Raw genomic sequence first — 57,671 nt, 5'->3', positions numbered from 1 at the left:
AACCTCCACACCTACGAGGACATCGTCAAGTCGGGCGCGAAGCTCGCCAGCGGCTCCGCGTACGCCCAGATCGGCTACGCGGTCAACGCCGGGGTGAAGGAGGGCGACATCATGGTCCTCCCCGACCAGCTGGCCGGGCTGCTGGCGGTCGAGCAGGGCCGCGCCGACGCCTTCGCGGGCACGGCGGTGACGGTACGCAACGTGGTCCGGCAGAGCGGGGGCCGCCGGGTCGAAGCGACCGAGCCGTTCCAGGCGCTGCTCGACGGAAAGCCGGACATCGGCGCGGGCGGCTTCGCCTTCCGCCCCGAGGAGACCGACCTCCGGGACGCCTTCAACGTCGAGCTGCACAAGATGAAGAAGAGCGGCGAACTCCTGCGCATCGTCGGGCCGTTCGGCTTCACCAAGGCCGAGATGACGGATCTGACCGCCAAGGAGCTGTGCCGATGACAGCCGGACTGTGGGAGAAATGGCTCCTTCCGGGGATCTGGATCACCATCCAGCTCACCCTCTACAGCGCGCTCTTCGCCACCGTCGTCGCCTTCGGGGTCGGCATCGCCCGTACCTCCAGACTGTGGATCGTCCGCTTCCTCACGGGCTTCTACGTCGAGATCTTCCGCGGCACCTCGGCCCTGGTGCTGATGTTCTGGCTGTTCTTCGTGATGCCGCTGGGGTTCCAGTTCCAGCTGCTGCCGATGTGGGCGGCGGTGCTCGCCCTGGGCCTGACGTACGGCGCGTACGGCTCCGAGATCGTGCGCGGCGCGATCGCCGCCGTGTCCCCCGCGCAGCGCGAGGCGGCGCTCGCGCTCAGCTTCACGCCCGCGCAGCGGATGCGGCGGGTGATCCTGCCGCAGGCGATCCCCGAGATGATCCCGCCGTTCAACAACCTGCTGATCGAGCTGCTGAAGGCGACGGCGCTGGTCTCCGCGGTGAGCGTCGCGGACATCACCTTCGCCGCCCAGCTCTCGCGGCTGGCGACCGGTGACAGCCTGGAGATCTACTCGATCATCCTCGTCCTCTACTTCGTCCTGGCCTTCGTCCTCACCCGGCTGATGCGGCTGCTGGAGCGGCGCGCCAAGGCGGGCATCGGGCAGGCGCCGGAGCGGCGCGGCAAGGGCCCGATGATGACCAGGAAGCTGTCCGCCTCCAAGGAGACCGAGCAGCCCGCCAACCTGATCGCGGCGGGAGGTGCCAAGTGAACTGGGACTGGGATGTCGCCAAGGACTTCCTCCCCGAGCTGGGCGACGGACTGCTGATCACCCTGGAGGCCACCGCCCTCGGCTCGGTGCTGTCCTTCGCCCTGGGGCTGGTGTGGGCGCTGGCCTTCCGTTCCCCGACGCGCTGGGTGCGCTGGCCGGTGGCCGCGGTGGTGGAGTTCGTCCGCAACACCCCACTGCTGGTCCAGCTGTTCTTCTTCTACTACGTGCTGCCGACCTGGGACATCAAGTTCTCCGCCCTGACCACCGGCGTGATCGCGCTCGGCCTGCACTACTCGACGTACACCGCCGAGGTGTACCGGGCCGGCATCGACGGAGTGCCCAAGGGCCAGTGGGAGGCGTGCACCGCGCTCAGCCTCTCGCGCGGCCGCACCTGGGTCGCGGTGATCCTGCCGCAGGCGATCCGCCGCGTGGTGCCCGCCCTCGGCAACTACGTGATCGCGATGCTGAAGGACTCGCCGATGCTCGCGCTCATCGGGGTCGTCGACATGCTCCAGAAGGCACGGGCGCACGGCGCCACGTCCTTCGAGTACATCGAGCCCTACACGATGGTCGGCATCGCCTTCATCCTCATCGCCTATCCGGCATCCCTTCTCATGCGAGCCCTGGAGCGTCGCCTTGGCCACTGAAACCGAGCACAAGAACCCTGCCGTGGACGGCAGCGAACTGATCCGGTTCGACCGGGTGACCAAGCGCTTCGGCGACAACACGGTCCTCGACGACCTCGACTTCTCGGTGTCCTCCGGGAAGCATGTGACCCTCATCGGCCCGTCCGGGTCCGGCAAGACCACGATCCTGCGGCTGCTGATGACGCTGATCAAACCGGACCAGGGCAAGATCCAGGTCGACGGCGACTGTCTCACGCATGAGTACCGCGGCGGAAAGATGGTCGAGGCGAGCGAGAAGCACACCCGCGAGGTGCGCAAAAAGATCGGCATGGTCTTCCAGCAGTTCAACCTCTTCCCGAACATGCGGGTGCTGCGGAACATCACCGAGGCCCCGGTGCATGTGCTCGGCCTGAGCAAGGACGAGGCCGAGGAGCGGGCGCGCGAGCTGCTGGACCTGGTCGGGCTCGGCGACAAGTGCGACGCGTATCCGACCCAGCTGTCCGGCGGGCAGCAGCAGCGGGTCGCGATCGCGCGGGCGCTGGCGATGCGGCCGCAGGTGATGCTGCTGGACGAGGTGACCTCGGCGCTGGATCCGGAGCTGGTGGCCGGGGTGCTGGACGTGCTGCGTGACATAGCTCACACCACGGACATCACGATGCTGTGCGTCACCCACGAGATGAACTTCGCCCGGGACATCTCGGACGAGGTGTTGATGTTCGACTCGGGCCGGGTGATCGAGGCCGGGCCGCCGGAGAAGATCTTCACGGAGCCGGAACACGAGCGTACCCGCGAGTTTCTGAGCGCGGTGCTGTAGCGGCGGACGGCGCGGTGGTCGGCGGGAGCCCCGTCGGCCACCACTCGCAGGACATGCCTGTGGCATATGCCAGGGTGGCGCGCCGCTGCTGAGCGGCCCGCCACTCGCCATCAATATGCCCAACACCCGCGCCGAATAGCCCGCTTGGCGGCTATCGTGGTACGCAGCCGCGCCGGGTAAAAGCTGCCATCGGTGAACCAAGGGGCTGATCCCATGGCCATGACCTGCGGCGACGGCGCCGACGCAAGCGGTCACAACCTGCTAGGGGGGAAACCGTGGCGCTCAAGCCCGAGTCGACCGCGCCGTTCCACTCGGTGCGGCATGCCCTCCGGGTCCTCGAAGTCGTCTCCCACCACACCAACGGCGTGACCGACGCCGGCATCGCCCGCGAAACCGGCCTGCCACCGGCCCACCTCGCCCAGCTGCTGCGGATGCTGCGCCGCGAGGGCTATATCGAGCAGGTCACGGACGGCGCGTATGTCGCCGGCACCTCGCTCTCCCTGCTCGGCTCCTCCGGCGCCGACCGCCAGACCGCGGTCGAGCACAAGCTCCAGAAGTCGCTCTCCGCCCTGCGCGACTCGGTCGGCGCGGCGATCTACCTCAGCCGCTATATCGACGGCGAGGTCCGCATCACCCAGTACGCCGACAGCCCGCGCACCCCCAAGGTCAACGAATGGGTCGACTTCCGCTCCGCGGCCCACGCCATGGCCGTCGGCAAGTGCCTGCTGACCCAGCTCGACCACGACGGCCGCCGCGACCACTTCTCCCGCCACAAAACCGTGCGGCTCACCTCCCGCACGACCACCAACGAGAAGGTCCTCTTCCGCAAGCTGGAAAGCCAGCCCGCCACGGTCCCGGTCCTCGACATCCAGGAATACGCCGTCGGCACGGTCTGCGCCGCCGTCCCCATAACCGCCGGCCGCGCAGCCGGCTGCCTGGCCCTCTCCCTCCCTCTGGAGCACGCCCACCGCCTACGCCAGGCCGCGTACACCCTGAACCGGGAGGCGGCTCCGGTGCTGCTGTCCCTCACGATCTGAGGGCGGGCGGCGGTCAGGAGCACCCCTCCGGGCCGGGTAGTATTTACGACGTCAGCACGCGCCGCTAGCTCAGTTGGTTAGAGCAGCTGACTCTTAATCAGCGGGTCCGGGGTTCGAGTCCCTGGCGGCGCACTTTGGTTTTTAAGCCACTGACCTGGGGTTTCTCGGTTATCTGAGAAACCCCAGTCGCGTTTTCGGCCACGGCGATGAATCTCTGTTGCCTCAGACCTGGCGCACGGCGATGATGCCCGTTCATGTCCGACATCGCGTCTGAAGGCTCGTCTGAAGGATCTGCGCTGAGGCCGTACCCCAAGATCCCTTCGAGGGGGCGGATCGGCGTGCCCGGGGTGCGGGAGTGGATCGCCGCGGAGAAGGTGCACGGAGCGCACTTCGCGGTGGCCTGCGACAGCACCGGCGTCCGTCCGGCGAAGCGGCGTGAGCTGCTGGGAGATGACGGTCTGGACGGCTTCTTCGGCGTCAGCAGGATCTGGCCGGCACTGTCGGTGGCGGCGGCCCGGTTCGCCTCGGTGCTGCGGGTCGCTTGGGGTACTGCCGCGGTGGTGACGGTCTACGGTGAGCTGGCCGGCGGGTGCTATCCACACCCGGATGTTCCCGCTGTTCCCGGCGTCGATCCGGTGCAGACCGGTGTGTGGTACGCGCCGGGCCTGCACTGGCTGCTGTTCGACGCCTCGGTCGAAACCGCGGAAGGCCGCTGCTGGATCTCCGACCGCGCTCTGCGCGATGCCGCCGCTGCCGCCGGGCTCACCTGCGTACCCGCTCTCGGACAGGGCCCGCTGAACAGGCTCCAGGACCTGCCTTGCGCCTTTCCCACCAGGGTGCCTGCCCTCTTCGGGCTTCCCGAGCTGGCCGACAACCTCGCCGAGGGCTATGTCCTCAAGCCGGGCGGGGAATGGCGGGAGTCGGGCCCTTCGGGCGCTCGCGCGCGTCCGGTGGCGAAGGTGAAGCAGAAGGCCTTCGCCGAGGACGAGCGCTTCGACGGCTCACGCCCCTATCTGGCACCGCCGCAGGGGGCGGCCGGGGTCCCCGCCTGGCTTCTGGTCCAGGCCTCGGCGCTCCTGACCCCAGCCCGTGCGGCCGCCGCGGTGAGCAAGCTCGGGCCTCACGCTTCCGTGGACGACGTGGCGGAAGAGATCACACGGGACGTCGCGGAGGAGATCGCCGAAGCGGTGGGGGGACTGGAGGACTCGCTCCTGCGCTGCTTGGACCAGGCCGTCCGGCCCGGGGCACGCTCCCTGGCGGTGTTCGACGCCGCGGACCGCCGGAGGGTCCGGTCCGCGCGAGACGTCACCGCCTGATATCGAACAATCACTCGCAGGAGTGATCCTCGCCGGAATGTGCCTCAGGCGAGCATGCGTCCGGAAACACTGGCCTCCTCCAGGAAAGGGGTGCAACATGACGGTTATGACCGAGCGCACGTCACACATGCTGGTGGAGGAGTTCGAGGAGATCGCCTCCGCCGCGCCCGAAACCGTCCTGTTGGAGTTCATCAACGGACGGATCGAGGAGAAGTACGTGCCGGACGGGGATCACCGCGAGATCGTCAAGTGGCTGCAGAAGCGCTGCATGCAGAACCGCCCCGATCTCTGGCTCTACGCGAACGACTGCGGTTTGAAGGTCGAGGCATACCGCAAGGGGCGCGCCCGCCCAGACGGCGTGCTGGCGCCTGACGGACGCTTCGCGGGAGATGGTGAATGGTCCGACACCGACGGGGTCCTCATGACCGTCGAGGTCACCTCGCACGACCGGGACACCAACCGCCGCGACCGCATCGAGAAGCCCGCTGCCTATGCGACGGCGGGCATCCCCGTCTATCTCCTCGTGGACCGTGACGCCTGCGCACTCATCGTCCAGACCAACCCCGACCCGAAGAGCGGCCGCTACCGCGACACCCACGAGGCACCCTTCGGGGAGCAGGTGGTGCTCCCCGATCCGGTCGGTATCACGCTCGACACGGACGTCCTGAAGAGCTACGTCCGCTGACGCGCCCCGCCGTAAGCGGCCCGGCCGGTCGGCTGTCCGACCGGCCGGGGCCCTGGCTCAGCTCGCCTTCTTGACGAACTCCGTGGTGTAGGTCTTGTTCAGGTCCACCGTGGCGTTCTTCAGGTTCGGGTTGAAGGACTTCAGGACGCGCTCGACCGTCGCCGGGCCGTCGGCCGGCATGACGCCGTCGGTGGTGAACATCGGCAGAGTGCTCTTGATCGCCTGGGCGTAGAGCTCCTTGCCGCCCTGGGCGTAGTCGGCCGGCATCTTGGCGGCGATTTCCTCGGGGCTGTGGGTGGACATCCACTTGAGGGTCTTCACGAACGCGTTGGCCAGCTTCTGGACGGTGTCCTTGTGGCCGTTCACCCAGGACGTGTTCATGTAGAGGCTGGAGGAGGGGTACGGGCCGCCGAGGGCGGCCTTGGAGCCCTCGGGGGTGCGCATGTCGACGAGGATCTTGCCGAGCTTCTGGTCCAGGACCTGCGCGACGGTGGGGTCGGTGGTCATGCCGCCCTGGATCGCGCCCTGCTTCAGGGCGGCGATGAAGGTCTGGCCAGCGCCGACCGCGACCGGGGTGAACTCGCTGGTCTTCACGCCGCTGTTGACGGCCAGGTACTTGGTGAGGAAGTCGGTGGAGGAGCCGAGGCCGGTGACGCCGAGCTTCTTGCCCTTGAAGTCCTTGGGCGAGGTGATCTCCCCCGCCGCCTTGTTGGAGACGATCTCCACCTCGCCGGGTGCGTGGGAGAACTGCACCACGGACTCCACCTCCTTGCCCTTGACCTGGAGGTCCAGGGTGTGGTCGTAGAAGCCGACCGCGCCCTGCACCTCGCCGGAGACCAGTGAGGTCTCGGCCTGCACACCGGCGGGCTCGGTGAGGAGCTCGACGTCGAGGCCCTCGTCCTTGAAGTAGCCGAGCCGCTGGGTGAGCATCGCGGGCAGGTAGATGACCTTGTCGAGGCCACCCACCATGATCTTGACCTTGCCGTCCTTGCCGTCCCCGCCGGAGTCGCTGCCGCAAGCGGTGAGGGTGGTCAGGGACAGCGCCGCGGCGACCGCCGCCGCGGAGAACTTGGCATAGCTGCGCATGTCACGTCCTTGTGAGATGAGGAAAACAGAGGAGAGGGGAGGGGAGGGAAAGAGGGCTCGGCGTCAGTGGTCCGCGCCCGGCTGGGCCGGCTTCCAGCGGAACAGCCGCCGCTCCAGGAAGGTCAGCAGGCCCTCGGCCAGCAGGGCCACCACGGCGAGGATCACCATCGCCGCGTACACCCCGGCCGCGTTGAACGTGGACTGTGAGGTCGCGACCAGCAGCCCGATCCCCTTCGTGGCGCCGATGTACTCGCCGACGATCGCGCCGATCAGCGCGAAGCCGAAGCTGACATGGAGGCTGGTGAAGATCCACGAGGTGGCCGCGGGGATCACGACCTGAAGGGTGACCTGGCGGTTGCTCGCGCCGAGGATCCGGGAGTTGGCCACCAGGTTGCGGTCGACCTCCCGTGCGCCCTGGAAGGCGTTGAAGAAGACGGGGAAGAAGACCAGCACGACCGCCGAGGCGACCTTCGAGGCCGGGCCGAGGCCGAACCAGATGAGGAAGATCGGGGCGAGGACGATCCGGGGCAGCGCGTTGAGCACCTTGATGTAGGGGCCCAGTACGTCGGCGAGGAAGGGGGCGCGGCCGAGGCCGATGCCCAGGATGACGCCGGCGGCCACGCCGATGGCCCATCCGATGAGGGCCTCCTGGAGCGTCGTCCAGACCTGCTCCCACAGGGGGCCCTGCGCGGTGCCGTGCAGCATCCAGTCCTTCAGCTGGTCCCAGATCTTCGAGGGCATCGAGAAGTTGAACGGGTCGATGACGGAGGTCCGGGCGAGCCACTCCCACAGCCCGATGACCGCGACCAGCACCAGCGCGCGGGTGGACTGGACGAGGATCGCGCGTTTGCGGGCGGCCCGTGCCCTGGCCGTCGTACGGCTTGTGCCGGGGCCCTTGGCGATCCCGTCCTTGACGGGGGTGGGCGCGGCAGTGGTGGCCTCAGGCATGCGAGGCTCCTCTCTCGCGGGTGATCCGCACCTCTTCGCCGAGCGAGGACCAGATCTCGCGGTAGATCTCGATGAACCGGGGCTCCAGCCGGACCGACTCGACCTTGCGGGGCCGTGGCAGATCGATCTCGAACACTTCCTTGACGGTCGCCGGGCCGGCGGTCATGACCACGACCTTGTCGGCGAGGGCGATGGACTCCTCCAGGTCGTGGGTGACGAAGACGACGGAGGCGCCGGTCCCGGCCCACAGCTCGAGCAGTTCGTCGGACATCAGCGCCCGGGTCTGCACGTCGAGCGCCGAGAACGGCTCGTCCATGAGCAGGATCTCGGGGTCGTTGACGAAGGTGGCCGCGAGCGCGACGCGCTTGCGCTGGCCACCGGACAGCTGGTGCGGGTAGCGGTCCTCGAAGGACGCCAGCCCGACCCGGGCGAGCCACTCCCGCGCCCGCTCCTTGGCCTCCGCCTTCGGTACGCCGCGGAAGCGGGGCCCGGCCATCACGTTGGACAGCACGCTGCGCCAGGGGAAGACCGCGTCCTGCTGGAAGACGAAGCCGACCTTGGACCCGATGCCGCGGACCGGCTCGCCGGTCACCAGGACATCGCCCTCCGTGGGCTCCTCCAACCCGCTGACCAGGGTCAGGGTCGTGGACTTCCCGCATCCGGTGGGGCCGACCACGGCGACGAACTCGCCCCGCCCGACCGTCAGGTCCAGATCCCTGACGGCGGTGTGGAGGCCCCCGGACGGAGTCCGGAACACCTTGCTCGCGCCCCGCAACTCGATGGCAGGGCTCGTTTGTCTGCTCATGGCCGGGAGGCTAGGAGTGGCGCGGGCCACACCGGCAGCCTTGTGGGCACAACGCGTTCTTGTGCCCACAAGCCCCGTTCTGCTCGTTTAGCTCGCGCTACGGCAACGAATCCGCTACGGACCCTGGGCAACCACCGCAGACCGCCCTTACCGTGCGTTTACAGCGCCGTAAACGGAATAGTCCCTACCGCTTCACGGGGAGGGCCAGGAGACGGGAGTGACCCAGATGCGGATCCGCTGGCCCAGACGCGTCTCCGCCCAGGTACTGGCCGTGCAGCTGACCATCACCGTCGGGGTGATGGTGCTCGCCACCGGGCTCTTTCTCGCCCCGCTCAGCTCCGAGATCGACAACCAGGCCATGCACAAGGCGCTCTCCATCGCCCAGGCCACCGCCGCCGACCCCGGCCTCGCCCGCGATCTACAGAACACCGAGCCGAGCCCGCGCGGGCCGGTGCAGGAGACGGCCGAGCGGATCCGCCGGGCCACCGGGGCGCTGTACGTGGTGGTGCTCGACCGGCGCGGCGTGCGCTGGTCGCACACCAACGCCGACCGGATCGGCGACCATGTCTCGACCGATCCGAAGGCGGCGCTCTCCGGGCAGCAGGTCATGCAGATCGACGTCGGCACGCTGGGCCGCTCGGCCCGCGCCAAGGTGCCGCTGCGCGACGACGACGGGAAGATCGTCGGCGCGGTGTCGGTCGGCATCGGCTACGGCAGCGTCCGCGATCAGCTGCTGGCCACCCTGCCCCGGCTGCTGCTGTACGCGGGCATGGCGCTCGCCGTGGGCGTGCTGGCCGCGATCGCCGTCTCGCGCAGCCTGCACCGCCGTACGCACGGGGTCGCGTTCGCCGATATCTCGGCGCTGCTCGACGAGCGCGAGGCGATGCTGCACGGCATCCGCGAGGGCGTGGTGGCCTTCGACCGGGAGGGCCGGATCCGTCTGATCAACGACGAGGCGCGGCGGCTGCTCGGCGTCGGCGCGGACGCCGCCGGCCACACCCTGGAGGAGACGCTGCCCGCCGGCCGTACCACGGAGGTGCTGGCGGGACGGGCCGACGGTGCCGATCTGCTGACGGTGAGCGGCGGCCGGGTCCTGATCGCCAACCGCATGCCGACCAAGGACGGCGGCGCCGTGGCGACCCTGCGCGACCGCACCGAACTGGAGCTGCTGGGCCGGGAGCTGGACTCCACCCGCGGGCTGCTGGACGCGCTGCGCGCCCAGGACCACGAGCACGCCAACCGGCTGCACACCCTGCTCGGGCTGCTGGAACTCGGTCTGCACCAGCGGGCGGCGGAGTTCATCGCCGGGCTCACCGACACCCACCGGGCCTCCGCCGAGCAGATCTCCGAGCGGGTGCGCGACCCGCTGCTGTCGGCGCTGCTCGTCGGGAAGGCCGCCATCGTGGCGGAGCGCGGGGTGTCCCTGCGCGTCTCCCCCCAAACGCTGCTGTCCGAGCGGGTGGTCGACCCGCGCGACCTGGTGACCGTGCTCGGCAACCTGATCGACAACGCCCTGGACGCCGTGGCCTCGCATCCACGCCCCGACTCCTTCGTCGAGGTCGAGCTGCGCGCCGAGGGCACCACCGCCGTACTGCGCGTCAGCGACAACGGCCCGGGGGTGCCGCCCGAGATGCGCGAACAGATCTTCGCCCAGGGCTGGTCCACCAAGCTGCCCGCCCCGGGGCCCCTGTCGACGACCCCGCCCCCGCGCGGCCGGGGCATCGGGCTGGCCCTGGTGCGGCGGCTCGCCGAGCGGTACGGCGGAATGGCCCGCGTCACCGCCCGCGCGGGCGGGGGCGCGGTGTTCACCGTCATCCTGCCCGAGGCGCTCGACCCGGACGGAGCCCCGGACCCGGCACCGCAACCCGATCCATCCCCCACACCGACCGACGGCGGCCACGCCGACAACACGCCCATCCAGCAGCTCACCGCAGCGGGAGAGTCACGATGATCGACGTCCTTGTCGTGGACGACGACTTCCACGTCGCCGAGATCAACTCCGCGTATGTGGCCCAGGTGCCCGGCTTCCGGGTCGCCGCCCGCGCCCATACCGCCGCCCAGGCCCTGGCGACCCTGGAGCGCGCCCACGTCGACCTCGTCCTGCTCGACCACTACCTGCCCGACGAGACCGGGCTGACCCTCGTACGGCGGATGCGGCAGCTCGGCCACCACGCCGACGTGATCATGGTGACGGCGGCCTGCGACGTCGCCACCGTCCAGGCCGCCATGCGGTACGGCGCGCTCCAGTACCTGGTCAAGCCGTTCAACTTCGCCGGGCTGCGGGCCAAGCTCGACGGCTATACGACGCTGCGCCACACCCTCGAAGGGGTCGGCGGGCGCGGTGAGACGGGCCAGGAGCGGGCGGACCGTATCTTCGGCGCGTTCCGGACCGCCGACGCCACCGCCCGCTCCGTACTGCCGAAGGGGCACTCCGCGCCGACCGTCGCCCTCATCCGCCGCGCCCTGGACCAGGCGGAACACCCGCTGTCCGCGCATGAGGTCGCCGAGCGCACCGGCATCAGCCGCTCCACCGCCCAGCGCTATCTCAAGTACCTGGAACACGCGGGCCGGATCAGCCTCACCCTCAAATACGGCGACACCGGCCGCCCCGAGCACCGCTATTCGTGGGTGGCGGTGAGCTGACGGGCTGTGGTGGCAGGGGAGAATGGGACCATGGCGATGTGCAAGAAGTGCGGTGCGTCAAAGCGCCGTTGGCCCCGCTCCTGCTCCCGGTGCAGTTATGGCTCGCAGCGGCCGGACGTGGCGGCGGGTGCCGCGGAGCTGGCCGTGGAGGCGGGGCTCCTCGGGTGGATCGTGCGAGGGTTCAGGGGAGTGGTGCGGCTGGTGCTGCGTGTGCTGGGCTGACCGGCCGCCGGCCTCTTGCCGGATGCCGCGGCAGTACCGCCCGCGCCCGCCGGGTTCACCGGTTTCAGATGATCGTTTTCACGAGACGAGCGGGGCGCGTGGCGAATACGGCGACACCGGCCGCCCCGAGCACCGCTGTTCCTGGGTGGCGGTGACCTGACGGAGCGGCCGGTGTGATGCCCACTGCCCGGGGAGCCGCCCGCCCCTGCCCCTCGTGGCAGGGGCGGCAAGGGCAGGCGGCTTGTCTTCAGTACCGCTGTCGGTCGCCCGGGTAGCGGACCGGTTGATCGCACTCCGGTGCGCCGTCGGGCGGGAGCTGCCCGCCCAGCGCGTAGCACAGGGCCGCGTGCAACTGTTCCGCCGAGGCGGCGGGCAGCCGCAGTTCGGCCACAGCGAGGTGCTGGCGGCACCTGTTGATCCGGAGCGGCAGCGCGAGGACGCCACCGTCGGCGCGGTACAGACCCCGCCCTGGGACGAGGCTGATCTTCCAGTGGGTCACGGTGTCTCCTCTCCGCTGCTTCACGCGCTGCCGCCGTCCGGGCCGCCTTCGGGATCGACCTGGTTCTCTTCGTCCACCGGCAGACGCGCTCCCCTGCTCTCGGCAACCCGAAGCACATCGCGCAGTGACTCACACAGCCGCTCCGCCAGGAAGCGCACTTCCCTCACGTCCGCCCTGTGGTCCTCGAGCAACGCGCTGGCATGGCCGAGGAGTTCGGACCCCATGAACAGCTGGAGGGCCTCGATCTCGTCCGCACGTCGGCTCAGCCGACTGTTGGCGCCAGCCGCCGCCAGGAAGCACGGCCGACCGTCCGGGCTGGACCACGGCAGCAGCCGCAAGCGGCTCGTCGCGGTCACCGCCCCGCTCCCACGACATGTACCGCCACACCGATGGGCCACCGGTCCAGGTGCTTGCGGACCTCCTCGTCCAAAGCCTCCACGCGCTGCGCCAGCCCCGGTGGGGTGGGGTGCGGCGGGCGCGAACCCTCGTGAGGCTCGTGCGATGGCGGGCCCGCGCTCATCGGGTGACCTGATACATCCGCAGATGCGGGTGCACGTACGGCGGAGCAGGGTCGTAGTCGACGATCGGCACGGCAGGGATCCGCGGAAGCGTCAAGGTGGGAGTGTCGACGGATCGCACGGGGGGCGAGACGTCGATCGACCGACGTTGGGCCGAGGCCGGAGACAGTAACCGGCGCAGCCCCTCCACGATTCGGGCAGTAATGTGTTCCATGTTGACGCTCCTCTTCAGCGTTGGCCATGCCCCCGGGCCGGCTGCACGGTCGCGGGGGTCCTGATAGGCCGAGCCTGGCGAGACTTGAGCAGGAACAACAGGGAACGCGTTACATAGTCTCAGGACGCTAATCGACGATGCCCAGGAACCGGGCGAGTGGCCTGACCCCAGCGGGACGTGACGGCCAGTTCCACAGGTCACGCACGATGGCAACAGCAAGCGTGTGATGCCGCATCCATGCGGGAGCATGGCGCCTCAGCGACTCCAACGCCTTGACGGCCCCCGCCCCGTTGCCCAGGTCAGTGTGTGCGCGAGCGACATCCAGCAGCAGCCAGGTTCGCCACGACGGCGGGGTGTCTTTGGACAGACGCATTCCACGAGCGAGGGACAAAGCCTCGGTCGGCCGTTCGTGCTGGACAGCCAGGCGGACTCGCTCGATGCGAACGGAGGACTTGCTGAAGACGCTCAGTAGCTTGCCGTCTTGTGGTGTCGGCATCTTGGCGAGCCGCTCCGCCGCCTTTTCGGCCGTCACCATCATGTCGCTGGCGCGCTGGTAGTCGCCGCTCCGGGCGTGGCTTGTGGCAGCCGACATCAACAGGCCGCCCCATACGCGAAGCCCCTCTGAGGTCTCGCTGTGTTCCCTCTCGACCCAGTCGGCGGCATGGACGGCCAGGCTCCGTGCGTCGTCCAGCCGTGCTTGCCGCTGATACGCCCAGGCCACGGAGTTGGAGATCATGGGAGCAATCAAAGGATCCGACGATGCGTCCGCCGCTGTCATGGCGCGCTCCAGCGACGACAGAGCAAGGTCCGTCTTACCCATGCGAATTGCCAGGTGCCCGCCAAGTTGCAGCGCCTTGCTCAGCGCAGCCTGCCCGGCAGCCCGCTGGCCGGCGTCACCGACGGCAGCGGCGAATCGAGCGTCGGTGATAAGCCCCGGGAGGGAGTTCAGTAGATCGTCGAACTCCGCTGCGTGGTAGAGCGTCCACCCCTGCGCGAGATCTCGACGGATCCGGTCCAGAGACAGCGTCGACAGGTCGCGTGGCGGCGCCGGCGGGGCGAAGAGCGGGGGCATGATGGCACGTCGCACCGCGACGAGCTGAGGGGAGTCCGATTCGCCCGACGAGGGCGCGCCGGGAGGGTCGCCCAAGAGGCTTGTCAGCTCTACGCCCAGTCCCGATGCCAGGGCGTGCAGCGTGGGTAGTTGAACGGAACTCTGCGGCTTTTGCTCCAGCCGTCGAATGGTGTCGAGCGAGATGCCGGACCGCTCGGCCAGCCCCTCTTGAGTCAGCGTCGCCAACCGACGAAGGCGCCTGACGCGGTCCCCCAGACAGTCCGTTGCCATGCGTCCAAGCTACTCCGACTCAGCGAAGCTGACTGAACGCGTTGGCATGACGACGTGCAGCTGATGTGAAACCTCCGCTCAGAGGAGTGGCCCCTCACGGGCCTTGCGCCAGCCGCGTACGCGCCTCGGAGGCAGCTTGACGCTGGTCACGGTCCTCGACGCCGTTCCTATTCGAGACAGCTAAAATCCCCACGGTCCGATACTTGTATTCCTCAAATTTTCTTGGGAATCGTTCACTCGGCCGTCGAAGGAGGGAGTTCCCCAGTACCTGATGTGAACCGGGACCTTACACACCTCACCCGACTCTTCACAGCAACCCGGGCTAATGGAATTCCTCCTGATCGAACGAGGGTGAGGTCGGCACGACCAATCCGTGCGACGAGATCATTCAGGAGGCGCGGGGTGTCAAGCGTGCGAGTCATCAGACTAGGTCGCCGACCTAATTGCGGCGTCACTTGCAGCGCGCCAGGCTTTCGAAGGCTCCAGGAAATCCATTCTGGTACGAGCGTACGAAGGTCCTCCGCGCCCACGCCTCACGCATAATCCGAGTCCACCGTCACCGCCTCCAGGGACGGTAGCGCCCAGTCGGACGACACCGCCGCGGCGGATGAAGTGGTCGAGAGAGTGCCGACGAGACTCTCGAAAGCTTCCGAAGGCGGAGGGCCACCAGCAGCCGACCGTGGAGACGCCGGACGAGCCGGGCCTCCGGGAGCGGCTACCGGTCACCGCAAGTGATCGTGGAGGCGGGCCGCCAGAGAGACTTGGGCACACCACGCCAGTGCCTCGGAGATGCGTAGGCTGTGCGCATGGCAACAGAAGCACCCGCATTGGCGAAGGATCTTGTTCTCCGGACGGAGGCACGGCGGCAAGAGGCCTCATCTGCCCTCGATTCAAGCCAGCGCGGGAAGCTCGGCCAGTTCTTCACACCGTCGCCAGCCGCTGACTTCATCGCGTCGCTGACAAAGCTGCCCGAGGCGGGCACTCTCCGCATCCTTGACCCGGGTGCGGGCGCTGGCTCCCTCACCGCATCTCTCGTCGCGAGGCTCCTTGAAGAGCGTCCGAGGGTGAAGATCAGCGTCACGGCATGCGAGGTGGACCCGCAGCTGCACCCTGCACTGCAAGCTACGCTCGATGACTGCGTCAACACGGCAGGTAGCTACGGCGCGCACCTTGAGGTGAACCTCGTGCGCCATGACTTCATCTCTTGGGCCACCCAGGGAGAGGGTCTATTGGGCCAGCCACCTAACCCTTTCGACGTGGTCATCATGAACCCGCCCTATAAGAAGCTCCCGGCAAGTTCGCGTGAGCGGAAGCTCGTTTCGGCAGCCTGCACCGAGACCTCAAATCTCTACTCGGCGTTCATGGCACTCGGGGTCCACCTCTTGAGTCCGGGGGGCCAGCTCCTGGCAATCACTCCTCGCAGCTTCGCCAACGGCCCCTACTTCCGGCTCTTTCGTCAGTACTTCCTCGAGCGGATGCATCTTGACCGCGTGCACATCTTTGAGGCGCGCAACAAGGTCTTCGCCGACTCGGCGGTGCTGCAAGAGAACGTCATCTTCGCAGCGACCCGGATGGCCACTACGGAACGAGGGCCCGTTGTGGTGTCGACCAGCCGAAGCTACTCCGAGGAGGTACGCCGACGATCCGTTCCCTACGCTGAGATGGTGCACCCCGATGACCGCGAGTTCTTCATCCACATCAGTGCCGACGAAGAGGACACAGAGCTTGCAGCATCGCATGCGGGTTTGCCGGCCACTCTCCCCGACTTGGGTCTCAAGGTTTCGACGGGGCGCGTCGTCGACTTCCGGAGCAAGGAACACCTTCGTCCCGATCCGGTCAACGGCGCGGTGCCGCTCATCTATCCACTCCACATGCGCGAAGGCTCTATCAAGTGGCCGGTTCCTGGCGCGAAGAAGAACAACGCGATCATGCTCAACGAAGAGACAGAAAAGCTGACCTTTCCGTTGGGGCATTATGTTGTCGTGAAACGCCTCTCCTCGAAAGAAGAGAAGCGTCGCGTAATTTCTGTCGTGTTCGACCCGGAGCAGGTTCCCTATGGGCGGATCGGATTCGAAAACCACGTCAACGTCTTCCATGTCGACGGGGCTGGGCTACCCGCCGAGGTGGCCAGAGGGCTTTGCATTTGGTTGAACTCCACCATTCTTGACCGCTTCATCCGGCGCTTCAATGGACACACTCAGGTCAACGCAACCGACCTGAGGAATCTGCGGTACCCGAGCGTCGAACAGCTTTCAGCAATAGGCCGCTCTTGGGAGCCTGGCACCTGGCTGGAGCAAGAAGAAATCGATGAGCTAGTCCGTCAGAACGTCAAGTAAATAATGAGAGCAGGAGCTAGGTGAGCGAGCAGACCGCAATAGCTATTCCCGGCGATCCGCGCGAGGAGAAGATTTCTGAGGCGCAAAATTTCCTGAGGCTGCTGGGGTTCGACGCCGAACGCTCCAACGAGCGTTCCGCTCTCGTGTTGCTCGCCTTGCTGGAATTGGGCTCCGAAGCGGAATGGCATGAAGCTGAGCGGCCTTTGCTGCGCACCAAAGAGATCATGCAATGGCTTCGCGACACGTACGACAAGGACTACGCGCCGAACACGCGGGAGACGATTCGCCGATCCACGCTGCATCAGTTCGCCGAAGCCGGGCTTGTGGTACAGAACCCTGACCAGCCAGACCGGCCCACCAACTCGCCGAAGTGGTGCTATCAAATTGAACCGGCAGCCTATGGGATGATCACAACCTTCAAGCAGGGCGAATTTCAGGAGCGATTGAAGGAATATCTTGGCGAACGTCCTGGCTTGAAAGCGCTCTATGCACGCGAGCGTGAGATGAACAGACTTCCTGTTCAACTTCCTGGCGGCAACAAGGTTGACCTCAGTCCGGGCGGCCAGAACGTACTGATCGTCCAGATCATCAAAGAATTCTGTGAACGATACACGCCGAACGGCGAAGTGCTCTACATCGGAGACGCTGACGACAAGTGGGCTGTTTTCGAACGGGAGACGCTGGCGTCACTGGGCGTGGAGCTCGACTCCCACGGGAAGATGCCTGACGTAGTCGTCTATCTCCGCGAGAAGAACTGGCTTGTACTCATTGAGGCAGCGTCAAGTCACGGACCTGTGGATCATAAGAGGTACCGGGAACTGAACGAACTGTTCCATGGCTCGACGGCCGGCCTTGTGTTCATCTCGGCTCTACCGTCTCGTGTCGAACTCCGCAAGTATCTAAAGGACATCGCGTGGGAGACGGACGTGTGGTGCGCCGATCATCCCACTCACTTGATCCATTTCAATGGCGAACGGTTCCTCGGGCCGTACGGCTGAAGCACGGTAGGACCCGTCCAATAACGCACTGGACGCGACACCGGCCGCCCCGAGCACCGCTGTTCCTGGGTGGCGGTGAGCTGACGGGGCGGCCGGTGTCCCGAACGCAGGAGGGCTACCAGCGGGTGGTCTCGCCGAAGAAGTCGTCGATCGCGACGGCCTCTCCGGCCTCGGTGGCGACACGGTAGACGAGTGCCCCGACCGCCAGGTCGAGGACGCCGAGGCCGAAGGGCGAGAAGATCACGGGCTTGTCCGGGCCGGTGGTGACCTCGCCGCGGATGTGCTGGGCGAGGGTGCCGGTGACGAAGTCGCGGTTGCCGTACTTCTGCTCGGCCAGGTGCGGGGAGGTGTTGGCCTTGAGGCAGTGGTCGATGTCGTCGACGATGTTGTAGGAGGCGTGGATGATCTCGGGGCCGATGTCGCGCAGCGAGATGTTGAGGACGGTCTGGCCCGGGGCGAAGGCCCGCGGGTCGAGGACGTAGGGCTCGCCCGCGGTGGTCGCGAAGACGATCACATCGGCCACGTCCAGGGCGGTGTGCAGGTCGTCGGTGGTCTCGGCGCGGTAGCCGAGCGAGCCGGTGACATGGTCGGCCAGGGCCTGGCCGTACTCGGGGTGCTGGTCGTGGACGACCACGGTCTCGATGTCCCACTCCTGGGCGGCGAAGAACTCCAGGATGTTGCGGGCGATGATGCCCGCGCCGATCACGGCCAGCCGGCGGGCGGCGCGCCCGCCAGTCAGCTGCTCGGCGGCGAGGACGGCGGAGGCCGCGGTGCGGGCCGCGCTGATCTGCGAGGCCTCCAGGAGGGCGAAGGGGTAGCCAGTGGCGTAGTCATTGAGCAACAGGGCGGCGGAGGCGCGCGGGATACCGCTCTCGATATTGCCGGGGAAGCTGCCGATCCATTTGATCCCGGCGACGTCGTGCTTGCCGCCCAGGTAGGCCGGGAGCGCGATGATGCGGCTGTCCGGCTTGTCGGGGAAGCGCAGGAAGTAGCTGTCCGGGTTGACGGAGTCGCCGTCGTCGTGGGTCAGATAGGTGTCCTTCACCTCCCGCACGATCTCCCGCCGGCTGCGGCCGATGATCTCGCGGGCCGTTTTGCCGCCGATCACGCTGAACTCGAACACGGGTGTCCTTCCGGTCGTTGGGCGCGCTGGGGGGTGGCGTTGCGTCGCGTCTACGTGGGGGGCGGGCGGGGCCAGCATGCCGCCGGCCCCGCCCGCTGTCATTACTTCAGTACGTTTCCTCGTGCCGAATGTGTCGATGTCGCTTTCACCCAGGTGTCAATCAGTGTGTCACCGGCACACCCTGCTGGGTCTCCCGCGCCACCACATGGCTCGGGCCGCCGTGGTCCGCCTCGGTGGGGCGGGACTTGCGGAGGAAGCCGGGGGCGGCCCAGTTCGCCCGGCCCAGCAGGGCCATCACGGAGGGCAGCAGGATCGCCCGGACGACCGTGGCGTCGAGCAGGACCGCCACCGCCAGGCCCACGCCCAGCTGCTTGAAGTCCTGCATGGCCAGGGTGCCGAAGACCGCGAACACGGCGACCATGATCAGCCCGGCGCTGGTGACCACCCCGGCGGTGGAGCGGATGCCGTGGGCGATGGCGTCCCGGGTGCTCGCCCCCTGGTCGTAGGCCTCGCGGATCCGGGAGACCACGAACACGTGGTAGTCCATGGAGAGCCCGAAGAGGACCACGAACACGAACAGCGGCATCCAGGACTCCAGGGCGCCCGGGGCCTCGGTGCCGACCAGGGAGGCGCCCCAGCCGTGCTGGAAGACGGCGGTCATCACACCGTAGGCGGCGCCCACCGACAGCAGGTTGAGCACGATCGAGGTCAGCGCGATGACCGGGGACCGGAAGGACACCAGCATCAGCAGGAAGGTCACGCCCATCACGAAGGCGAAGACCGGGACGATGCTGCTCTTGAGCTGGTCGTTGTAGTCCTCGGAGAAGGCCAGGTCACCGCGGACGAGGGTGGTGGTGCCCGCGACCTTGCCGAGGGTGTCGGGGATCAGCGTGCCGCGCAGTTCCGCGAGGGCCTTCTTGGAGGTCTTGTCGGTGCCGTTGCCGATCAGCGGGACGCTGATCTCGGCGATGTTCTCCTTGGCGTGGACGGTCACGTCGATCTGCTCGCCGGTCTGTCCGGAGGCGAGCGCCTGCTTCTTGAAGTCGGCGATGGCCTGGGTGACCTTCGGGGAGTCGATGTCGTCGGACGTGACCACCACATCCGCGGGGGCGGGCGCTCCGGGGAACTCCCTTCCGATGCGTGTCGAGACGGACACCATCGGGTTGTCGGCGGGCAGCAGCTTGTCGGTGCCCAGCTTCTCGGTCTTCATGCCCAGGGCCGGCGCGGCCAGGGCGAGCAGCAGCGCGGCGCCCAGGAGGGCGAAGACTCCGGGCCGGGCGAGCACGCCGCGCAGCAGGGCGTTGGTGCGGCGGCCGCCGACGGCCGCCGCGGCCTCGGCGCGGGCCTGGCGGCGGCGGGCGATGAAGGGGATGCGCCCCTTCTCGACCCGGTCGCCGAGCATGGCCATCATGGCGGGCAGTACGGTCATGGAGCCGATGACCGCGATCAGGACCACCTCGATGGTGGCGAAGGCGAAGCCCTTGAACACGGTCAGCCCGGACAGGAACATGCCGGCCATGGCGACCACCACGGTGATGCCGGAGATCAGCACCGAGTGTCCCGAGGTGGCGGCGGCGATGTGCAGGGCGGTGTCCTTGTCCCGCCCGGCGGCGCGCTCCTCGCGCTCCCGGCGCAGATAGAACAGGCAGTAGTCGACGCCGACGGCCAGGCCCATGAGGAACATCACGGAGCTGGTCATGCCGTCCACCGGCACCACCTGGCTGGTCAGGGCCAGCAGGCCCATGGCGCCCACGCAGGCGGTGGCGGCGAGCAGCACCGGCAGCACGGCGGCCACGAAGGCGCCGAAGACGACGAGCAGGATGCCGAGGGCGACGGGGAGGGCGGTCATCTCGGCCCGCGCGAAGTCCTCGCCGAGGCTGTCGTTGATGCCCTTGAGGCCGGTGGCGGCGCCGTACTGGCCGAGCGTCACCGAGTCCTGGGCCTGGTCGGTCTTCTTGACGGCGTCGATGACGGGCTGGATGCGGTCGGCCGCGGTGTCCGGGTCGCCCTTGACGTCGTACTGGATGAGCGCGGAGTGCTTGTCCTGCGAGACCACCCGCGTGGTGTTGGGGTCGCGCAGGTTCTCGGCCAGCCCGGTCGCCTTGATGGCGTTGACCGTGGCGGTCACGGCACCCTGGAACTCGGCCTCCTCGGCGGTGAGTTTATCGCTGTGGACCAGCACCAGCTCGGCGGCGGGCGGGGCGAGGCCGGCGTCCTGGAGGATGCGCTCGGCCCGGCCCGAGTCCCCCGTTCCGTAATCGGCGTTGGTCAGGGTCTTCTGTCCCACGGCGCCGCCCACGACGGTGACCAGGACCACCAGGATCAGCCAGCCGAAGACGGCCGTCTTCCGGTGGCGGGCGCTCCAGTCACCGAGCGCGGCGGCGAAATTTCGATGACGTGCCATTACCTCTCCTGCGGTCAGCGGCGTTTGCCCCGTAGCCGCGGAGGCTGTGGGGGATTACCCAAAACGCTAGGCGCTGATCAGAGGCCGTGGCGGGCATGGAGCTTGCAGCAAGCTGCGCTTGCAGAGTACTGCCACCACGATCCGGGCATATCGGGCACCAGGTATGCGATTCCGCTGCTACATTTCCCCAGCAGTTGACACCCGAACTCCCAGGCTTCGAAGGGAATTCGGATTTCCATCGAACTTTCCACCGAAAAGGAAGCTGGGAGAGGGGGATTCGTGGATATCGCCATCGCGGCAGAGAATCTTGGAAAGCGCTACGGAAATCACCAGGCGCTCGCGGGAGTGGATCTCGAAGTGCGGGCCGGAACCGTGCTCGGACTGCTCGGGCACAACGGCGCGGGCAAGACCACCACCGTCCGGTTACTGGCCACGCTGCTGGAACCGGACTCCGGCAGCGCCCGGGTCGCGGGCTTCGACGTCGTACGCGAACAGCGCGAGGTGCGCCGCAGGATCGGCCTGGCGGGCCAGTACGCGGCCGTGGACGAGCTGCTCACCGGCCGGGAGAACCTGGTCCTGCTGGGCACGCTGCTGCGGCTGGGCCGCAAGCGGGCCCGGCAGCGGGCGGACGAGCTGCTGACGGCGTTCGAGCTGACCGGGGCCGCGGAGCGTCCGGTGCGCACCTACTCCGGCGGGATGCGCCGCCGGCTGGACCTGGCGGCCTGTCTGATCTCCTCGCCGAGCGTGCTGTTCCTCGACGAGCCGACGACCGGGCTCGACCCGGCCAGCCGGATGGTGCTGTGGCAGATGGTGCGCGAGCAGGTCGCCCAGGGGGTGACCGTGCTGCTGACCACGCAGTACCTGGAGGAGGCCGACTTCCTGGCCGACCGGATCATGGTCTTCGCCGCGGGCCGCACCCTGGCCGAGGGCACCCCGGACGAGCTCAAGCAGAAGGTCGGCGAGGAGTGGCTGGAGGTGGCCGTGGCCACCGCCGGGGACCTCCCCGCGGCGCTGTCCGCGCTGGGGCCGGTGGCCGTCGCCAGCCCCACCGTGGACGAGGCGGGCCACCGGATCTCCGTCCAGCTGACGGACCGGATGGGCGCCATCGCGGCCGCCGCGACGGCGCTGGAGGCCAGCGGGGCCGATGTCGTCGACTTCGCCCTGCGCCGCCCCTCGCTCGACGACGTGTTCTTCCACCTCACCGGGGAACACACCACAACCACCGCGGAGGACGGGTCATGAGCGGCGTGACGGGGGTGGCCGGGATGGGTCGCATGGCGGCCGTCGGGGATGTGCTGGCGCTGACCGGGCGGCATCTGAGGCATCTGCGCAGAACGCCCGAGAAGCTGATCGCGGTGGCCCTGACGCCGGTGGCCATGGTGGTGATCCTGGGCTATCTGTTCGCCAGCGTCGTGACCATCAAGAACAGCGGAGGGGTCGAATACCACGACTACGTGATGGCCGGGGTGTTCGCCCAGATCGGGCTCACCTGCATCGGGATCACCGCGCTCGGGGTGGCCTCGGACCTGGGCAAGGGGCTGATCGACCGGTTCCGTTCGCTGCCGATGGCGCGGTCCTCGGTGCTGGTCGGCCACACCACGGCCGATCTCGTGCCGGTGGCCATCAGCATGGTCGCGGTGGGGGCGGTCGGGCTGCTGGTCGGCTGGCGCACCGACGCCGGGCCGCTGTCCATCGCCGGCGGCTTCGCGCTGCTGCTGGCCTTCGCGTACGCGATGCTGTGGCTGGGCGCGCTGCTGGGGATGGTGCTGCGCAACATGGAGGCCATCAACGGCATTTCGGCGCTGGCCCTGGTCATCCTGTCGTTCATGTCCAACTCCTTCATGCCGCTGTCCGGGCTGCCCGGCTGGCTGCGCACGGTGGTGGAGTGGAACCCGGTCAGCACGGTGTCCGAGGCCTGCCGGGTGCTGTGGGGCAACGCGCCCGCGTCAACGGGCGGCAGCCTGCCGATGCAGCATCCGGTGCTGGTCTCGGTCATCACGGTGGGCGCGCTGATCGCCGTCCTGATCCCGGTGGCCCTGCGGACCTTCCGCACGGCGGCTGTGCGCTGACCGTGGGGAGACCCCGCCGGTCACTCCGGTTCCGAGGACCCGTCCGTGCTGCCCTGGAGCCAGCCGCGCTCGCCGGCGATCACACCGGCCTGGAAGCGGCTGCGGGCGCCGAGCTGGGTCATCAGCTCCGCGGTGATCCGGCGGGCGGTCCGCACCGAGATGCCCATCTTGCGGGCCACCACCTCGTCGGTGTGGCCCTGGGCCAGCAGGCTCAGCACGGCGCGGGCCTGACTGGTGAGCCCGGTGTCCTCGTCGCGCCGGCGCGTGGAGCCGAACGGCGGGGCCTCTTCCCAGATGTGTTCGAACAGCGCGCACAGGGCGGAGACCAGCCCGGTGCCGCGCAGCAGCAGCGCCCCGACGGCGGTGTCGTCGGGGTTGCTGGGCACGACGGCCGCCTGCCGGTCGAAGATGACCATGCGCAGCGGCAACGAGGGGACCACCCGGACCCGGCAGCCGAGGCCGGTCAGCCAGTCCAGATAGGACACGGTCTGGGGGTGGTTGACCACGCTCTCCAGATACACGCAGCGCATGCGCACGCCGCGCTCCAGGAGTGCCTGGTCGATCGGCCTGCTGGCCTGCCGGGACTCGGCCGACTGCCCCCCGCCGGTGGTGAATTCCATGATTTCGGAGGTGCAGTCATGGGCCAGCTCCTCGAGCCGGACCCGGACCATGTCGATGCCGCTCAGCTCCTCGACGTCCACCCGGCGCTTGTTCTGGACGCCGTCGACGTATTCGGCGACGATCTTGCTGATGGCGAGCCGACCGGAGATGATCTCCTGCTGCCGCTGGGTCAGTTCGACCTCCTGGCGCGCCAGCAGAGACACCAGGCTGATCTCCGGATTGATCAATAAGAGCCCGCCGGGCCGCTGGTCGGACTGGCGCACCAGGGAGAGCCCGGCCAGTTCGTCCAGGGCGCTCCTGACCTGCTCCTCAGCCCAGCCGAGATGTCCGGCCAGGTCCGATACGCCGAGTTCGGGCCGGCCCAGCATCGCTCGGTACACGCTCTCGGCCGCGGAACTGACACCGAGGATCTCCAGCACGTGTGTACTCCCTCGTCCCCGCGCCCCCCGCGCGTGATCGAAACCCACCCCTACGTCCCGATCATTCTCCTGCATGTTACGGCACGAACGGGGTGTGACCGCGCGGTAGTTGATTAATTCACCTGTCCTTCGGCAGCCCGGCATCGAACCGTGAGAGGTGGCCATGTACATCGTCATGGGACGCATGCTGCGCGGCCGTACGATCGTGGACGCAGGGCAGCTGCGAGCCCTGGTGTTCGCCGCCGCCGAGCCGGACGACGGTCTCGAGCACGTCTATGCCGAGACCGATCTGGAGGGCGCCGGCACCGTCCTCTTTCTCTGTGCCGCTTCCGCTGAACGAGCTGAGGCCACCGCCGTCCGCATCGTGGACCGCTTGCTTGCCCAGGATGAACTCCGGGGCTGGGAGTGGGAAGGCCGTCGAGGCTAAGTCTAGGGGAAACCCAAATACCCCCTGGCATTCTCCGGCCACCGCAGGACCCTGACAGCGTAAACACATGACACCGGGTCTACAGCGGTACAGACTCGTAACACCGGACGAGAATTCAAAATCCATTCTGGAATTCTCGATTCCAATATTCGAGACCAACCAAATCCCAGAGAAAAGGGAATACTCATGCCTGCCGCCAATAACTCCTCCGCTCGCATGAATGCCTTCATCTCGCTCGCTTTCGGAGCCGTCATTCTCGCCACCGCCCAGACCGCTCCGGGCGTCGGCTGGGACAGAGTCCTCGCCTCACCGGAGGTCGGCTGGGACCTGGTCGGGGCGCACCGCCCCGACGTGGGCTGGGACAGCGCGCCGGCGAACGGGCCGGGCGCCGGCCGGGACCGCAGGCCGGCCGACAAGTCCGACGTGGGCTGGGACTGAGCGGCGGGACGGATACGGCGATCAGGGGGAAGGCCTCGTGCCCATCATCACGACGCCGCAGGAGTTCAACGAGGAAGACCTCTTCGTGGACCTGCGGGAGATGTTCGGTCATCCGCTCTACCTGAAGTGCGAGGGGTTCAACTTCGCCGGCTCGGTGAAGCTCAAGGCCGCCGCGTCCATGATCGAAGCCGCGGAGCGCGGCGGGCTCCTGGGCCCCGAATCGATCCTGGTCGAGTCCTCTTCGGGAAACCTCGGTATGGCGCTCAGCGTGATCGCCGCGGCCAAGGGCTACCGGTTCATCTGCGTGGTGGACTCACGAACCAACCTGTCGACCCGGCAGGTCATCGAATCGCTCGGCAGCGAGGTGCACGTCATCACGGAGCCCTCCGCCACCGGCGGCTTTCTCGGGGCTCGCCTCGATTTCGTACGCGGTCTTTGCACCACGGATCCGCGTTACGTCTGGCTGAACCAGCACGCCAACCAGAACAACTGGAAGGCGCACTACCGCACCACCGCGCCCGCGATCGAAAAGCAGTTTCCCGACCTGGACGTGCTGTTCGTCGGGGCGGGCACCACGGGCACCCTCATGGGCTGCGCGCGCTACTTCAAGGAGCAGCCGAACTCCCCCGTCACCATCGTCGGCATCGACAGCGTCGGCTCGGTCACCTTCGGTGCCCCGGCCGGCCCCCGCATGATCCCGGGCCTGGGCGCCGGAGTGCGGCCCGCCCTGTTCGACCCGCGGTACGTCGACGACATGGTGCTGGTCCCCGAGGTCGACACCGTCCGCACCTGTCACGCCCTGGCCCGCAGCGGCTTTCTGTTCGGCGGCTCCACCGGCACCGTCGTCAACGGCGCCGTGAAGTGGCTGGCCGAACACCGCCCGGGCCGGGACGTCACCGCCGTGGCCATCTCGCCGGATCTCGGCGACCGCTACCTGGACACCATCTACCGGCCCACCTGGGTCCAGGACGTCTACGGGCCGGCCGCACTGGAGCCGGCCCCCCGTCCGGGCGCCGTCACATCAGGAGTGCACTGACGATGAGAGAGACCGCCTTTTTCGAACTGCCGCTCTCCGGTGCGCAACGGGAGATGTGGTACGCGCAAGCGCTCGACCCCGGCAACCCGGTCTTCACCATGGCCGACCACCTCGACCTGAACGGGCCGCTGGACCTGGCCCGGTTCGAGCGCGCCTGGTGGCGGCTGATCCGCGAAACGGAGTGTCTGCGGGCCCGGTTCACCGAACGCGGCGGCGAGCCCGTGCAGACGATCCACCCGCTCGGGGAGCGCACGCTGGCGGTGCGGGACTTCCGGGCCGCCACCGACCCCGACGCCGCGTCCCGCCACCGGATGCGCGAAGACCTGCGGCTCCCCTCGTCCCTGGGCGCCGAGGCCTTCCACAGCGAGCTGCATCTGCTCGGCCTGCGGCGGGTCAGGCTCTACGCCCGGACCAACCACATCCATATGGACGGGTTCAGCCGGGCGGTGTTCCACCAGCGGCTGGCCGCGCTTTACCGGAATGAGGCGGCCGAGGGCGGCCACGACGGAGCGGACGCCACGGACCCGCTGCCGCCGCTCGCCGAGCTGCTCGCCGACGAGGAGGCGTACCACGCCTCGCGGGCGTACGAGCGCGACGCGCGGTTCTGGGCCGGGCGGTTCGAGGCCGCCCCCGAGCCCACCCGGCTGTCCCCGAGGCGCCCGGAACACGCCCGCCACACCCTGCGCCGCACCGCCCCGCTGCCCGCCGCCACCGTGGCGCGGCTGGGCGAGCTGGCCTGGCAGGCGCGGGTCACCTGGCCCACCACACTGATCGCGGCCACCGCCGCATGGGCCGCCGGGGCCAGCGGCGACGGAGAGGTGCTGCTGACCCTCCCGGTGCCCGCCCGGACGACCGCCACCGCGCGGGCCGTGCCCGGGATGCGCGCCAACTTCCTGCCGCTGGCCCTGTCGGTGCGCCCCTCGATGACCCGCGCCGGGCTGCTCGCGCACACCGCCGCCCAGCTGCGCGCCACCGTCCGCCACCAGCGGTACCGCGGCGACGAGCTGCGGCGCGAACTGGGCCTCACGGGGGACGCGGACACCACGTACGGGCCCACCGTCAATGTGCTGGAGTCCGGCGCCGACTTCGCCTTCGGCGACTCCTGCACGGGCCGGCTGCACAACCTGTCCACCGGCCCGGTGCCCGATCTCCAGATCATCTACCTGGACACGCCGGACGCGGGCTGGACGGTCCGCCTGGACGCCAACTCCAGCCTGTACACCGAAGCCGAGCTGACCGCGCATCAGGACCGGCTGCTCGCCGCCATCGAGGCCTTCGCGCACGGCGCGGACGGCCTCCCGCTGGGCCGCGTGGACGTCACCCTGCCCGCCGAGCGGCAGCGGCTGCTGGTCGACCGGAACGCCACCGAGCGCACCGACGGCTTCACCGACGTGGTGGAACGGGTCCGCGAGCTGGCCGGGCTGACCCCGGACGCGGTGGCCGTCGACGACGGCGCGACCCGGCTGAGCTACGCCGAGCTGGTCGCCCGCGCCGACGCCATGTCCCGCACCCTGACCACCGCAGGGCTCGGACCCGGCTCGCTGGTCGCGCTGGCCGCGGGGCCCGGCGCGGCCTTTGTGACCGCCCTGCTCGGCGTGCTGGGCGCGGGCGCCGCGTGGGTGCCGCTCGACGTACGGGCCCCCGTCGCCCGCGGGGCCTCCCTGCTGGCCGACAGCGGCGCGCGGGCGCTGCTGTTCGGCCGGGACCAGGAGGGGTTCGCCCACCAGGCGCTGGCCGCGTGCGGCGGCTGGCCCCAGGTGATCGAGCTGGACGCGACCGGACCGGGCGCGGAGGGCTCCGGGAATGCCGCGGCGGATCTGCTACCGGTCGCGGGCAAGGGCGACGACCTGGCTTACGTGATCTTCACCTCGGGCTCCACCGGCCGCCCCAAGGGCGCGATGGTCCACCGCCACGGCATGGTCAACCACCTTCTCGCCAAGGTCGAGGACCTGGATCTGACCGCCGCCGACTCGGTGGTCCACAACGCCCCCGTCACCTTCGACATCTCCATCTGGCAGATGCTGTCCGCGCTCGTCGTGGGCGGCCGCACCCGGGTGGTGTCCCGCGAGGTGGCCGGCGATCCGCAGACGCTGTTCGCCCTGGCCGACACCGAGGGGATCACCGTGCTCGAAGTGGTGCCCTCGCTGCTGCGGGTGGCCCTGGACGAGTGGGACGCCGGGGCGTCCCGGCCCGAACTGGCCGCGCTGCGCCATCTGGTGGTCACCGGCGAGACCCTGCCCGCGGACCTGTGCCGCCGCTGGCTCGCGCACTACCCCGGCGTTCCGCTGGTCAACGCGTACGGGCCCACCGAGTGCTCGGACGACGTCACCCACGCGTTCATCCGCTCCGAGGACGACCTGGGCCCGGTGCGGGCGCCGATCGGCTCGGCGGTGCGCAACACCAGCCTGTACGTACTCGGCGACGGGCTGCGCCCGGTGCCCGCCGGGGTGCCCGGCGAGCTGTACGTCGGCGGGTTCGGGGTGGGCCGCGGCTATCTCGACGACTCGCGCCGCACCGCCTCCGTGTTCGTGGCGGACCCGTACTCCCCGGTGTCCGGCGCCCGGATGTACCGCACCGGGGACCGGGTGGTGCACCGGCCGGACGGCCAACTGGAGTTCCTGGAGCGCGTCGACCACCAGGTCAAGATCCGCGGCCATCGCATCGAACTCGGCGAGATCGAGTCCGTGCTGCGCGAGGTGCCCGGGGTCGTCGACGCGGTGGTGACCGTGGCCGTGGACCGCGAGGGAAACTCCCGGCTGGCGGCCTTCCTGTCCGGCTCCGCCGATGTGGTCGCCGCGCGGGACCGGGTGGCCGGCGCACTGCCCGACTACATGGTGCCCGCCGCGTTCGTCGTACTGGACGCCCTGCCGCTGACCGTCAACGGCAAGGTGGACCGCAAGGCGCTCCCCGAGCCGGACTTCGCGGCCGCCGCGGCGGGTTCGGGCCGCGCCCCGCGCACCCCGCGCGAGGAGGTGCTGTGCCAGCTCTTCGCCGATGTGCTGAAACTGGAGCGGGTGTCCATCGACGACGACTTCTTCGGGCTCGGCGGCCACTCGCTCCTCGCCACCAAGGTGATCAGCCGGCTGCGGGTGCTGCTCGGCATCGAACTGCCCATCAGGGCGCTGTTCGACGCGCCCACCGTCGAGCGGCTCGCCGCCTCGCTGGACGGCGCCGGGCAGGCGCGCCCCGCGCTCGTCGCGGCGGACCGCCCCGCCGAGCTGCCGCTGTCCTTCGCCCAGCAGCGGCTGTGGTTCCTCGGCCACCTGGACAACCGCGGCGCCACCTACCACCTGCCGAGGGCGCTGCGGCTCTCCGGCGAGCTGGACACCGGCGCGCTGGCCGAGGCGCTGGCCGACGTGGTCGCCCGGCACGAGAGCCTGCGCACCGTCTTCCCCGAGGTGGACGGGCGCGCCACCCAGGTCGTACTGGCCGCCGAGGTGGCCCGGCCGGGCCTGCCGGTGACCGAGGCGGCCGAGGACCAGCTGGAGTCGCTGCTCGCCGAGCGGGCGGCGCGCCCGTTCGACCTCGCGGCGGAACTGCCGCTGCGCGCCGAGCTGTTCCGGCTCGGCGCCGGCCGGGGACACCTCCCAGCGGTAGCTGGGGGAGGCTGTGGCGCCCCGGAGGCGAACCGAGCCGTATATGGGGAGGAGCACGTACTCCTGGTCGTGCTGCACCACATCGCGGGCGACGGCTGGTCGGTGCTGCCGCTGGCCCAGGATCTGCGCCAGGCGTACGCGGCGCGGGTGCGCGGCCGGGCGCCCGCGTACCGGCCGCTGCCGGTCCAGTACGCCGACTACACGCTGTGGCAGCGGGAGCTGCTGGGCGACGAGAAGGACCCGGACAGCCTGGCCGCGCGGCAGCTCGCCTTCTGGCGCGAGGCGCTGGCGGGGCTGCCGGACGGGCTGGAGCTGCCCACCGACTTCCCGCGCCCCGCCGTGCCCTCCTACCGGGGCGGCACCGTGGACTTCCGCCTGGAGCCCGAGCTGCACGCGGCCGTCACGAAGCTGGCGCGCTCGTCCGGGGCCAGCGTGTTCATGGTGCTCCAGGCGGCGCTCGCGGCGCTGCTGTCCAAGCTGGGCGCCGGGGAGGACATCCCGCTGGGCACGCCGGTCGCGGGGCGCGGCGAGGCGGCGCTCGAAGGGCTGGTCGGCTTTCTCGTCAACACGCTGGTGCTGCGCACCGATGTCTCCGGCGACCCGACGTTCCGGGAGCTGGTGGGGCGGGCGCGCGACGCCGACCTGGCGGCCTTCGACCATCAGGACGTGCCGTTCGAGGCGCTGGTCGATGCGGTCGGCCCGGCCCGTTCGCTGTCGCGGCAGCCGCTGTTCCAGGTGATGCTGGCCTTCCAGAACAACGCGCCCGCCGACTTCGGGCTGCCGGGCCTGACCACCACCATGGCCCCGGTGCCCACCGGCACCGCCCGCTTCGACCTGGCCTTCGAGCTCGCCGAGGAGCACACGGACGGCGGCGCGCCGGGGGGCATCGGCGGACAGCTGGAGTACAGCGCGGACCTGTTCACCGAGGCGAGCGCCGCGGTGATCGCCGAACGGCTGGTGGAGCTGTTGCGCAAGGCCACCGCCGGGCCGGACCGGCCGCTGAGCCGGCTGGACGCCCTGCTGCCCGAGGAGGCCGCGCGGATCCTCGGCCCATGGGCCGGCGGCGGTGCCCGGGCGCCCGAAGCGGCCACGCTCCCCGAGCTGTTCGCGGCCCGGGTGGCGGCGGATCCGGGCCGTACGGCGCTGCTGGCCACGGGCGTGGGCCCGGTCACCCGCGGGGAGCTGGACGAGCGGGCCAACCGGCTCGCCCACCATCTGATCTCGCTGGGCGTGGGCCCCGAGGACACCGTCGCGCTGGTCCTGCCCCGCACGGTCGAAGCGGTGGTGGCGGTGCTCGGGGTGCTCAAGGCCGGTGCGGCGTATCTGCCGGTCGACCCGGCGTATCCGCAGGACCGCGTCGACTACGTGGTCAACGACGCCCGGCCGGCCGCGGTGCTGACCACGGTGGAGCGGGCGGGAGCGTTCCGGCGGACGGAGGGGATCGTCGCGCTGGACGCGCCGGAGACCGCCGCCGCGCTGGCCACGGCCCCCGCGCACGGCCCGACGGACGCCGACCGGCGGGCGCGGCTGACGCCCCAGCACCCCGCGTACGTCATCTACACCTCGGGCTCCACCGGCCGCCCCAAGGGCGTGGTCGTGCCGCACGCCAATGTGGTGGCGCTGGCCGCGCAGGGCGAGCCGTTCGGGGTGCGCGAGGGCACCCGGGTGCTCCAGTTCGCCTCGTTCAGCTTCGACGCCGCCGCCTGGGAGGTGTGCACCTCGCTGCTCACCGGCGCGGTGCTGGTGCTGGCCTCCGAGGCGGACCGGGCGCCCGGCGAACCGCTCGCCGCGCTGATCACCGAGGCCCGTATCGACGTGGTCTGCCTGCCGCCGACCGTGCTCTCCGCGTGGCCCGAGGAGCTGCCGATGCCGGAGGGGATCACGGTCATCATGGCGGGCGAGGCCTGCCCGCCCGAGCTGGTGGAGCGGTGGTCGGCCGGACGCCGGATGATCAACGCGTACGGGCCCACCGAGACCACGGTGTGCGCCACCCTCAGCGAGCCGCTCGCCGGGGCCGTCAAACCGCCCGTCGGCCGCCCGCTGGCCGGCAAACAGGTGCGGGTGCTGGACGCTTCGCTGCGGCCGGTGCCGGTCGGCGTCACCGGGGAGCTGTACATGGCGGGCGCCGGGCTGGCCCGCGGCTATCTGGGGCGGGCGCGGCTGACCGCGGAGCGGTTCGTCGCCGATCCGTACGGGGAGCCGGGGGCGCGCATGTACCGCACCGGGGACCTGGTGCGCTGGCTGCCCGACGGCACGCTGGACTATATCGGCCGCTCGGACGACCAGGTCAAGCTGCGCGGCTTCCGGATCGAGCCCGGGGAGATCGAGAGCGCCCTGCTCGCGGACCCCGGCATCGCCCGGGCCGCGGTGATCGTGCGCTCCGACCGGCCCGGGGAGAAGCGCCTGGTCGGGTATGTCGTCCCGGCCGGGGGCGAGGCGCCTGACGCGGCGCGGCTACGGGAACGGCTGGCCGGGCGGCTGCCCGACTACATGGTCCCCACCGCCTTCGTCACGCTGGACGCCCTGCCGCTGACCGGCAACGGAAAGCTGGACCGCAAGGCGCTGCCCGCACCCGACTTCACCGCCCGCGCCACCGGCCGGGCGCCGGTCACCGCGCAGGAGGAGACGCTGTGCCAGGTCTTCGCCGACGTCCTGGGCCTGGAGCGGGCCGGCGCCGACGACAGCTTCTTCGACCTGGGCGGCGACTCCATCGTCTCGATCCAGCTGGTGGGCCGGGCCCGCAAGGCCGGGCTGCTGATCACCGCGCAGGACGTGTTCACCCATCGCACCCCCGCCGCGCTCGCCGCCGCCGCCAGGCCCGCCGCCGAACACGTGGTGCTCGGCACGGACGACGGCGTCGGCACCCTGGCGCCCACCCCGATCGCGCACTGGCTCCAGGACCTGTCCCAGGAAGCGGAGTTCGCCGGATTCCACCAGGCGGTCGTGATCCGCACCCCGGCCGGCGCCTCCCAGGCCACCCTGGCCGCGGCGCTCCAGGCCCTGCTCGACCACCATGACGCGCTGCGGATGAGCCTTGAATCCGCTGACGGACGCTGGACGCTGCGGATCGCCGAGCCCGGCGCGGTGCGGGCCAAGGAGCTGCTGAGCCGCGTGGGCGTCGCCTCACTGCCCGAGGAGTCCCTCGCGGAGGCCGTGGCCGGCTCGGCCGCCGCGGCCCAGGCCCGGCTCGACCCGCGGGCGGGCGTCGTGGTCCGGGCGGTGTGGTTCGACGCGGGCCCCGGCCGCCCCGGGCGGCTGCTGCTGGCCCTGCACCACCTGGTCGTCGACGGGGTGTCCTGGCGGATCCTGCTGCCCGACCTGGCACAGGCGTACGAGGCGGTCACCCACCGCACCCCGGTGGCGCTCCAGCCGGTGGGCACCTCGCTGCGCCACTGGTCCGGGCTGCTGGCGGCCGAGGCGCGCACCGTGCGCCGCGGCGCCGAACTCCCCTTCTGGCGCGAGGTGGTGGCCACCCCCGACCCGCTGCTGGGCGCGCGCCCGCTCGACCGCGCCCGGGACACCGCGGCCACCGCCCGCACCCTGCGGCTGACCCTGGACACCGCCACCACGGCGGCGCTGCTGACCGAGGTCCCGGCGGCCTTCCACACCGAGGCCAACGACGTGCTGCTGGCGGGTCTCGCGCTGGCCGTGGCCGACTGGCGGCGGCGCAGGGGCGAGGAGAGCTCGGCGGTGCTCGTGGAGCTGGAGGGCCACGGCCGCGAGGAGTTCACGGAGGGGGTGGATCTGAGCCGGACCGTCGGCTGGTTCACCACCACCTGCCCGGCCCGGCTGGAGGTGGGCTCGCACCTCGTGCACGACTCCGTCTGGGCCGAGGCCTGGTCGGGCGGGCCCGCCGCCGGGCTGGTCCTCAAGTCGGTCAAGGAGCAGCTGCGCGCCCTGCCCGACCACGGCCTGGGCCACGGGCTGCTGCGGCGGCTCGCCCCGGACACGGCGCCCGAGCTGGTCGCGGCCGGCCCGCCGCAGCTGGGCTTCAACTACCTGGGGCGGCTGCCCGCCCCGGTGGCCGAGGACTGGTCGGTCGCCCCGGAGGCGGCGCTGGTCGCGGCCGGCGCGGACCCGTCCCTGCCGCTGCCGCACGTGCTCGGCCTCAACGCCCGCACCGAGGACGGGCCGGACGGGCCGCGGCTGGTCGCCGCCTGGACCTGGGCGGCCGAGCTCCTGCCGGAGGAGGACGCGCGGGCCATCGCCGAGGCCTGGTTCCGCGCGCTGGGGGCCCTGGCCCTGCACGCCCAGAGCCCCGATTCGGGCGGACACACACCTTCCGATGTCGACCTGGTGGAGCTGAGCCAGGACGAGATCGACGAGTTCGAAGACGAGATGGATGCGTGGTCTCTGTGAGCGGAACCCTGAGTCAACCGGAAGGCGCGCTTCGAGCGCCGGCGCGCACCGCCAAGCGGTCCAACTTCCAGGACGTCCTGCCGCTGACCCCGCTCCAGGAAGGGCTGCTCTTCCACGCGGTGTACGAGCAGCAGGCCGAGCTCGACGTGTACGCCGTCCAGCTGGTCCTGGACCTGGAGGGCCCGCTGGACACCGGCCGCCTCAAGGCCGCGGCCGCCGCCCTGCTCCAGCGCCACCCCAATCTGCGGGCGGCCTTCCGCTACCGCGGGAACGGCGATCCGGTGCAGCTGATCCCGCGCGCCGTCGAGGTGCCGTGGACCGAGACCGATCTGCGCTCGCTCGCCCCCGAGGAGCGGGCCGCCGAGGCGGAGCGCCTCACCGACGAGGACCGGGTGCGCCGGTTCGACGTGCACCGCCCGCCGCTGCTGCGGTTCATCGTGCTGGACCTGGGCGGGGGCGCGCACCGTGTGGTGCTGACCGCGCATCAGATGGTGTTCGACGGCTGGTCCATGCCGCTGATCGTGCGCGAGCTGTTCACCCTGTACGGCGGGAACGCGGCGGCTCTCGCCCCCGCCGCCCCGTACAAGTCCTATCTGGCGCATCTGGCCGGGCAGGACCGGGCCGCCGCCGAGGAGGCGTGGCGCGGGGCGCTGACCGGACTCGACGAGCCGACCCTGGTGGCCCCGGCCGCGACCGGGCTCACGGCGGCGCTGCCCGGACACCACGCGGTGGAGCTGCCCCAGGCGTTCACCGCCGAACTCACCGCTTGGGCACGCGGGCGCGGTCTGACCCTGAACACCGTGGTGCAGGGCGCCTGGGCGGCCACCCTCTCCACCCTCACCGGCCTGCGCGACGTGGTCTTCGGCGGCACGGTCTCCGGCCGGCCGCCGGGGCTGCCCGGGGTCGAGACGATGGTCGGGCTGTTCATCAACACCCTGCCGGTACGCGTCGACCTGGACCCGGCGCGCTCCTTCGCCGAGATCCTCACCGCGCTCCAGGACCGGCAGACCGGCCTGCTGCCGCACCAGCATCTGAGCCTCACCCGCATCCAGCAGGCCGTGGGCGCCGGGGAGCTGTTCGACACCGTCCTGGTCTTCGAGAACTACCCGCTCGACCCCTCCGAGATGGCGGAGCCCGCGCCCGGGCTGCGCATCGCCGCCCTCCAGGCCAAGGACGCCACGCACTATCCGCTGAGCCTGATGGCGCTGCCCGGCGAGCGGCTGCGGCTGGACGTCGGCTACGCCCCCGACCTGTACACCGCCGACGAGGCGGCCGCGGTGATGGACCGCCTCACGGGGCTGCTGCGCACCCTGCTCGACCACCCCGACCGCCCCTTCGGGCAGCTCGACGCGCTGCTGCCCGGCGAGCGCGAGCGGGTCCTGGACCTGCCCGCCGACCCGGCGCCCAAGGACCCGTTCGCGGATGTGGTGGAGCGGGTACGGGCGCTGGCCCGGGAGCAGGCGGAGGCCCCGGCCGTCACCGATGGCCGGGAGACCCTGAGCTACCGGGAGCTGGTGGCCCGGGGCAGCGCCCTGTCCCGGGAGTTGTCCGGGCTCGGCATCGGACCCGGCTCGCTGGTGGGCGTGCTCGCCGCGCCCGGGGCCCGGTTTGTGACGGCGGTGCTCGGCACGCTGGGCGCGGGCGCGGCGTGGGTGCCGCTGGACGTCGCGGCGCCAATCGCCCGTACGGCCGCGCTGGTCGCGGACGCGGGGGTGGCCCTGCTGCTGACCGACCACGAACACGCCGCGCTCGCCGCCGAGGTGGGCGGCGCGCTGCCCGTCCTGCCGGTCTCCGACCGCCGCGACGCCGTGAGCGACCTCGTACCCGTGGCCGGGGCCGCCGACGACCTGGCGTATGTCATCTTCACCTCGGGCTCCACGGGCCGCCCCAAGGGCGCGATGGTGCACCGCCGGGGCATGGTCAACCACCTGCTGGCCAAGGTCTGGGACCTGGATCTGACCGCGTGTGACACGGTCGTGCACAATGCGCCCGTCACCTTCGACATCTCGGTGTGGCAGATGCTGTCCCCGCTGGTCGTCGGCGGTCTGCTGCGGGTCGTGCCCAAGCGGACGGGGGCCGACCCGGCCGAGCTGTTCGGGATGGTCGGCCCGGAGCGGATCACCGTCCTGGAGGTCGTGCCCTCGCTGCTGCGGACGGCACTCGACAGCTGGGACGCGGGCGCGGCGATGCCCGATCTGTCCCGGCTGCGCCGCCTGGTGGTGACCGGCGAGGCGCTGCCCGCCGAGCTGTGCCGCCGCTGGTTCGCGTACTTCCCCGGCATTCCGCTGGTCAACGCGTACGGGCCCACCGAGTGCTCGGACGATGTCACCCACGCCGTGATCCATGACGCCGGCGAGGTGCCCGGGGTGCGGGCGCCGATCGGGTCGGCGGTCCGCAACACCGGTCTGTATGTCCTGGCCGACGGGCTGCGCCCGGTGCCCGCCGGGGTGCCCGGCGAGCTGTACGTCGGCGGGACCGGGGTGGGCCGCGGCTATCTGCGGGACGCGCGCCGCACCGCCGCCGTGTTCGTCGCCGACCCGTACTCGCCGCTGCCCGGGGCGCGGATGTACCGCACCGGGGACCGGGTGGTGCGGCGGGCAGACGGGCGTCTTGAGTTCCTGGAGCGGCGCGACCACCAGGTCAAGATCCGCGGCCATCGCATCGAACTCGGCGAGATCGAGGCCGTGCTGCGCACCGTGCCCGGGGTCACCGACGCGGTGGTGAACGTCGCGAAGGACACCCGGGGCGAGGGCCGGCTGGTCGGCTATCTGGCGGGCGCGGCGGACCCGGTGGCGGCGCGGGCGTCGGCCGCCGAGCGGCTGCCGGAGTACATGGTGCCGTCCGCGTTCGTCCTGCTGGACGCCCTGCCGCTGACCGCCAACGGCAAGGTGGACCGCAAGGCGCTGCCCGCCCCCGGGATCGCCACCTCGGCCGGGCGCGGCCCGCGCACCCCTCGCGAGGAGCTGCTGTGCCAGGCGTTCGCCGAGGTGCTCGGCCTGGACCGGGTCTCCATCGACGAGGACTTCTTCGACCTCGGCGGCCACTCGCTGCTGGCGACCCGGCTGATCAGCCGGGTGCGGTCGCTGCTGGACGCGGAGGTCCCGCTCCGTACGGTCTTCGAGGCGCCGACCCCGGCCGCGCTCGCCGCCCGGCTGACCGGCGCCGACGCGGCCCGCCCGGCGCTGACCGCGGGCGAGCGGCCCAGGCGGCTGCCGCTGTCGTTCGCCCAGCGGCGCATGTGGTTCCTGGGCCGGCTCGAGGGCCCGTCCGGCACCTACAACCTGCCGTGGACGCTGCGGCTGACCGGGAAGCTGGACCGGCCCGCGCTGCGCGCCGCCCTCGGCGATGTGGTGATGCGCCACGAGGCGCTGCGCACCGTCTTCCCCGAGGCGGCCGACGGCCCGTACCAGCGCGTCCGCCGCCGGGCGCGGATCACGCTGCCGGTGCACCACGTCGGCGAGGACGGGCTGGACGACGCGGTCGCCGAGTTCGCCTCGCGCGGCTTCGACCTCGCGCGCGAACTCCCCTTCCGGGCGGCGCTGTTCGCACTGGGCGACCACCACCACGTGCTGGTTACGGTCATCCACCACATCGCGGGCGACGGCTGGTCCAACGCCCCGCTGGCCCGGGACCTCAGCCGCGCCTACGCGGCCCGGCTGCGCGGCGAGGAGCCGCGGTGGAGCCCGCTGCCGGTGCAGTACGCGGACTACGCGCTGTGGCAACGGGAGCTGCTGGGCGACGAGGGCGACCCCGCGTCCCTGGCCGCGAAGCAGCTCGCGTACTGGCGCGAGACGCTGGACGGGCTGCCGGACGAGCTGGCGCTGCCCACCGACTTCCCGCGCCCCGCACTGCCCTCCTACCGGGGCGGCACCGTGGAGTTCACCGTCCCCGCCGCCGTCCACGCCCGCGCCGCCGCGCTGGCCAGGGAGTGCGGGGCCAGCCTGTACATGGTGGTGCAGGCGGCGCTGGCCACGCTGCTGTCCAAGCTGGGCGCCGGGGAGGACATCCCGGTGGGCACCCCGGTGGCCGGGCGCACCGACGACGCGCTGGACGACCTGGTCGGCTTCTTCGTCAACACCCTGGTGCTGCGCGGCGATCTGACGGGCGACCCGACCTTCCGGGAGCTGGTGGGCCGGGTGCGCTCGGCGTCGCTGGCCGCCTTCGCCCACCAGGACCTGCCGTTCGAGCGGCTCGTGGACGCCCTGTCCCCCGCCCGGTCGATGGCCCGGCACGCGCTGTTCCAGACGATGCTGGCCTTCCAGAACAACGCGGCGGCGAAGCTGGAGCTGCCGGGCCTCACCGGGACCGCCGGGGCGGCGCGCACCGGCAGTGCCCGGTTCGACCTGGCCTTCGACCTGGCCGAGGAGCACACCGGGTCCGGGGAACCGGGCGGGATCGCCGGGCGCCTGGAGTACAGCGCCGACCTGTTCACCGAGGAGACCGCGCGCACGCTCACCGCCCGGCTGTGCCATCTGCTGGACCGGCTCACCGCCGCCCCCGACGGCCGGCTGGGCGAGACGGACGCGCTGCTGCCGGGCGAGCGGGAGCGGCTGCTGGAGGAGTGGAACGGCGCACCCGCGCACCCGGCGGAACCGCCGCTGTACGAGCGGTTCGAGGCGCGGGTGGCCGCTGTGCCCGACCATCCCGCGCTGCTCTTCGAGGGGCGGACCACGAGCTACCGCGAGCTGGACGAGCGGGCCAACCGGCTGGCGCGGGCCCTGGTCGCCCGGGGCGCGGGCCCCGACCGGCTGGTCGCCATCGCCCTGCCGCGCTCCCCCGAGATGGTCGTGGCGGTGCTGGCGGTGCTCAAGTCGGGCGCCGCGTATCTGCCCATCGACCCGGCGTACCCGGCGGACCGGATCGTCTCCATGGTCGAGGACGCCCGCCCGGTGCTGGCCCTGACCGACCGTGAGGTGGCGCGGGCGGTGCCCGGACTGGCCGCCGCACCGCATCTGCTGCTGGACGACCCGTCGGCACAGGCGGAGATCGGCGCCCTGCCGGCGGACGACCTGCGGCCGCACGAGCGCCGTGCCGCGCCGCGCGCGGGCCACACCGCGTATGTCATCTACACCTCGGGCTCCACCGGCCGCCCCAAGGGCGTGGTCGTGCCCCTCGGCGCCTTCGCCAACTTCCTGGCCGAGACCTCGCGCCTGCTGGACCTGGGCGCGGACGACCGGCTGGTGTCGGTGACCACCTTCGGCTTCGACATCGCCAACCTGGAGATCTTCGTCCCGCTGCTCTCCGGCGCCACGCTGGTCCTGGCCCCGCCCGCGACCGTACGGGACCCGCAGGCGCTGGCCGCGCTGCTGGTCGAGTCCCGCGCGACCGTCATGCAGGCCACCCCGACGCTGTGGCACGCCCTGGTGGCCGGGCACCCGGGGGCGCTGCGCGAGGTGCACGCCCTGACCGGCGGCGAGGCGATCGGCCAGGACCTGGCCGCCGCGCTGCACGGCGCGGCGCGCAGGGTGACCAATCTGTACGGGCCGACGGAGACCACCATCTGGTCCACCGCCGCCGAACTGGACGGCACGGGCACCCCGCCCATCGGCCGCCCGCTGGCCGGCAACCGGGCGTATGTCCTGGACGCGGCGGTGCGGCCGGTGCCGGCCGGGGTGACCGGCGAGCTGTATCTCGGCGGGGCGGCCCCGGCCCGCGGCTACCACGACCGGCCGGGCCTGACCGCGCAGCGGTTCGTCGCCGACCCGTACTCGCCGGTGCCCGGCGCCCGGATGTACCGCACCGGCGACCTGGTGCGGCGGCGGCCGGACGGCACGCTCGACCATCTGGGCCGGGCCGACCACCAGGTCAAGGTGCGCGGCTTCCGGATCGAGCCGGGCGAGATCGAGGCCACGCTGCTGAGCCATCCGCGGGTGGCGCAGGCGGTGGTGGTCGTGCGCGAGGGCTCGCTGGCGGCGTACGTCGTGCCGCGCGGCGAGCCCGGCCTCGACCCGGCGGAGCTGCGGGCCCATGTGGCGGGCGCGGTGCCCGACTACATGGTCCCGGCGTTCTTCACCGAGCTGGGGCGGATGCCGCTGACGCCCAACGCGAAGGTGGACCGCAAGGCCCTGCCGGCGCCCGGGCTGCCCCGCGCGGCCACCGGCCGCGGGCCGCGCACCCCGCTGGAACAGACGCTGTGCCAGGCCTTCGCCGAGGTGCTGGGGGTCGAGCGGGTCGGCGCCGAGGACAGCTTCTTCGAGCTGGGCGGCGACTCCATCCGCTCCATCCGGCTGGTCGGCCGCGCCCGCGAGCTGGGCGTCGGGCTCACCCCCGCCGATGTGTTCCTGCACCGGACGGCAGCGGGCCTGGCCACGGCGGCCACCGCGGCGGGGTCGGCGCCGGAAGTGGCCGACGCCTTCGCCCGGGTGCTGCCGATCCGCTCCCGAGGGACGCGCCCGCCGCTGTTCTGCGTGCACGGCGGGGTCGGCCTCTCCTGGCCGTTCCTTGAGCTGGCCGGCGCGCTCATCGAATTCCCCGTGTACGGATTCCAGGCGGGCGGAATTCTCGCACCGGCACAACAGCCCGCCTCCGTACGGGAAATGGCAGCGGATTACATCCGGAGTCTGGTGGAAATCCAGCCCGACGGCCCCTACCATATTCTCGGGTGGTCTTTCGGAGCGCTGGTGGCCCATGAAATGGCCGTCCAATTGCAGGCGCAGGGGCGCGAAGTGGCGCTGCTGGCCGATCTGGACGGCTACCCGGGGGCGGAGCGGGATCCCGAGGATGACCTGAGCGATCAGGCCCTGCTGGCCCAGGTCCTGCTGCGCTGCGGCCTCGATCCGCGGGGCGGTGCCGAGGGCGGGGGCAAGCTGGACGCCGCCGGGGTGCTGGCGCTGCTGGCCCGGGACGGCAACCCCCTCGCCGAGCTCGACGAGGCGCAGCTCGGCAATCTCCTCCAGGTGATTCGCCACTTCAGCGGCCTGGGATCGGCCCACCGCCCGGGCCGCTACCGCGGAGATCTGCTCCTCTTCGCGGCCACCCGGGGGCTCCCGGAACCGGCCCCCACCGAGGCCCGCTGGTCGGCCCACATCGAGGGCGCCATCGTGCGCCACGAGGTCGACGCCGACCACGACGGAATGCTGTCCCCGCAACCCGCCGCCCATATCGCCAAAGTGATTTCCGAAGCGCTCGGCGGCTGAGCCGAGAAGACCTCCCGACGAGAATGGTGAATTTCCTCCGAGGGATGCCCATGCCGGAAAAGGAACACGAGAGAGGACAACACCCGGATATGACAAACCCCTTCGACGACGAGACCGGAACCTTTCTGGTCCTGGTCAACCACGAGGGCCAGCACTCCCTGTGGCCCGCGTTCGCCGAGGTCCCGGCCGGCTGGACGGCGGTACTCGCCGAGACCAGCCGTGAGGAGGCCCTGGCCTACGTCGAGCGCACCTGGACCGATCTGCGCCCGAAGAGCCTGATCGACGCGGTCTGAGCCAGGCGGCCCGACCGCTGAAACCGACAACTGCCACCGAGCACCGCCCAACCCCCCACCGCACCGCCGCACCGCCGCACCACTCATTTTCCCAACGGAGGAATTCGCCATGAGCGCCATCACCATCGACACCGCCACCGAGGACAAGGTCCGTGAGATCCTCGCCAACTCCCTCGACCTGGACGGCGAGGAGCTGACCCGCACCGGGCTGTTCGTGGACGAGTACGGGGCCGACTCGCTGTGCGCGATCGAGATGCTGTCCGCCCTGGAGGTGGCCTTCGGCGTCACCATCGAGCAGGACGAACTGGAAAACATGATCCACTTCGAGGCGGTCCTCGAGGTGCTCTCCCGGGCCGAGTCGCGATGACCGCCCGGCGAGTCGTGCTGACCGGACTCGGGGTCCTGTCCAGCATCGGCAATGGCGTCACCGAGTTCACCAGGGGGCTGCGCGAAGGCCGGTGCGGCGCCGGAGAGATCACTCTCTTCGACGCCACCGGCTTCCGCCGCCAACTGGCCCACGAGGTCAGGGGCTTCGACCCGGCCGAGTGGATCCACCACACCCCGCTCGAGGAACTCGGCCGGGCCGCCCAGTTCTCCGTCGCCGCCACCCGGCTGGCGGTCCGGGACGCCGGGCTCGGCCTCGACGAACTGCGCGGCGGGCGTGGCCTGGTCACCATCGGCACCACCGACGGCGAGGCCCGCGAGCTCGACCGGCTCGTCGAGTCCGAGCTGGAGTTCGGCACCGAGGGCCTGTCCCCGACCGCGGTGCGGCGGCTGCCGGCCCACCGGCTGGCCCTCGCCGTCGTCCGTGAACTGCGGCTGCCGCGGGCGGTGCCGTCCGTGCTCGGCACCGCCTGCGCGGCGGGCAACTACGCCATCGGCGACGGCTTCGACGCCGTACGCTCCGGCGAGGCCGACTACGCGCTGGTCGGCGGGTCGGACGCGCTGGCCCGCCGTACCTTCGCCGGCTTCTCCCGGCTCGGCCTGGTCGCCTCCGACCGGTGCCGGCCGTTCGACGCCCACCGCGAGGGGCTGCTCACCGCCGAGGGCGCCGGTGTGCTGCTGCTGGAGACCCTGGAGTCGGCCCTGGCGCGCGGCGCCCGGATCTACGCCGAGCTGCTGGGCTACGGCCTCAACTGCGACGCCCACCACCCGACCGCGCCCGACCGGGAGAGCGTCGCCCGCTGCATGGGCCTCGCGCTCGCCGACGCCGGGATCAAGCCGGAGGAGGTCGATCTGGTGTCCGCGCACGGCACGGGCACCAAGACCAACGACATCACCGAGACCCGCGCGATCCGCGAGCTGTTCGGCGACCGGCCGCCGCGCACCGTGGCCCTGAAGTCCATGCTCGGCCACTCCATGGGCGCGGCCAGCGCCCTGGGCGCCGCGGCCTCGGCCGTCGCCCTGGCCCACGGATTCATCCCGCCCACCGTCAACCACCGCTCCACCGATCCCGAGTGCGGCATCGACTGCGTGCCCAACCAGGCCGTCGCGGCGCCCCTGCGGATCGTGGTCAACAACGGCCTGGCCTTCGGCGGCAACAACGCCTCCGTCGTCCTCGGCCGCTACGAGGAGGACCAGCGATGACCCCCGCACACCTCACGGAGGTCACCCCCGACGACCGGCCCAACGACCGGCCGCCCGCCCGTACCGCCGCCCGTACCGACCGCGCCGTCATCACCGCCTGGTCGGCCGTCTCCCCGTACGGGCTGGGGCGGGAGGCGTACGCGGCGGGGATCGCCGCGCGCCGCCCCACCGCGGCCGCCCCGGACCCGGACGCCTGGCAGACGCCCGACGCCACCGCCTGCCTGGTGCCCGGCTTCGACATCCGTACGGTCCTGGGCCGGGCCGGCACCCGCACCATGGACCGGGGCATGGGGCTCGCCGTCACCGCCGTACGCGAACTGTTCGCGGAGGCCGAGGCCGACGAGCGCCCGGTGACCCGCGGGGCCGGGACCGCGCTCGTCCTCGGCACCACCTGGGGCGGCGCGGCCGGCCAGCACAACTTCAGCCGGGCCTCGTTCGTCGGGGAGAAGCCCTACGACGTGCCGGCCCAGCTGATGCCCAACACCCTGATGAACAGCTCGGCCGGGGCCAGCGCCATCCGCTTCGGCCTCAAGGGCCCCAACACCACCCTGGCCGGCGGCCGCCCCGCCGCCCTGCTCGCCCTCGCCTACGCCCGCCGGCTGCTGGCCGCGGGCCGGGCCGAGCGGGCGCTGGTCGGGGCGATGGAGGAGTACTCCGGGACCCGATCCTGGCTGGAGCGGCACAGCCGGGGCGCGGACGAGGATCAGGCCGCGCCGCTGGGGGAGGGCTGCGCGGTGCTGCTGGTCGAGCCCGCCGACGCCCTCCCCGAGGACCGTCCGCCGCTCGCCGAACTCCTGGCGATCGACGTACGGGTGGACGTCACCGGCGACCTCCCCGGCACCCTGCGGGAGAGCGTGCGCCACGCCCTCGCCGAGTCCGGCGTCGAGCCGGGCGAGGTGTGGGCGGCGGCCGGCGGCGGGCTGACCGGCGCCGCGGGAGACGCCGAACGGGCGCTGCTCACCGAGCTGTTCGGGCAGGAGGCCGCCGGCCGCCTGGTGTGCCACGAGCTCATCGGCGACACGGCCTCCGCCCAGGCCGCGTTCCAGCTCGCCGGGGTCCTGGTCACGGCGGCCGAGGACCCGGCCTCGGCCGGCCGGGCCGCCGTGATCACCTCGGTGGACCGCGAGGGGCTGGTGGCCTGCGCGGTGCTGCGGCTGCTGGGCGGTGCCCGATGAGCCCCACGGAACCGCCGGTCGCTCCAATCCCGCCTGTGCCTCCGGTCGCGCTGGTCAGCGGCGGCTCCCGGGGCATCGGCCGGGCGGCCGCGCTGCGGCTGGCCCAGGACGGCTACGCGATCAGCTTCTGCTACCGCTCGGACGAGGAGGCGGCCCGGCAGCTCGGCAAGGAACTCGCCGAGCTGGGGGTCGGCTCGCTCGCCCAGCGCCTGGACATCTCCGACGGCGAGGCCGTACGCGCATGGGTCACGCGCACCGAGCGCGAGCTGGGCCCGGTCGCCGTCGCCGTGGCCAGCGCCGGCATCACCCGCGACAAGCCGATGCTGATGATGTCCGACCAGGACTGGCACGCGGTCGTCTCCACCAACCTGGACGGCGCGGCCCACGTCTGCCGGGCCGTGCTGTTCCCGATGGTCAAGCGCAAGTCGGGCTCCATCATCACCCTCTCGTCGGTGTCCGGGGTCTACGGCAACCCGGGCCAGGGCAACTACTCGGCCTCCAAGGCCGGGATGGTCGCCATGACCCGGGCGCTGGCCAAGGAGGTCGGCCGGTACGGCATCCGCGCCAACACCGTGGCCCCCGGAATGATCGACACCGATATGACCGGCGCCCTCAGCGGCAGCCGGCGGGACCGCGCCGTGGCGGCCATCCCGCTGGGCCGGTTCGGCACCGCGGAGGAGGTCGCGGAGGCCGTGTCCTTCCTGGCCTCCGACAGGTCCGCGTACATCACCGGATCCGTGCTTCAGATCGACGGCGGGATCATCCTGTGACGCACCCGCCCCCGGCCCGCCGCACCACCGCCCACCACACCCCTGTCCTCACTCGCCCCGCCAAGGAGCCGGCCTCATGACCCTCCCCGCCACGACCGCGTCCGCCAACCTCACCCCGCTCGTCGACACCACCGCCTTCCCGCAGACCATGGACGGCGAGGTGCGGGCCGCCCACCGGCTGTACGAGCATCTGATCGGCATCTGGGCGCCAGGCGTCATCGAGGCCGCCCAGGACCTCGGCGCCTTCGCCGCCCTCACCGTCGGCCCGGCCACCGCCGCCCAGCTCGCCGAGATCCTCGACACGGACCTGCGGGCCACCCGCGTCCTGCTGGACGGCCTCTATGCGTACGACGTGGTCGAACGCACGAGAGGAGCGGACGGTCAGGCCGTCTACACCCTCCCGCCCGAGCTGCACGGCGTCTTCGCCGCCGACGGGCTGTTCAGCCTCGCCGGGAAGATCGGCCACGACCGCAACGTCGCCTGGAACGCCTGGCGCCACCTCGCCGAGAACGTCCGCTCCGGCGCCCGGTCCGCCGACGGCGCGCAGCAGCTCAACCAGATATCGGAAGAGGACTACACCTCGCTGGTCCGCGGCATCAGCTTCTGGGCGCCGCCGATCACCCGGGCGCTCGCCGACGCCCTGCGGGACCTCGGCTGGAGCACCGGCCGCTCCGCGACCCTCCTGGACGTCGGCTGCGGCACCGGCATCTACAGCCACCTGCTGCTGCGCGAGTTCCCCGAGCTGACCGCGCGCGGCCTGGACGCCGAGCGGATCATCCCGATCGCCGCCCGGCAGGCCGCACAGCTGGGGGTCGCCGAGCGGTTCCGGGGCGAGGTCGTGGACTTCTGGAGCGAGGACTGGGGCAACGGCACCGACCTCGCGCTGTTCGTCAACATCTTCCACCTCCAGACCCCCGAGTCGGCCCGTGAGCTGCTGCTGAAGACGGCCAAGGGGCTCACCGAGGACGGAGTGATCGCGATCGCCGACCACATCGTCGACGAGGAGAACGGGGAGGGCTCGGTCCAGAACAGGTTCTTCCGGCTGTTCGCCGCGTCGATGCTGGCCACCGGCGGCGGCGACGCCTTCACCGTCCACGACTACGACCAGTGGCTGGCGGACGCGGGGCTGCGCCGGATCGGCCTGCTCGACACCCCGATGCACCGGGTGCTGCTCGCCCGCCGCTCCTGACCACTGCCCCTTTGCACAGCGGCACCGTGCGCCCTGGAGTTTGCGGTGAGTAGAGGACAACGACACGCCGGAGCCCACGGCGTGTCGTTGTCCGAAAGTCACCACGGAATCAGGGGGGAGTGGAGGCGGCCCGGAGCGCACGGGCCCCGACCGTACGCAGATGAGCCAGCAGCTCCGGGGGCTCATGCACCTGGAACTCGCAGCCCAGCATGAGCAGCCGGGACGCCAGCCACTCCAACGTGTCGGCGCGTCCGTGCAGTTCACAGCTGTTCTCGTCGATCGGCCGCACCTCGCCCGGCGCCGCCCCGAGCCGCTCCGCCGCCTGAGCGGCCGGCAGACCCACCGTGGCCCGCACCTCGTAGGTGGGCGCGAGGGAGTACATCCTGCGGGTGACGAAGGCGGCCGCGTCCTTCTCGGGCAGCTCGCGGGGCGGGACGCGTACGCCGGTGGGCTGGAGGCGGGCCATCCGGTCGACGCGGAAGATCCTCCAGTCGTCGCGCTCCGTGTCGTAGGCCAGCAGATACCAGCGGCGGCCGGCCAGCACCAACCGGTGCGGCTCGACGAGCCGCCGGGTCCGGCCGCCGTCCCCCGCCCGGTAGGCGAACCGCAGCCGTTCGTGGCCGGCCACGGCCGCGGCGGCCACCGCGAGTTCGTGCGGGTCGACGGGCGAGGCGCTCCCGGTGAAGAGCGACTCCGTCGCGGTCCGGAAGGCCCCGACCCGGTGCCGCAGCCGGGACGGCAACACCTGCTCCAGCTTGGCCAGTGCGCGCAGGGACGCCTGCTCGATACCGCTCACCGGCTTGCCGACCGCCGTGCTCAGCGCGACCGCGATGGCCACCGCCTCCTCGTCGTCCAGCAGCAGCGGCGGCATGGCCTTGCCCGCGGCGAGCCGGTATCCCCCAGTGGCCCCCATCGTCGCCTCCACCGGATATCCCAGCTCGCGCAGCCGGTCGACGTCCCGGCGGACCGTGCGAGGGCTGACCCCCAGCCGGTCCGCGAGCTCGCTGCCGGGCCATTCGCGCGGGGTCTGCAAGAGGGACAACAGGGACAGCAGCCGGGCCGATGGGGTGCTCATGGCGTCCATGATGCCCGGCCATCTAGGCCAGGATCCGACCTATATGACTCCTACAGTCGTCGCATGAGCGATGAACTCCGTCCCTTCCGCATCCACATCCCCCAGGCCGACCTGGACGAGCTGCGCGAGCGCCTCGCCCGCACCCGCTGGACGCGCGGGCTGCCCGGCGAGGGCTGGAGCCGTGGCGTGCCGCTGGCCCACCTCAAGGAGCTGGCCGACTACTGGGGAGACGGCTACGACTGGCGTCGGCACGAGGCGCGGCTGAATGAGTTCCCCCAGTTCATGACCGAGATCGACGGACAGGACATCCACTTCCTGCACGTACGCTCACCCGAACCGAACGCCCTGCCGCTGGTCCTCAACCACGGCTGGCCGAACTCCTTCATCGAGTTCGCCGACCTCATCGACCGCCTCACCGACCCGCGTGCGCACGGCGGCGACCCGTCCCAGGCCTTCCACGTCGTCGTCCCGTCCCCGCCCGGCTTCGGCTTCTCCGCGCCGCCCCGCGAAACCGGCTGGACCGCCACCCGGGTGGCGGGGCTCTGGGCCCAGCTGATGCGGCGCCTCGGCTACGACCGCTACGGCACCCAGGGCGGGGACCTCGGCGCGTACATCGCCCCCGACATGGCCAAGGCTGCACCGGACCACGTGGTCGGCGTCTACATCATCGCGGGTCTCGGCCTCCCCACGGAGGCCGACGTCCCCGAGCTGACCGACGACGAACGCGCGGCCTTCGAGCAACTCCAGCAGGCGGACTGGATGAACGGCGTCCCCCACCACGCGCTGCTGCGCGCCGCCGCGCAGACCTTCGCCTACGGCTGGCACGACTCCCCCGTCGCCGCGCTGGCCTGGATGACGCAGAAGTTCAAGGAGTTCACCGTCGCCGACAAACTCCCCGAGGAGCTGATCGACCGCGACCTGCTCCTCACCAACACGACCCTCTACTGGCTCACCGACACCTTCGGATCCTCCTCCTGGCCCATGTACGACAGCGCAGGCTTCGGCTGGCCGGAGGGCCAGAAGGCCGCGCCCACCGGCGTCTACAGCGGTGCCCCCGGGATCCGCCGGCTCGCCGAACGGCACAACACCATCGTCCACTGGCCCACGGACAACCCAGGCGGCCACCACTTCGTGGCCATGGAGCGGCCCGACGACGTGGCCGCCGACCTCCGCCGCTTCTTCGACAAGGTCCGCTGACCCGGAACACCTCTGATCCGGAATACCTCGAAGGATGTACGCGCATCTCATCAGCGGACACGAGGTTCGCGACGGATGCGGAACCGAGACTGGCAGCAGCACGGCGAACCGATCACCAGCTCAGCCAGGACGGACGAATGACGCGGCAGCACCCGGGTGGGAGAACCGCCCCTTCCCGATCCAGCGCCCTGGCCAGGGCCCTCGCCGGCGGCCTGGTCATGGCCGCCGCGCTGGGCGTCGGTACGGCCGCGGGCTCGGCCGCCGCGGAGCGGGCCGGGCTCACCGGGACGGCGGCCCGGCTGGTCCCGGCCGCCATGGTCAGCGCGCTGGCCCTCGTCCCCGTAACTCTCGCAGTACGGCGGCGCGGCGCATCGCTCAAGGCCCTGGGCCTCGGCGGTGCCGGGGCCGGGCTGCGGGCGTTTCTCACCGGCGTGGGTGTGACGGCGGCCTCGGCGGTGCCCGTCCTCGGCGCCGGGACGGCCGGGGGCTTGCTGCGCTGGTCGCGCCCGGACCCGTTGCCGCTCGTCGGCTTCCTGATATCCAACGCGGTGGTCGCGCTTCTGCTCGAAGCCCTGCCCGAAGAGACCACGCTGCGCGGCTACGCCTGGACCTCCCTGCGCGAACGGTTCGGCGGCACCGCCTCGGCACTCGGCACGACTGCCGTCTTCATGCTCGTGCCGGGCGCGTCGACCGTGGCGTACGCGGCGACCGCGCGCCTGACCGGCGCCGAGCCCGCCCCCGTCGGCATCGTGCCACCGGGACAGGACGCGGCCTCGTATCTGGTCCTGCTCCCCATCTTCGGGCTGACCCTCGTCGCGGCCCGGACCGCGGTCGGCCGGGCCCCGCTCTGGGCCGCCATCGGCACGCACCTGACCTTCCTCACCGTCAACCGCGTCGCGCTGGAGGGCGACCGGCGCGACGCGGGCTGGTCGGCGAGCCAGACGAGCCCCGACGCGGTGCTGCTCGTGCCCGCGTATCTGCTCGTCGCGGCGGTCTTGTTCCTGCTGTGCCGACGCGTGAGGTGATCGCCCCGTCCACTGACCTGGTCAAAGCAGCTTCTCGTACGCTTCGCGCAGATCTGGCGCTTCCGGCAGCTTCTTTGCCTCGACCGCCTTGACGACCTCCAACGCCCGCCAGTGATTGGAGGGCACGACGCGCCCGCTCATCATTGCCTTCTGCGCGGCATCGCACGCCTCATCGAGACGGTTTCCCGTCAGCAGAACCAGCGCCAAGTCAATGTTGGCCGAGGCCACTCGGCGCGGCCATGTGGTGACATCGCCCGACGGGTGCAACCGGGAGATCACTTCACGCGCGAAACCTTCCGCGGCGGAATCACCCAGCCAAGCGAGCGTTGTCGCCGTATAAGCCAGAGATTTCGCGGGATCGTACTGGTAGTGATGCTCCATGGGTCGCTCCTGGAATCCGAGAGCGTCGGACATCTGCTGCACCCGCTCGATTGCCGAGTATGTCTCCTTCCCGTTTCCAAGCCTCGCATGAGCACGCCCTTCCTGGGCGGTTGCCTGAATCAGGGCGGAAGTTCCAGCGGGTGCCACACTCTGCGCAATTCTCGATAGCTCGGCGGCGCGTGCGTAATCCCCGTCCGTCAGGACGCGCCACGCCTCCGTTTCGTAACACCATGCCTCGATCTCCGCGTGCTCCGCTTCCCGCGCGAGGGCCACGGCTGTTTGAAGGCGGGCCGTGGCCGAGTGCTCCTGCTTCAGGTCGATATGAAGCGTCGCGGCGAGTAGAGACAGCCAGCCGCCGACAACCAGCAGCCTTCGATGCTCGGAGAGCGTCTTCCTCCCGCCCAACAGCACCGCGACGTAGGCAGAGTGGCGCCTCACGCGGTGCAGTAGATCTTGCGGAGGAGTGACCGGATAGGCCGTGGCCAGATCCTCAAACGCGCCCTCGAGTCTCCTGAGGGTCGGCGCGCCTACGTCACTCGCCTCCACCCGCCGCGCCAGTTCCCATGCGTCCTGCTCATCGTCGTCGGCGAGAACATGACGGACGATCCACGGTTGGCTGGCGGCAAGCACAGGGGAATCCGGCGTAAGAAGTCCATCGAGATCGCTGGCCGTGATCTTCAGAAGCTTGGCTATTTTCGGGCGTTGATGCGGCTGCGGATCAGCCTCCCCACGCTCCCAGCGGTAAACCGTGGTCCGGTCCACTCTCATGGCTTCCGCAAAGGACTCCTGCGTGTATCCGCAAGCCTTTCGTCGCTCTGCGAAGCTGCGCCGCTTACCTGCCATGCCGGTACTCCGTCCGGACGCCGTCTCCCCTGGTCAGAGTACCCCTTGCAGCCAACGCGCAGCGGAGATGCAGAACTTTCGCAGTGGTGCGGACTTGTCTCGCCCGGTTGAGTGTCCGGACAACCAAGACCCCGGCACCGCTTGCGACGGCCCGGGGCGCGGCCGATCTGACTGGAGCAGACCGACAATGCAATTCGTATCACGATCACTCGGACGGGTGAAAAAGGCCCTGTTCGGCCCCCGCACCCCCGCCCCCGAACAACACCCGATTCCCGTCCAGCCACCGTCGCGCAGCGCCGAACCCGACCCCATGCCGCACCCCATGTCGTACGCGGAACAGATCCGCTTCGGGCTGCCCCGTATTCCGATCGGGTGGACCATCCCCCTCATGCACGGCACCGACCCGGCGCCCCCATACGTCCCGCACTTCGCACCCGAACGGGCGGGAACCACCTGGTGACGGACCCAGAAGACCCCGCCGGCGACGCCGAGAAAGCCGCCCGCGAGCTCCAATCCGCGTTAGACCTCGCCGGTGTCGAGGCGCTGAGCATCGGCTGGTCGGCCACGGACGGAACGTCACCCCTGAGCCTCGTGCACATGATCGGCGTCCGCCCGCAAGCGGCCCAGACTCTCGCGTACGTCGTCAGACGAGGCATCCGCAGCAGAAACTCCCAAGGCGCAGTCCTCGGACAGACGACGGCCGAAGACCTCAGGGCAGCGCTCGACCCGCTGTGGTTCCGACCGTGCCGCTGCGAGGAACGCACCGGGGTCCCCTGCCCGGAGAAACGGCAGCGCCAGCGCCGCCGAGGGTCGACGACGCCCGACCCGTGACCGAGTCCATGCCCACGTGGACGGCTGCCGACGGCCACCGGCGGTACTGCGGCTATTGCGCGGGCCGGGGCGACGTCAACTGTCCGGACTGCGGCGGATTCGCGGGATGCGTGACGTGCGAGGGCACGACCAAAGTCGCGTGCATGGTGTGCTCATCCGGGCAGCGGCCCAAGTGGGTCCCGTGACGCGTCATCCAACCGTTTGAAGGAGAGAGCGATGAGGTTGCAGATCACCACGGCCGCTGACGGCGGCAACGGAGACAAGCTACCGGGACAGCCCTACCCCGGCCCGCACCAGCCGCCGTCACCAGACGGTGGCCCCGGTGTGCCCAACCCGCCCAAGACCGCTGAGACCGTCGCCCAGTGACCCCAACCCCACACCAGGACCGCCCCAGCCGCACAGAGCTGGGGCGCGTCCTCATGTCCGCCGGTATCCTCACTCCGGACTGGGCACCCGCGTTCCAGGCCGTACCGCGATCCGCGTTTCTGTCCGGCCTGATGTGGCCGTTCGACATGGCCACCGCCCGGAGCGTTGCCGTCAGCAGAGCGGACGATCCGGACGGATGGCTGAGGTACGCCGATTCGGACGCGCCCATCGTCACGCAATGGGATGACGGAGAGCACTCGGGCACGGATCCGGGCCAGGTTTCCACCAGTTCCGCCTCCATGCCGAGCGTCGTCTTCTCCATGCTCCGCGACCTGGACGTACGAGCCGGTCACAAGGTGTTGGAGATCGGTACCGGCACCGGGTGGAACGCCGCGCTGCTGGCGCACCGGCTCGGCGCGGAGAACGTCGTCACCGTGGAAGTGGACGAATCCGTTGCGACAACAGCCCGAGTGACTCTTGAGCGCTTCGGCACACCCGTGCGCGTGGTGCACGGGGACGGCTCGAAAGGCTGCCCGGGGGCGGCACCGTACGACCGGATCATTGCCACCTGCGGACTCCGGTCGATCCCGTTCGCATGGGTGCGGCAGAGCAGGCCGCACGGGGTCATCGTCGCCCCTTGGGGCACGCATTACGGCAATGGAAACGCAGTAGCCCGACTGGTCGTCGCCGAGGATGGGCACAGCGCGTCAGGCGCGTTCACGGGACCAGTGGAGTTCATGAAGCTCCGGGCGCAACGCCTGCCGCCCGTGGTGCACACCGAGTACGTCCCGGGCAGCGTGGCCGACGGCGACGAGTCGTCTACCACGATCACGGAAGCCCATTTCCTGACCGGGCAGTTCAGCCCACAGCGCTTCGCGCTGAGCCTCCTCGTCCCCCACTGCCGACACCTCGTCGCCGACAAGGACGCCGGGGCGCGCCCGATGTGGTTCTACGGGCTCACCGACCGCTCTTGGGCGTGCGTGCAGTTCCGCGACGGAGCGACGGCACGCGTGTGGCAGTCGGGCCCGCGTCGACTCTGGGACGAGGCGGAAGCAGCCCACCAATGGTGGGAGCAGCAGGACCGACCCGGCTTCGACCGCTTCGGGCTGACCGTGAACGGCGAGGGCGAGCACGCCTGGTTGGACTCGCCGGACAACCCGGTGCTCGTCCGCCCAGTCATGTAGCCGCCCACCCAGGAGCATTCAGGACGCCCCCATGCCCGCTGACGCAACCCGACTCCGCCACGCCCTCGCCGACCAGATCAGCGAAAGCGGCCGCATGACGGACCCCGCATGGCGGGCGGCCATCGAGGCCGTCCCCCGGGAGCTCTTCCTGGGGACGGAGCTCTACCGGCCCAAAGGCGCCGCGTGGGAACCCGTCAACCTCGCCGAGCTCGGCGAGGAGGAGTGGCTACGCCTGGCCTACTCCGACACCACATGGGTCACCCAGGTGGACGGCATCGACCCAGCCGACACCCCCGGGCCGGTGGTCGGCAGGCCCACGTCTTCCGCCACCCTGCCGTCTCTGGTGGTACGGACACTCGAAGTGGCGGGGATCCGGGAGGGGGACAAGGTGCTCGAGATCGGCACGGGCACCGGCTACTCGACCGCGATCCTCTGCCACCGCCTGGGCGATGCGAACGTCACGTCGATCGAGTACGACCCTCACCTGTCCAAAAGGGCCGCCGATCGCCTCCGCTCGATCGGCTACTCCCCCACCCTGGTCACCGGCGACGGTCTCCAAGGACACAGCGAGGGCGCCGAGTACGACGCCATCGTGGCAACCTGCGCCGTCCGGCACATCCCCCGTCCCTGGCTGTGGCAAGTCCGCGACGGCGGGAGCATCACCACCACCCTCAGCGGATGGATGATCGCCTCCGGCCTCATCCGTCTCACCCTCGACGACAGCGGCACGGCGACCGGCCGCTTCACCGGGGACACGATCTCGTACATGTTGGCCCGCCCCCACGAGCGTCCGCCCCGGCCCGTGTTCCACCGCCTCCCTGGTCAGCCCCGCCCGAGCCGTATCGATCCTGGGCTTCTCCAGGACTGGACGGGACACTTCATCGCCCAGTTGGCCGCGCCCTCAGCAGAGTTCTGGACCTCCGGGGAGAACGACGCGGTCCTCGCCGACGTGGCCACCGGATCCCAGGCGTGGACGGAAGTTGGCCAAGACGGTTGGACCGTCCACCAGCATGGCCCGCTGCGCCTCTGGGACCAGGTCGAAGTGGCCCTGAGGACATGGCAGAAGGCCGGATCGCCCGGCCAGTCCGCTTTGGGGATGACTGTCACCGACGAGACACAGACCGTCTGGCTCGAAGTCCCGAACGGGCCGAGTTGGGAACTGCCCGCCTGAACACACGGCCCGGCCACGAACGGTCCCGCCCATGACCGCCGAGAGGTGCGGTAGACACATCTCCGTGGACCAGGGAATAGCGGCATTGCTCGGGGCTTCGATCGGCGTAACAGGCACCGTCCTCGCGTCGGCGATCACTGGTTGGTCAACGCGTCAGCAGGTGCGAGCCCAGGCCAGGGCCGAGCACGCTCACTGGCGCAGGCAGGTGCGCCGTGATGCCTACAGCGCCTTTCTTGCCCCAGCCAGTGAGTCACAGAACGCGCTGAAGATCGCCGGGCGCGCGTTCGTAGGCGAAAGAGATACAGAAGAAATCGATCGCAGACTGCAACAGGCTGTTGGCCAGCTGGCACTGGCACGGGCCGCCTGGGCCAACCTGGCGGTCGAAGGGCCGGAGGCCGTGGAACAGGCAGCTCGAAGTGTCTACACAACGCTTCGGTCCACAGAGACGACCCTTCTCGCATTGCGTGACTCCCCGGAGAACACCACGGACGGCAACGCCCGCTTCCTGGAGCGCCATGCGGTCGAGGTGGGTCGGCTGTCGGAGCGCTTGAGCGAGTTCACCGCGGCGGCGCGAGCCGCGTTGGACGACGTTGAGGGGCTGGATGTTCTGACAGCCGACAGAAGGCGTTGACTCGGTGTTCGTCAGGGGCGCCAGTACAGTGCGGACTGCTGTAATGACCTGATGCACCTCAACCCTTACGGCGAGGACGCCGTGAACCTGGCCGCGGATCTTGCCAACCGGCGCCCGGCGAGCGCCGAGGAGCTCGCGGACCGCTGCCGCGCGGCCGGGCTGGCGCTGGAACGCCCGGTCGTACCAGAGGACTTGGACCGTGCGCTGGCGGCACTGGACGCGTGGGAGGAAGCCGTCGACGCCGACGACGAGCGTACGCGCGCCGAGCTGGTCAACCGGATGCTGGCGGCGGCCGCCGCCTACCCGCGGCTGACCGACCACGGCGGCGACGGCTGGCACCTGCACTATCGCGACGACCAGCAGCCGCTGGGCTCCCTGCTGTTCTCGCTGATCTCCGTGGGCACAGCACTCCACCTGGCGGGACGCGGCATGCACCGGCTCCGGCGGTGCGCCGTGACCGAGTGCACCACGATCTTCGCCGACACTTCCCGCACGGGACGGCAGCGCTACTGCTCCCAGCGGTGTGCCAACCGCGACGCGGTACGCCGACACCGCGCGCGGGCGGTACGGGGGTGAGAGGACCTCGCTGTCGGACCCTCATGTCATCCTCGGACGGTGACCAATGCGGAGACAGCTCAGGAACGGCGCGACAACGACAGGCTCACCCCCGCCGAGTGGGACGACCTGATCGGCGAGTGGGACGAGATCCGGCACGGCTACTACCTCGGCGATGCGCCGAGCACGGTGCTGAAGTGCGCGAGGAATCTCGAGGCGAGCGTGGCGGCCGGCACACCGATGCCGGACACGGCGCTGTGGACGCTCGGGCTGGTGCTGACAGGCCCGTACGTGATCTATGCCCGCCCGGACGCGGCGGCCGAGGCCCGGGTGATGGAGGCGATGGGCGCGGTCGAGCGGGCTCTCGGGCAGACGTCCTGTGCGCATGAGGCGCATCCCTGTGACGACGCGCCGCTCGATGAGGAACTGGACAACCTCCGCTACGTCCTGGAGATGCTGGCCCATCCCGAGCAGGACGCCGACCATGAGGCGGCCCTGGCCGACGAAGAGGGGGCTCAGTCCTGGTTCGAGGCCCGGATGACGCGGGAGATATGGGCCTGCCCGACCAATCTGGCCGGGTTCGCCCGCGCCTTTCCCGGCTGAGGCCGGGCGCCTCACGGCCGCAGCTCGTGTGAGCCTCGGCCCTTCTCGTCCGTGGCCAGGGCGGCGAGCGCCGCGTCGAACGCGGGCGGGCCGATCGGCCACAGCGCCTCCTTCACCATCTCTCGCGAGGAAGGCACCGCTGTGGGCAGCGCCGCGAGCAGCGCCGGCACCGAGGTCTCGCCCCGCTCGGCCAGGCGGCCGACGAGGCGCTCTCGGCTCTCCTTGTCGCGGGCCTGCCCGAGCTCCGCCATGAGTTGCTCTTGATCCATACGGGTGACTCTAACCACGGCCACTCGCCCGCCCCGGTCGCCGCTCCTACGCGGGTGTCAGACGGGCAGGGCGCCCTTGAAGCGGGAGTTGGGCACCTCGGGGTGGGTGGTGGCGAGCCAGCCGTGGCCGTGGGTGTCCTCCGCGGACATGGGGCCGGTTTCGACGGAGAGGTTGTCGGCCGCCGTGCTCGCCCAGATCACGCCTTCGGCCCATTCCTTGTCGCCGCCCTCCTCCTTGGCGTTTTCGATGTAGCTGATCTCGAAGGGCAGTGGCTCTCCCATGAACTCCGGGTCAGCGTAGGTGCCGTAGCTCCGCACTCCTCGGCCATCAAAGGCGACGTACCAGTTCTCGGCGGAGTGGTAAGGGTCGATGCAGTAGAAGTGGGCCTCCCCGCAGCGCTCGCTGAGCTGGTCGGCCAGTGTGAAGCCGTCGAGTTCATCCAGGAATGCGTTCCCCCACACCAGGCGCCATTTCTTGTGCGGTCCGGACACGTAGCGCCAGCTGTCGAACTCCGGGGTGATGAAGACCCGGTAGGCCCTCTGCTGCTCACCCTGGGCATCCTGGAAATCCATGGAGTCGTCGGCCCGGGTGGTGGCGTCCACGCCCAGCGCGGTGGTGACCGGCCGAAGGTCGTGCAGACCAAGGACGGCTACGGCGTCGTCGAACCGGTCCGCCGGAAAGGCCAGCCAGCGGCCGCCGTCCAAGGGGAGGCTCACCGGGAGTTCGTCGAGGAGCTTGATCCGCATGAGGCGTTCCACGGCACTCCGGTCGGTCTCGTCGAGCGCCTCCGCGCCGCCCAGGTCGACCAGCGTCTCCAGGGCCTTGCCGCGCAGCCGCCCCGGCCCCTGACGCCGGATCTCCCGAAGGCGCGGCAGCGCCTGGTCGCCCAACCGCTTCAAGACGGACTCGGCGCTGAATCTCGGGCTGCCCCGTCGCGTGTCGCGGACGTACGGCAGGAGCCGGTCGACGCTCCGCGCTCCGAGCGCGACCAGACCGTCCTCCGCGGCCCTCCGAACGGTGCGGTCGCTGTCGGAGAGATCCCGTATGAGGGCGTCAATGGCGTCTGACATGGGACACAGCTTAGGCGTGGACGTCGGCCGGGAGCATCGTCGGCAGCAGCCCATGACCACGGGCCGTCACGTGCATGAAACCTTGACGACCGCTGTGCCGGGTGTCACGATTCGGGCGCCGCCATGTTTGCGCAAACATCGCACGGCCGACATCCCGCCGGCCACTCAGCCGCGCAGCTCCGCCATGCGCTGAGTCGGCCTCTCCCGCAAGCCGAAAGAGCAAGCGATGCGCACATCCCCCGCCAGCCCCGCCAGCCCCTCCAGAGCCCGCTTCACCCCCCGGCTGCGCGCCGCCTTCGTCGCGATCCTGGTCGCCGCCGCCGGCGGCACCACCCTCGCCGGCAGCCCCGCCTCCGCCGCGCCCAGCGGCGACACCACCCAGTTCCGGGGCGTGAACTGGGCCGACCCGCGCGACAACTTCGCCGACGACCCGGTCGTGCTGTCCGGCCTGTCGACGTCCGACAGCTACGACCAGACGTACGCCAAGGCGAGCCGGATCATCTCGGGGTTCCGCGCGAACCTCGGCGCCAACACCGTCCGGC

General features: G+C 70.7%; 48 protein-coding genes and 1 tRNA gene (2 of these 49 running past the window's edge). 36 read left to right on the top strand and 13 right to left on the bottom strand.

The features are described 5' to 3' along the window. From ehuB to ACH4S9_RS01415, 8 genes are all read left to right on the top strand, one after another. Positions 1–447, top strand: partial view of an ectoine/hydroxyectoine ABC transporter substrate-binding protein EhuB gene (gene ehuB, locus ACH4S9_RS01450; RefSeq protein ID WP_398369094.1) — the 3' end only. Its footprint begins 468 nt before the window's first position; only the last 447 of its 915 coding nucleotides appear in the window; its start codon lies beyond the left edge, outside the window; the stop codon is at positions 445–447. Further along, the gene (gene ehuC / locus ACH4S9_RS01445) at positions 444–1,196 is read left to right on the top strand and encodes an ectoine/hydroxyectoine ABC transporter permease subunit EhuC (protein ID WP_398369092.1); all 753 of its coding nucleotides are present in this window, start codon (positions 444–446) and stop codon (positions 1,194–1,196) included. The genes ehuB and ehuC overlap by 4 nt, the downstream gene beginning before the upstream one ends. Next, a complete protein-coding gene (gene ehuD, locus ACH4S9_RS01440) occupies positions 1,193–1,843 on the top strand; it encodes an ectoine/hydroxyectoine ABC transporter permease subunit EhuD (protein ID WP_311730456.1) in 651 nt (216 codons plus the stop codon). Before ehuC ends, ehuD begins: the two co-directional genes overlap by 4 nt. 22 nt (positions 1,844–1,865) lie before the next feature. Beyond that, positions 1,866–2,636, top strand: coding sequence for an ectoine/hydroxyectoine ABC transporter ATP-binding protein EhuA (gene ehuA, locus ACH4S9_RS01435; protein ID WP_311730475.1), 771 nt, complete (start codon positions 1,866–1,868; stop codon positions 2,634–2,636). A 275-nt stretch (positions 2,637–2,911) separates the two neighbouring features. Further along, positions 2,912–3,673, top strand: a complete 762-nt coding sequence (locus ACH4S9_RS01430; protein ID WP_358847450.1) for an IclR family transcriptional regulator C-terminal domain-containing protein — start codon at positions 2,912–2,914, stop codon at positions 3,671–3,673. A gap of 58 nt (positions 3,674–3,731) precedes the next feature. Continuing rightward, a tRNA-Lys gene (locus tag ACH4S9_RS01425) sits at positions 3,732–3,805 on the top strand. A gap of 206 nt (positions 3,806–4,011) precedes the next feature. After that, entirely contained in the window at positions 4,012–4,989 is a 978-nt protein-coding gene (locus tag ACH4S9_RS01420) for an RNA ligase family protein (protein ID WP_398369089.1), read from the top strand. A 97-nt stretch (positions 4,990–5,086) separates the two neighbouring features. Beyond that, a complete protein-coding gene (locus ACH4S9_RS01415; protein ID WP_361189293.1) occupies positions 5,087–5,674 on the top strand; it encodes a Uma2 family endonuclease in 588 nt (195 codons plus the stop codon). 57 nt (positions 5,675–5,731) lie between these two features. Here ACH4S9_RS01415 and ACH4S9_RS01410 read toward each other — a convergent pair whose 3' ends face one another. The 3 genes from ACH4S9_RS01410 to ACH4S9_RS01400 form a co-directional block, all read right to left on the bottom strand. Beyond that, positions 5,732–6,760 carry an ABC transporter substrate-binding protein gene (locus ACH4S9_RS01410; protein ID WP_311730462.1) on the bottom strand — a complete coding sequence of 343 codons (1,029 nt, stop codon included), beginning with the start codon at positions 6,758–6,760 and terminating at the stop codon, positions 5,732–5,734. A 63-nt stretch (positions 6,761–6,823) separates the two neighbouring features. Beyond that, the gene (locus ACH4S9_RS01405; protein ID WP_358847447.1) at positions 6,824–7,708 is read right to left on the bottom strand and encodes an ABC transporter permease; all 885 of its coding nucleotides are present in this window, start codon (positions 7,706–7,708) and stop codon (positions 6,824–6,826) included. After that, on the bottom strand, positions 7,701–8,513 hold the full coding sequence (locus tag ACH4S9_RS01400) for an ABC transporter ATP-binding protein (protein WP_361189289.1): 813 nt from the start codon (positions 8,511–8,513) through the stop codon (positions 7,701–7,703). Before ACH4S9_RS01400 ends, ACH4S9_RS01405 begins: the two co-directional genes overlap by 8 nt. A gap of 226 nt (positions 8,514–8,739) precedes the next feature. On the opposite strand from ACH4S9_RS01400, the gene ACH4S9_RS01395 reads away from it, so the two are divergent. Both ACH4S9_RS01395 and ACH4S9_RS01390 read left to right on the top strand, forming a co-directional pair. Beyond that, positions 8,740–10,464 (top strand): sensor histidine kinase, encoded by a 1,725-nt coding sequence (locus ACH4S9_RS01395; protein ID WP_358847453.1) that lies wholly within the window; start codon positions 8,740–8,742, stop codon positions 10,462–10,464. Further along, positions 10,461–11,156 (top strand): response regulator, encoded by a 696-nt coding sequence (locus tag ACH4S9_RS01390; protein WP_398369086.1) that lies wholly within the window; start codon positions 10,461–10,463, stop codon positions 11,154–11,156. Before ACH4S9_RS01395 ends, ACH4S9_RS01390 begins: the two co-directional genes overlap by 4 nt. Before the next feature lie 469 nt (positions 11,157–11,625). Here ACH4S9_RS01390 and ACH4S9_RS01385 read toward each other — a convergent pair whose 3' ends face one another. From ACH4S9_RS01385 to ACH4S9_RS01375, 3 genes are all read right to left on the bottom strand, one after another. Next, positions 11,626–11,877, bottom strand: coding sequence for a hypothetical protein (locus tag ACH4S9_RS01385; RefSeq protein ID WP_385347149.1), 252 nt, complete (start codon positions 11,875–11,877; stop codon positions 11,626–11,628). 20 nt (positions 11,878–11,897) lie between these two features. Then, on the bottom strand, positions 11,898–12,233 hold the full coding sequence (locus ACH4S9_RS01380; RefSeq protein ID WP_385347151.1) for a hypothetical protein: 336 nt from the start codon (positions 12,231–12,233) through the stop codon (positions 11,898–11,900). A gap of 503 nt (positions 12,234–12,736) precedes the next feature. Beyond that, positions 12,737–13,951 carry a helix-turn-helix domain-containing protein gene (locus tag ACH4S9_RS01375; RefSeq protein WP_398369083.1) on the bottom strand — a complete coding sequence of 405 codons (1,215 nt, stop codon included), beginning with the start codon at positions 13,949–13,951 and terminating at the stop codon, positions 12,737–12,739. 806 nt (positions 13,952–14,757) lie between these two features. Between ACH4S9_RS01375 and ACH4S9_RS01370 the strand changes: the two genes are divergently transcribed. Together ACH4S9_RS01370 and ACH4S9_RS01365 are read left to right on the top strand one after the other, a co-directional pair. Next, positions 14,758–16,287: an Eco57I restriction-modification methylase domain-containing protein gene (locus tag ACH4S9_RS01370; protein ID WP_385347155.1), complete on the top strand. Its 1,530-nt coding sequence runs from the start codon at positions 14,758–14,760 to the stop codon at positions 16,285–16,287. A 20-nt stretch (positions 16,288–16,307) separates the two neighbouring features. Further along, positions 16,308–17,285 carry a BsuBI/PstI family type II restriction endonuclease gene (locus tag ACH4S9_RS01365; protein WP_385347157.1) on the top strand — a complete coding sequence of 326 codons (978 nt, stop codon included), beginning with the start codon at positions 16,308–16,310 and terminating at the stop codon, positions 17,283–17,285. 115 nt (positions 17,286–17,400) lie between these two features. Here the strand turns inward: ACH4S9_RS01365 and sbnB are convergent, their stop codons facing one another. Together sbnB and ACH4S9_RS01355 are read right to left on the bottom strand one after the other, a co-directional pair. Next, positions 17,401–18,408, bottom strand: coding sequence for a 2,3-diaminopropionate biosynthesis protein SbnB (gene sbnB, locus ACH4S9_RS01360; protein ID WP_398369080.1), 1,008 nt, complete (start codon positions 18,406–18,408; stop codon positions 17,401–17,403). A gap of 160 nt (positions 18,409–18,568) precedes the next feature. Further along, on the bottom strand, positions 18,569–20,812 hold the full coding sequence (locus ACH4S9_RS01355) for an MMPL family transporter (protein WP_398369078.1): 2,244 nt from the start codon (positions 20,810–20,812) through the stop codon (positions 18,569–18,571). Positions 20,813–21,091: 279 nt separating this feature from the next. On the opposite strand from ACH4S9_RS01355, the gene ACH4S9_RS01350 reads away from it, so the two are divergent. Then, complete coding sequence (locus tag ACH4S9_RS01350) at positions 21,092–22,054, top strand: ATP-binding cassette domain-containing protein (protein ID WP_398369076.1); 963 nt, start codon at positions 21,092–21,094, stop codon at positions 22,052–22,054. Next, positions 22,051–22,881 (top strand): ABC transporter permease, encoded by an 831-nt coding sequence (locus ACH4S9_RS01345; RefSeq protein ID WP_358847442.1) that lies wholly within the window; start codon positions 22,051–22,053, stop codon positions 22,879–22,881. The genes ACH4S9_RS01350 and ACH4S9_RS01345 overlap by 4 nt, the downstream gene beginning before the upstream one ends. Before the next feature lie 20 nt (positions 22,882–22,901). Here ACH4S9_RS01345 and ACH4S9_RS01340 read toward each other — a convergent pair whose 3' ends face one another. After that, positions 22,902–23,921, bottom strand: coding sequence for a LuxR C-terminal-related transcriptional regulator (locus ACH4S9_RS01340; protein WP_398369073.1), 1,020 nt, complete (start codon positions 23,919–23,921; stop codon positions 22,902–22,904). A 163-nt stretch (positions 23,922–24,084) separates the two neighbouring features. On the opposite strand from ACH4S9_RS01340, the gene ACH4S9_RS01335 reads away from it, so the two are divergent. The 11 genes from ACH4S9_RS01335 to ACH4S9_RS01285 all read left to right on the top strand — a co-directional run bounded on the left by ACH4S9_RS01335 (position 24,085) and on the right by ACH4S9_RS01285 (position 45,927). Beyond that, positions 24,085–24,348 (top strand): hypothetical protein, encoded by a 264-nt coding sequence (locus tag ACH4S9_RS01335; protein ID WP_358847440.1) that lies wholly within the window; start codon positions 24,085–24,087, stop codon positions 24,346–24,348. Between the two features lie 186 nt (positions 24,349–24,534). Then, complete coding sequence (locus ACH4S9_RS01330) at positions 24,535–24,786, top strand: hypothetical protein (RefSeq protein ID WP_398369071.1); 252 nt, start codon at positions 24,535–24,537, stop codon at positions 24,784–24,786. A gap of 37 nt (positions 24,787–24,823) precedes the next feature. Next, on the top strand, positions 24,824–25,822 hold the full coding sequence (sbnA, locus tag ACH4S9_RS01325) for a 2,3-diaminopropionate biosynthesis protein SbnA (protein ID WP_398369069.1): 999 nt from the start codon (positions 24,824–24,826) through the stop codon (positions 25,820–25,822). A 2-nt stretch (positions 25,823–25,824) separates the two neighbouring features. After that, positions 25,825–33,777 (top strand): amino acid adenylation domain-containing protein, encoded by a 7,953-nt coding sequence (locus ACH4S9_RS01320; protein ID WP_398369067.1) that lies wholly within the window; start codon positions 25,825–25,827, stop codon positions 33,775–33,777. Further along, positions 33,774–40,913, top strand: coding sequence for an amino acid adenylation domain-containing protein (locus ACH4S9_RS01315; RefSeq protein ID WP_398369065.1), 7,140 nt, complete (start codon positions 33,774–33,776; stop codon positions 40,911–40,913). The genes ACH4S9_RS01320 and ACH4S9_RS01315 overlap by 4 nt, the downstream gene beginning before the upstream one ends. 89 nt (positions 40,914–41,002) lie before the next feature. After that, positions 41,003–41,206: an MbtH family protein gene (locus ACH4S9_RS01310; protein WP_311730753.1), complete on the top strand. Its 204-nt coding sequence runs from the start codon at positions 41,003–41,005 to the stop codon at positions 41,204–41,206. A 109-nt stretch (positions 41,207–41,315) separates the two neighbouring features. Continuing rightward, the gene (locus tag ACH4S9_RS01305; RefSeq protein WP_311730754.1) at positions 41,316–41,573 is read left to right on the top strand and encodes a phosphopantetheine-binding protein; all 258 of its coding nucleotides are present in this window, start codon (positions 41,316–41,318) and stop codon (positions 41,571–41,573) included. Beyond that, positions 41,570–42,793, top strand: coding sequence for a beta-ketoacyl-[acyl-carrier-protein] synthase family protein (locus ACH4S9_RS01300; RefSeq protein WP_398369062.1), 1,224 nt, complete (start codon positions 41,570–41,572; stop codon positions 42,791–42,793). Before ACH4S9_RS01305 ends, ACH4S9_RS01300 begins: the two co-directional genes overlap by 4 nt. Next, entirely contained in the window at positions 42,790–43,968 is a 1,179-nt protein-coding gene (locus ACH4S9_RS01295; protein WP_398369060.1) for a beta-ketoacyl synthase N-terminal-like domain-containing protein, read from the top strand. The genes ACH4S9_RS01300 and ACH4S9_RS01295 overlap by 4 nt, the downstream gene beginning before the upstream one ends. Beyond that, positions 43,965–44,738 carry a 3-oxoacyl-ACP reductase FabG gene (gene fabG, locus ACH4S9_RS01290; RefSeq protein ID WP_398369058.1) on the top strand — a complete coding sequence of 258 codons (774 nt, stop codon included), beginning with the start codon at positions 43,965–43,967 and terminating at the stop codon, positions 44,736–44,738. The genes ACH4S9_RS01295 and fabG overlap by 4 nt, the downstream gene beginning before the upstream one ends. A gap of 76 nt (positions 44,739–44,814) precedes the next feature. Beyond that, positions 44,815–45,927, top strand: a complete 1,113-nt coding sequence (locus tag ACH4S9_RS01285) for a methyltransferase (RefSeq protein WP_398369056.1) — start codon at positions 44,815–44,817, stop codon at positions 45,925–45,927. A 109-nt stretch (positions 45,928–46,036) separates the two neighbouring features. Here ACH4S9_RS01285 and ACH4S9_RS01280 read toward each other — a convergent pair whose 3' ends face one another. Continuing rightward, a complete protein-coding gene (locus tag ACH4S9_RS01280; protein WP_398369054.1) occupies positions 46,037–47,002 on the bottom strand; it encodes a helix-turn-helix transcriptional regulator in 966 nt (321 codons plus the stop codon). 63 nt (positions 47,003–47,065) lie between these two features. Between ACH4S9_RS01280 and ACH4S9_RS01275 the strand changes: the two genes are divergently transcribed. Both ACH4S9_RS01275 and ACH4S9_RS01270 read left to right on the top strand, forming a co-directional pair. Next, on the top strand, positions 47,066–48,199 hold the full coding sequence (locus tag ACH4S9_RS01275; RefSeq protein WP_398369052.1) for an epoxide hydrolase family protein: 1,134 nt from the start codon (positions 47,066–47,068) through the stop codon (positions 48,197–48,199). A 137-nt stretch (positions 48,200–48,336) separates the two neighbouring features. Then, on the top strand, positions 48,337–49,224 hold the full coding sequence (locus ACH4S9_RS01270; RefSeq protein WP_385350408.1) for a type II CAAX prenyl endopeptidase Rce1 family protein: 888 nt from the start codon (positions 48,337–48,339) through the stop codon (positions 49,222–49,224). 21 nt (positions 49,225–49,245) lie between these two features. Here the strand turns inward: ACH4S9_RS01270 and ACH4S9_RS01265 are convergent, their stop codons facing one another. After that, positions 49,246–50,448, bottom strand: coding sequence for a helix-turn-helix transcriptional regulator (locus ACH4S9_RS01265; RefSeq protein ID WP_385350412.1), 1,203 nt, complete (start codon positions 50,446–50,448; stop codon positions 49,246–49,248). Between the two features lie 217 nt (positions 50,449–50,665). On the opposite strand from ACH4S9_RS01265, the gene ACH4S9_RS01260 reads away from it, so the two are divergent. The 8 genes from ACH4S9_RS01260 to ACH4S9_RS01225 all read left to right on the top strand — a co-directional run bounded on the left by ACH4S9_RS01260 (position 50,666) and on the right by ACH4S9_RS01225 (position 55,789). Next, positions 50,666–50,908: a hypothetical protein gene (locus ACH4S9_RS01260; protein WP_385350415.1), complete on the top strand. Its 243-nt coding sequence runs from the start codon at positions 50,666–50,668 to the stop codon at positions 50,906–50,908. Next, positions 50,905–51,279 carry a hypothetical protein gene (locus ACH4S9_RS01255; protein WP_385350418.1) on the top strand — a complete coding sequence of 125 codons (375 nt, stop codon included), beginning with the start codon at positions 50,905–50,907 and terminating at the stop codon, positions 51,277–51,279. Before ACH4S9_RS01260 ends, ACH4S9_RS01255 begins: the two co-directional genes overlap by 4 nt. Positions 51,280–51,495: 216 nt before the next feature. Beyond that, positions 51,496–51,645, top strand: a complete 150-nt coding sequence (locus ACH4S9_RS01250) for a hypothetical protein (protein WP_358847426.1) — start codon at positions 51,496–51,498, stop codon at positions 51,643–51,645. A 53-nt stretch (positions 51,646–51,698) separates the two neighbouring features. Next, entirely contained in the window at positions 51,699–52,829 is a 1,131-nt protein-coding gene (locus ACH4S9_RS01245) for a methyltransferase domain-containing protein (protein WP_385350422.1), read from the top strand. 31 nt (positions 52,830–52,860) lie between these two features. Beyond that, positions 52,861–54,000 carry an ATP-grasp peptide maturase system methyltransferase gene (gene tgmC, locus ACH4S9_RS01240; protein ID WP_398369048.1) on the top strand — a complete coding sequence of 380 codons (1,140 nt, stop codon included), beginning with the start codon at positions 52,861–52,863 and terminating at the stop codon, positions 53,998–54,000. Between the two features lie 64 nt (positions 54,001–54,064). Further along, on the top strand, positions 54,065–54,631 hold the full coding sequence (locus ACH4S9_RS01235) for a hypothetical protein (RefSeq protein ID WP_398369046.1): 567 nt from the start codon (positions 54,065–54,067) through the stop codon (positions 54,629–54,631). Positions 54,632–54,682: 51 nt separating this feature from the next. Beyond that, positions 54,683–55,207: a CGNR zinc finger domain-containing protein gene (locus tag ACH4S9_RS01230; protein WP_398369044.1), complete on the top strand. Its 525-nt coding sequence runs from the start codon at positions 54,683–54,685 to the stop codon at positions 55,205–55,207. A 39-nt stretch (positions 55,208–55,246) separates the two neighbouring features. Further along, positions 55,247–55,789 (top strand): hypothetical protein, encoded by a 543-nt coding sequence (locus ACH4S9_RS01225; RefSeq protein WP_385350434.1) that lies wholly within the window; start codon positions 55,247–55,249, stop codon positions 55,787–55,789. 11 nt (positions 55,790–55,800) lie between these two features. On the opposite strand, the gene ACH4S9_RS01220 is transcribed toward ACH4S9_RS01225, so the two are convergent. Together ACH4S9_RS01220 and ACH4S9_RS01215 are read right to left on the bottom strand one after the other, a co-directional pair. Further along, positions 55,801–56,058: a hypothetical protein gene (locus ACH4S9_RS01220; RefSeq protein WP_385350437.1), complete on the bottom strand. Its 258-nt coding sequence runs from the start codon at positions 56,056–56,058 to the stop codon at positions 55,801–55,803. A 57-nt stretch (positions 56,059–56,115) separates the two neighbouring features. Then, positions 56,116–57,129, bottom strand: a complete 1,014-nt coding sequence (locus ACH4S9_RS01215) for a HEAT repeat domain-containing protein (protein WP_361189237.1) — start codon at positions 57,127–57,129, stop codon at positions 56,116–56,118. A gap of 226 nt (positions 57,130–57,355) precedes the next feature. On the opposite strand from ACH4S9_RS01215, the gene ACH4S9_RS01210 reads away from it, so the two are divergent. Next, a protein-coding gene (locus ACH4S9_RS01210) for a glycoside hydrolase family 5 protein (protein ID WP_385350443.1) crosses the window boundary here: on the top strand, positions 57,356–57,671 show its 5' portion. Its footprint extends 758 nt past the window's final position; 316 of the gene's 1,074 nt are visible here — the first part of the coding sequence; it begins with the start codon at positions 57,356–57,358; its stop codon lies off the right edge, out of view.

Origin of the sequence: Streptomyces sp. NPDC021225, from assembly GCF_044332865.1 — a bacterium.
In the GTDB taxonomy this organism is placed as follows: domain Bacteria; phylum Actinomycetota; class Actinomycetes; order Streptomycetales; family Streptomycetaceae; genus Streptomyces.
Note: the sequence above shows the minus strand (reverse complement) of the source record. Positions and strands in the feature narration are given on the sequence as shown.

What these genes read in the sequence shown, in the direction of transcription:
- ACH4S9_RS01320 (WP_398369067.1), top strand. Translation starts at nt 25,825, where the DNA reads ATGAGAGAGACCGCCTTTTTCGAACTGCCGCTCTCCGGTGCGCAACGG.
- ACH4S9_RS01370 (WP_385347155.1), top strand. Translation starts at nt 14,758, where the DNA reads ATGGCAACAGAAGCACCCGCATTGGCGAAGGATCTTGTTCTCCGGACG.
- ACH4S9_RS01295 (WP_398369060.1), top strand. Translation starts at nt 42,790, where the DNA reads ATGACCCCCGCACACCTCACGGAGGTCACCCCCGACGACCGGCCCAAC.
- ACH4S9_RS01270 (WP_385350408.1), top strand. Translation starts at nt 48,337, where the DNA reads ATGACGCGGCAGCACCCGGGTGGGAGAACCGCCCCTTCCCGATCCAGC.
- ACH4S9_RS01280 (WP_398369054.1), bottom strand. Translation starts at nt 47,002, where the DNA reads ATGAGCACCCCATCGGCCCGGCTGCTGTCCCTGTTGTCCCTCTTGCAG.
- ACH4S9_RS01305 (WP_311730754.1), top strand. Translation starts at nt 41,316, where the DNA reads ATGAGCGCCATCACCATCGACACCGCCACCGAGGACAAGGTCCGTGAG.
- ACH4S9_RS01300 (WP_398369062.1), top strand. Translation starts at nt 41,570, where the DNA reads ATGACCGCCCGGCGAGTCGTGCTGACCGGACTCGGGGTCCTGTCCAGC.
- ACH4S9_RS01330 (WP_398369071.1), top strand. Translation starts at nt 24,535, where the DNA reads ATGCCTGCCGCCAATAACTCCTCCGCTCGCATGAATGCCTTCATCTCG.
- ACH4S9_RS01345 (WP_358847442.1), top strand. Translation starts at nt 22,051, where the DNA reads ATGAGCGGCGTGACGGGGGTGGCCGGGATGGGTCGCATGGCGGCCGTC.
- ACH4S9_RS01250 (WP_358847426.1), top strand. Translation starts at nt 51,496, where the DNA reads ATGAGGTTGCAGATCACCACGGCCGCTGACGGCGGCAACGGAGACAAG.
- ACH4S9_RS01215 (WP_361189237.1), bottom strand. Translation starts at nt 57,129, where the DNA reads ATGTCAGACGCCATTGACGCCCTCATACGGGATCTCTCCGACAGCGAC.
- ACH4S9_RS01390 (WP_398369086.1), top strand. Translation starts at nt 10,461, where the DNA reads ATGATCGACGTCCTTGTCGTGGACGACGACTTCCACGTCGCCGAGATC.
- ACH4S9_RS01375 (WP_398369083.1), bottom strand. Translation starts at nt 13,951, where the DNA reads ATGGCAACGGACTGTCTGGGGGACCGCGTCAGGCGCCTTCGTCGGTTG.
- ACH4S9_RS01395 (WP_358847453.1), top strand. Translation starts at nt 8,740, where the DNA reads ATGCGGATCCGCTGGCCCAGACGCGTCTCCGCCCAGGTACTGGCCGTG.
- ACH4S9_RS01310 (WP_311730753.1), top strand. Translation starts at nt 41,003, where the DNA reads ATGACAAACCCCTTCGACGACGAGACCGGAACCTTTCTGGTCCTGGTC.
- tgmC (WP_398369048.1), top strand. Translation starts at nt 52,861, where the DNA reads ATGCCCGCTGACGCAACCCGACTCCGCCACGCCCTCGCCGACCAGATC.
- ACH4S9_RS01400 (WP_361189289.1), bottom strand. Translation starts at nt 8,513, where the DNA reads ATGAGCAGACAAACGAGCCCTGCCATCGAGTTGCGGGGCGCGAGCAAG.
- ACH4S9_RS01245 (WP_385350422.1), top strand. Translation starts at nt 51,699, where the DNA reads ATGTCCGCCGGTATCCTCACTCCGGACTGGGCACCCGCGTTCCAGGCC.
- ehuC (WP_398369092.1), top strand. Translation starts at nt 444, where the DNA reads ATGACAGCCGGACTGTGGGAGAAATGGCTCCTTCCGGGGATCTGGATC.
- ACH4S9_RS01405 (WP_358847447.1), bottom strand. Translation starts at nt 7,708, where the DNA reads ATGCCTGAGGCCACCACTGCCGCGCCCACCCCCGTCAAGGACGGGATC.
- ACH4S9_RS01415 (WP_361189293.1), top strand. Translation starts at nt 5,087, where the DNA reads ATGACGGTTATGACCGAGCGCACGTCACACATGCTGGTGGAGGAGTTC.
- ACH4S9_RS01410 (WP_311730462.1), bottom strand. Translation starts at nt 6,760, where the DNA reads ATGCGCAGCTATGCCAAGTTCTCCGCGGCGGCGGTCGCCGCGGCGCTG.
- ACH4S9_RS01220 (WP_385350437.1), bottom strand. Translation starts at nt 56,058, where the DNA reads ATGGATCAAGAGCAACTCATGGCGGAGCTCGGGCAGGCCCGCGACAAG.
- ACH4S9_RS01285 (WP_398369056.1), top strand. Translation starts at nt 44,815, where the DNA reads ATGACCCTCCCCGCCACGACCGCGTCCGCCAACCTCACCCCGCTCGTC.
- ACH4S9_RS01275 (WP_398369052.1), top strand. Translation starts at nt 47,066, where the DNA reads ATGAGCGATGAACTCCGTCCCTTCCGCATCCACATCCCCCAGGCCGAC.
- ACH4S9_RS01355 (WP_398369078.1), bottom strand. Translation starts at nt 20,812, where the DNA reads ATGGCACGTCATCGAAATTTCGCCGCCGCGCTCGGTGACTGGAGCGCC.
- ACH4S9_RS01230 (WP_398369044.1), top strand. Translation starts at nt 54,683, where the DNA reads ATGCACCTCAACCCTTACGGCGAGGACGCCGTGAACCTGGCCGCGGAT.
- fabG (WP_398369058.1), top strand. Translation starts at nt 43,965, where the DNA reads ATGAGCCCCACGGAACCGCCGGTCGCTCCAATCCCGCCTGTGCCTCCG.
- ACH4S9_RS01265 (WP_385350412.1), bottom strand. Translation starts at nt 50,448, where the DNA reads ATGGCAGGTAAGCGGCGCAGCTTCGCAGAGCGACGAAAGGCTTGCGGA.
- ACH4S9_RS01335 (WP_358847440.1), top strand. Translation starts at nt 24,085, where the DNA reads ATGTACATCGTCATGGGACGCATGCTGCGCGGCCGTACGATCGTGGAC.